At 44.0% G+C, this 57,671-nt stretch carries 50 protein-coding genes and 1 pseudogene (2 of these 51 only partly in view); 26 read left to right on the top strand and 25 right to left on the bottom strand.

What is annotated here, in order from left to right; all coding sequences use genetic code 11:
- The 5 genes from ACTJKG_RS26210 to ACTJKG_RS26230 form a co-directional block, all read left to right on the top strand.
- Positions 1–699, top strand: the 3' portion of a protein-coding gene (locus ACTJKG_RS26210) for a FecR domain-containing protein (RefSeq protein WP_440740844.1). It extends 462 nt beyond the left edge of the window; only the last 699 of its 1,161 coding nucleotides appear in the window; its start codon lies off the left edge, out of view; the stop codon is at positions 697–699.
- A gap of 204 nt (positions 700–903) precedes the next feature.
- Positions 904–4,239 carry a TonB-dependent receptor gene (locus ACTJKG_RS26215; protein WP_440740845.1) on the top strand — a complete coding sequence of 1,112 codons (3,336 nt, stop codon included), beginning with the start codon at positions 904–906 and terminating at the stop codon, positions 4,237–4,239.
- Between the two features lie 10 nt (positions 4,240–4,249).
- A complete protein-coding gene (locus ACTJKG_RS26220; RefSeq protein ID WP_172338280.1) occupies positions 4,250–5,770 on the top strand; it encodes a RagB/SusD family nutrient uptake outer membrane protein in 1,521 nt (506 codons plus the stop codon).
- 211 nt (positions 5,771–5,981) lie between these two features.
- Positions 5,982–8,012, top strand: coding sequence for a PAS domain S-box protein (locus ACTJKG_RS26225; protein WP_440740846.1), 2,031 nt, complete (start codon positions 5,982–5,984; stop codon positions 8,010–8,012).
- A gap of 544 nt (positions 8,013–8,556) precedes the next feature.
- A complete protein-coding gene (locus ACTJKG_RS26230) occupies positions 8,557–9,027 on the top strand; it encodes a carboxymuconolactone decarboxylase family protein (protein ID WP_172338278.1) in 471 nt (156 codons plus the stop codon).
- 490 nt (positions 9,028–9,517) lie between these two features.
- On the opposite strand, the gene ACTJKG_RS26235 is transcribed toward ACTJKG_RS26230, so the two are convergent.
- Together ACTJKG_RS26235 and ACTJKG_RS26240 are read right to left on the bottom strand one after the other, a co-directional pair.
- Entirely contained in the window at positions 9,518–10,903 is a 1,386-nt protein-coding gene (locus ACTJKG_RS26235; RefSeq protein WP_172338277.1) for a GDSL-type esterase/lipase family protein, read from the bottom strand.
- 7 nt (positions 10,904–10,910) lie between these two features.
- Complete coding sequence (locus ACTJKG_RS26240) at positions 10,911–13,070, bottom strand: DUF5703 domain-containing protein (protein ID WP_440740847.1); 2,160 nt, start codon at positions 13,068–13,070, stop codon at positions 10,911–10,913.
- Between the two features lie 301 nt (positions 13,071–13,371).
- Between ACTJKG_RS26240 and ACTJKG_RS26245 the strand changes: the two genes are divergently transcribed.
- The 3 genes from ACTJKG_RS26245 (at position 13,372) to ACTJKG_RS26255 (ending at position 15,816) form a co-directional block, all read left to right on the top strand.
- Complete coding sequence (locus tag ACTJKG_RS26245; RefSeq protein ID WP_172338275.1) at positions 13,372–14,259, top strand: oxidoreductase; 888 nt, start codon at positions 13,372–13,374, stop codon at positions 14,257–14,259.
- Between the two features lie 80 nt (positions 14,260–14,339).
- Entirely contained in the window at positions 14,340–15,146 is an 807-nt protein-coding gene (locus ACTJKG_RS26250; RefSeq protein WP_172338274.1) for a helix-turn-helix domain-containing protein, read from the top strand.
- A gap of 259 nt (positions 15,147–15,405) precedes the next feature.
- Positions 15,406–15,816: a nuclear transport factor 2 family protein gene (locus tag ACTJKG_RS26255; protein ID WP_172338348.1), complete on the top strand. Its 411-nt coding sequence runs from the start codon at positions 15,406–15,408 to the stop codon at positions 15,814–15,816.
- 11 nt (positions 15,817–15,827) lie between these two features.
- Here the strand turns inward: ACTJKG_RS26255 and ACTJKG_RS26260 are convergent, their stop codons facing one another.
- Positions 15,828–16,103, bottom strand: a complete 276-nt coding sequence (locus ACTJKG_RS26260) for a hypothetical protein (protein ID WP_440740848.1) — start codon at positions 16,101–16,103, stop codon at positions 15,828–15,830.
- A gap of 18 nt (positions 16,104–16,121) precedes the next feature.
- Positions 16,122–16,292 (bottom strand): hypothetical protein, encoded by a 171-nt coding sequence (locus tag ACTJKG_RS26265; protein ID WP_172338346.1) that lies wholly within the window; start codon positions 16,290–16,292, stop codon positions 16,122–16,124.
- A 149-nt stretch (positions 16,293–16,441) separates the two neighbouring features.
- Between ACTJKG_RS26265 and ACTJKG_RS26270 the strand changes: the two genes are divergently transcribed.
- On the top strand, positions 16,442–17,842 hold the full coding sequence (locus ACTJKG_RS26270) for a serine hydrolase (protein WP_440740849.1): 1,401 nt from the start codon (positions 16,442–16,444) through the stop codon (positions 17,840–17,842).
- Here the strand turns inward: ACTJKG_RS26270 and ACTJKG_RS26275 are convergent.
- Together ACTJKG_RS26275 and ACTJKG_RS26280 are read right to left on the bottom strand one after the other, a co-directional pair.
- The gene (locus ACTJKG_RS26275; protein ID WP_172338344.1) at positions 17,831–18,526 is read right to left on the bottom strand and encodes an ArsR/SmtB family transcription factor; all 696 of its coding nucleotides are present in this window, start codon (positions 18,524–18,526) and stop codon (positions 17,831–17,833) included. The two genes, ACTJKG_RS26270 and ACTJKG_RS26275, sit on opposite strands and share 12 nt — an antisense overlap.
- A gap of 10 nt (positions 18,527–18,536) precedes the next feature.
- Positions 18,537–19,007: a DinB family protein gene (locus ACTJKG_RS26280; protein WP_440740850.1), complete on the bottom strand. Its 471-nt coding sequence runs from the start codon at positions 19,005–19,007 to the stop codon at positions 18,537–18,539.
- Positions 19,008–19,341: 334 nt separating this feature from the next.
- Between ACTJKG_RS26280 and ACTJKG_RS26285 the strand changes: the two genes are divergently transcribed.
- Entirely contained in the window at positions 19,342–20,235 is an 894-nt protein-coding gene (locus ACTJKG_RS26285) for a helix-turn-helix domain-containing protein (RefSeq protein ID WP_440740851.1), read from the top strand.
- A 67-nt stretch (positions 20,236–20,302) separates the two neighbouring features.
- Positions 20,303–20,713 carry an ester cyclase gene (locus tag ACTJKG_RS26290; protein ID WP_172338341.1) on the top strand — a complete coding sequence of 137 codons (411 nt, stop codon included), beginning with the start codon at positions 20,303–20,305 and terminating at the stop codon, positions 20,711–20,713.
- A 197-nt stretch (positions 20,714–20,910) separates the two neighbouring features.
- Here the strand turns inward: ACTJKG_RS26290 and ACTJKG_RS26295 are convergent, their stop codons facing one another.
- From ACTJKG_RS26295 to ACTJKG_RS26325, 7 genes are all read right to left on the bottom strand, one after another.
- A complete protein-coding gene (locus ACTJKG_RS26295; RefSeq protein ID WP_440740852.1) occupies positions 20,911–21,396 on the bottom strand; it encodes a peptide deformylase in 486 nt (161 codons plus the stop codon).
- Between the two features lies 1 nt (position 21,397).
- Positions 21,398–22,570 carry a glycoside hydrolase family 130 protein gene (locus tag ACTJKG_RS26300; protein WP_440740853.1) on the bottom strand — a complete coding sequence of 391 codons (1,173 nt, stop codon included), beginning with the start codon at positions 22,568–22,570 and terminating at the stop codon, positions 21,398–21,400.
- 285 nt (positions 22,571–22,855) lie between these two features.
- The gene (locus ACTJKG_RS26305) at positions 22,856–24,886 is read right to left on the bottom strand and encodes a glycosyl hydrolase family 95 catalytic domain-containing protein (RefSeq protein WP_440740854.1); all 2,031 of its coding nucleotides are present in this window, start codon (positions 24,884–24,886) and stop codon (positions 22,856–22,858) included.
- A gap of 120 nt (positions 24,887–25,006) precedes the next feature.
- Positions 25,007–26,548 carry a RagB/SusD family nutrient uptake outer membrane protein gene (locus tag ACTJKG_RS26310; RefSeq protein WP_172338337.1) on the bottom strand — a complete coding sequence of 514 codons (1,542 nt, stop codon included), beginning with the start codon at positions 26,546–26,548 and terminating at the stop codon, positions 25,007–25,009.
- 32 nt (positions 26,549–26,580) lie between these two features.
- Positions 26,581–29,553, bottom strand: a complete 2,973-nt coding sequence (locus ACTJKG_RS26315; RefSeq protein ID WP_172338336.1) for a SusC/RagA family TonB-linked outer membrane protein — start codon at positions 29,551–29,553, stop codon at positions 26,581–26,583.
- A gap of 589 nt (positions 29,554–30,142) precedes the next feature.
- The gene (locus tag ACTJKG_RS26320) at positions 30,143–31,768 is read right to left on the bottom strand and encodes a DUF6377 domain-containing protein (RefSeq protein ID WP_172338335.1); all 1,626 of its coding nucleotides are present in this window, start codon (positions 31,766–31,768) and stop codon (positions 30,143–30,145) included.
- 120 nt (positions 31,769–31,888) lie between these two features.
- A complete protein-coding gene (locus ACTJKG_RS26325) occupies positions 31,889–32,218 on the bottom strand; it encodes a trehalase family glycosidase (RefSeq protein WP_440740855.1) in 330 nt (109 codons plus the stop codon).
- Positions 32,219–32,483: 265 nt separating this feature from the next.
- Between ACTJKG_RS26325 and ACTJKG_RS26330 the strand changes: the two genes are divergently transcribed.
- The 12 genes and pseudogenes from ACTJKG_RS26330 to ACTJKG_RS26385 all read left to right on the top strand — a co-directional run bounded on the left by ACTJKG_RS26330 (position 32,484) and on the right by ACTJKG_RS26385 (position 45,654).
- On the top strand, positions 32,484–32,960 hold the full coding sequence (locus ACTJKG_RS26330; RefSeq protein ID WP_216650711.1) for a YybH family protein: 477 nt from the start codon (positions 32,484–32,486) through the stop codon (positions 32,958–32,960).
- A 797-nt stretch (positions 32,961–33,757) separates the two neighbouring features.
- Positions 33,758–36,319 (top strand): galactose oxidase, encoded by a 2,562-nt coding sequence (locus ACTJKG_RS26335; protein WP_440740856.1) that lies wholly within the window; start codon positions 33,758–33,760, stop codon positions 36,317–36,319.
- Positions 36,320–37,043: 724 nt separating this feature from the next.
- A complete protein-coding gene (gene pheS, locus ACTJKG_RS26340; RefSeq protein ID WP_440740857.1) occupies positions 37,044–38,078 on the top strand; it encodes a phenylalanine--tRNA ligase subunit alpha in 1,035 nt (344 codons plus the stop codon).
- The gene (locus tag ACTJKG_RS26345) at positions 38,075–38,479 is read left to right on the top strand and encodes a hypothetical protein (protein ID WP_440740858.1); all 405 of its coding nucleotides are present in this window, start codon (positions 38,075–38,077) and stop codon (positions 38,477–38,479) included. Before pheS ends, ACTJKG_RS26345 begins: the two co-directional genes overlap by 4 nt.
- A gap of 3 nt (positions 38,480–38,482) precedes the next feature.
- On the top strand, positions 38,483–39,064 hold the full coding sequence (locus tag ACTJKG_RS26350; RefSeq protein ID WP_172338331.1) for a TetR/AcrR family transcriptional regulator: 582 nt from the start codon (positions 38,483–38,485) through the stop codon (positions 39,062–39,064).
- 92 nt (positions 39,065–39,156) lie between these two features.
- Positions 39,157–40,224, top strand: coding sequence for an AAA family ATPase (locus ACTJKG_RS26355; RefSeq protein WP_440740859.1), 1,068 nt, complete (start codon positions 39,157–39,159; stop codon positions 40,222–40,224).
- 8 nt (positions 40,225–40,232) lie between these two features.
- Positions 40,233–40,889: a DUF4276 family protein gene (locus ACTJKG_RS26360; RefSeq protein ID WP_440740860.1), complete on the top strand. Its 657-nt coding sequence runs from the start codon at positions 40,233–40,235 to the stop codon at positions 40,887–40,889.
- A 14-nt stretch (positions 40,890–40,903) separates the two neighbouring features.
- Positions 40,904–41,035, top strand: a pseudogene (locus ACTJKG_RS26365) (TetR/AcrR family transcriptional regulator); the annotation flags it as partial.
- A gap of 150 nt (positions 41,036–41,185) precedes the next feature.
- Complete coding sequence (gene creD / locus ACTJKG_RS26370; RefSeq protein ID WP_172338349.1) at positions 41,186–42,538, top strand: cell envelope integrity protein CreD; 1,353 nt, start codon at positions 41,186–41,188, stop codon at positions 42,536–42,538.
- Positions 42,539–43,094: 556 nt separating this feature from the next.
- Complete coding sequence (rlmD, locus tag ACTJKG_RS26375) at positions 43,095–44,504, top strand: 23S rRNA (uracil(1939)-C(5))-methyltransferase RlmD (protein WP_172338328.1); 1,410 nt, start codon at positions 43,095–43,097, stop codon at positions 44,502–44,504.
- Between the two features lie 129 nt (positions 44,505–44,633).
- The gene (locus tag ACTJKG_RS26380; protein WP_172338327.1) at positions 44,634–45,029 is read left to right on the top strand and encodes a hypothetical protein; all 396 of its coding nucleotides are present in this window, start codon (positions 44,634–44,636) and stop codon (positions 45,027–45,029) included.
- A gap of 115 nt (positions 45,030–45,144) precedes the next feature.
- Positions 45,145–45,654 (top strand): phosphoribosyltransferase family protein, encoded by a 510-nt coding sequence (locus ACTJKG_RS26385; RefSeq protein WP_172338326.1) that lies wholly within the window; start codon positions 45,145–45,147, stop codon positions 45,652–45,654.
- Position 45,655: 1 nt separating this feature from the next.
- On the opposite strand, the gene ACTJKG_RS26390 is transcribed toward ACTJKG_RS26385, so the two are convergent.
- From ACTJKG_RS26390 to ACTJKG_RS26410, 5 genes are all read right to left on the bottom strand, one after another.
- Positions 45,656–46,450 carry a PhzF family phenazine biosynthesis protein gene (locus ACTJKG_RS26390; protein ID WP_440740861.1) on the bottom strand — a complete coding sequence of 265 codons (795 nt, stop codon included), beginning with the start codon at positions 46,448–46,450 and terminating at the stop codon, positions 45,656–45,658.
- A 7-nt stretch (positions 46,451–46,457) separates the two neighbouring features.
- The gene (locus ACTJKG_RS26395; RefSeq protein ID WP_440740862.1) at positions 46,458–46,979 is read right to left on the bottom strand and encodes a shikimate kinase; all 522 of its coding nucleotides are present in this window, start codon (positions 46,977–46,979) and stop codon (positions 46,458–46,460) included.
- 109 nt (positions 46,980–47,088) lie between these two features.
- Entirely contained in the window at positions 47,089–48,147 is a 1,059-nt protein-coding gene (locus ACTJKG_RS26400; protein WP_440740863.1) for an ABC transporter permease, read from the bottom strand.
- 2 nt (positions 48,148–48,149) lie between these two features.
- Positions 48,150–49,301: a BT_3928 family protein gene (locus ACTJKG_RS26405; protein WP_440740864.1), complete on the bottom strand. Its 1,152-nt coding sequence runs from the start codon at positions 49,299–49,301 to the stop codon at positions 48,150–48,152.
- A gap of 114 nt (positions 49,302–49,415) precedes the next feature.
- Positions 49,416–49,895 (bottom strand): DUF1599 domain-containing protein, encoded by a 480-nt coding sequence (locus ACTJKG_RS26410; RefSeq protein WP_172338321.1) that lies wholly within the window; start codon positions 49,893–49,895, stop codon positions 49,416–49,418.
- 157 nt (positions 49,896–50,052) lie between these two features.
- On the opposite strand from ACTJKG_RS26410, the gene folP reads away from it, so the two are divergent.
- Entirely contained in the window at positions 50,053–50,907 is an 855-nt protein-coding gene (gene folP / locus ACTJKG_RS26415) for a dihydropteroate synthase (RefSeq protein ID WP_440740865.1), read from the top strand.
- A gap of 297 nt (positions 50,908–51,204) precedes the next feature.
- On the opposite strand, the gene ACTJKG_RS26420 is transcribed toward folP, so the two are convergent.
- Together ACTJKG_RS26420 and ACTJKG_RS26425 are read right to left on the bottom strand one after the other, a co-directional pair.
- Complete coding sequence (locus ACTJKG_RS26420; RefSeq protein ID WP_440740866.1) at positions 51,205–51,474, bottom strand: DUF5615 family PIN-like protein; 270 nt, start codon at positions 51,472–51,474, stop codon at positions 51,205–51,207.
- Between the two features lie 64 nt (positions 51,475–51,538).
- Positions 51,539–51,766, bottom strand: a complete 228-nt coding sequence (locus ACTJKG_RS26425) for a DUF433 domain-containing protein (RefSeq protein WP_440740867.1) — start codon at positions 51,764–51,766, stop codon at positions 51,539–51,541.
- Between the two features lie 34 nt (positions 51,767–51,800).
- On the opposite strand from ACTJKG_RS26425, the gene ACTJKG_RS26430 reads away from it, so the two are divergent.
- The gene (locus ACTJKG_RS26430; RefSeq protein ID WP_440740868.1) at positions 51,801–52,256 is read left to right on the top strand and encodes a nuclear transport factor 2 family protein; all 456 of its coding nucleotides are present in this window, start codon (positions 51,801–51,803) and stop codon (positions 52,254–52,256) included.
- Positions 52,257–52,382: 126 nt separating this feature from the next.
- Here the strand turns inward: ACTJKG_RS26430 and ACTJKG_RS26435 are convergent, their stop codons facing one another.
- The 5 genes from ACTJKG_RS26435 to ACTJKG_RS26455 all read right to left on the bottom strand — a co-directional run bounded on the left by ACTJKG_RS26435 (position 52,383) and on the right by ACTJKG_RS26455 (position 56,168).
- Positions 52,383–52,928 carry an NUDIX hydrolase gene (locus ACTJKG_RS26435; RefSeq protein ID WP_172338318.1) on the bottom strand — a complete coding sequence of 182 codons (546 nt, stop codon included), beginning with the start codon at positions 52,926–52,928 and terminating at the stop codon, positions 52,383–52,385.
- A gap of 184 nt (positions 52,929–53,112) precedes the next feature.
- Positions 53,113–53,919 carry a TPM domain-containing protein gene (locus ACTJKG_RS26440; protein ID WP_440740869.1) on the bottom strand — a complete coding sequence of 269 codons (807 nt, stop codon included), beginning with the start codon at positions 53,917–53,919 and terminating at the stop codon, positions 53,113–53,115.
- Positions 53,920–53,931: 12 nt separating this feature from the next.
- On the bottom strand, positions 53,932–54,366 hold the full coding sequence (locus ACTJKG_RS26445; protein WP_172338316.1) for a TPM domain-containing protein: 435 nt from the start codon (positions 54,364–54,366) through the stop codon (positions 53,932–53,934).
- A 127-nt stretch (positions 54,367–54,493) separates the two neighbouring features.
- On the bottom strand, positions 54,494–55,072 hold the full coding sequence (locus ACTJKG_RS26450) for a LemA family protein (protein WP_172338315.1): 579 nt from the start codon (positions 55,070–55,072) through the stop codon (positions 54,494–54,496).
- Between the two features lie 523 nt (positions 55,073–55,595).
- Entirely contained in the window at positions 55,596–56,168 is a 573-nt protein-coding gene (locus ACTJKG_RS26455) for an RNA polymerase sigma factor (protein ID WP_172338314.1), read from the bottom strand.
- Between the two features lie 335 nt (positions 56,169–56,503).
- Here ACTJKG_RS26455 and ACTJKG_RS26460 point away from each other — a divergent pair, with 335 nt between their 5' ends.
- Positions 56,504–57,671 carry the 5' portion of an NAD(P)/FAD-dependent oxidoreductase gene (locus tag ACTJKG_RS26460; protein ID WP_440740870.1) on the top strand. 383 nt of this gene lie beyond the right edge of the window, so the window shows 1,168 of its 1,551 coding nt (coding positions 1–1,168); it begins with the start codon at positions 56,504–56,506; the stop codon falls past the right edge of the window.

The following is a 57,671-nucleotide window of genomic DNA, read 5'->3' on the forward strand; positions in this document are numbered from 1 at the left end:
ACCGGGAATGGTATGCTGGTATATCATTTTACCAATACAAACAACAATACGGCTGCAACGCCCGAGTTTAATACCATCACCACACCAAGGGGCGGGCAGTACCAGGTAGTACTGGAAGATGGTACCCGGGTTTGGCTCAACGCGGCTTCGTCCATTAAGTTTCCGCAGGCCTTTACCGGTGCAACCCGCGAAGTTGAACTAAGCGGCGAGGCTTATTTTGAGGTAGCCAAAAATAAGGCTAAACCATTTATTGTACAGGCCAATGGCACAAAGGTGCAGGTGTTTGGTACCCATTTTAATATCAACGCTTACGGCGATAACAATAATGTAACTACTACACTGCTGGAGGGTTCGGTGCAGATGAGCAGCGGCGCTTCGGCGGTAATGCTGGCGCCCGGGCAACAGGGCAATGCGGTTAACGGAGCTGCCATCAAAGTGAGCCCTGCCGATATACAGCAAACTATGGCCTGGAAAAACGGACTGTTTATATTCCATGATCTGAATATCACCGAAGTGATGAAACAAGTAGGCCGCTGGTATGATGTTGATGTGGAATACCGCGATGAAGAGGTGAAAAAGAATGAATTTGGTGGTACTATATCCAAGTACAAAAGTATAAATGAGTTGCTGGATGTGATGGTACTTACCCGTTCCATTCACTATAAGATAGAAGGAAGGAGGGTAATCATTATGAAGTAACTTTCCTTACCTATAATGTTTACCTGTTTATAACCAGGAGCGTTCGCAGCGCCCCTGGTATAAAGCTTTGAATAGCTGTCAGGTAGCAATTAATGATCATATTTCTCATAACCAATTATTTAACCTAACATTCAAATGTATAAAAAATCTGCTGCAATAAGATGCAGGGAATGGCCCTGCCTTAGATCTAAATTATTTCTGATTATGAAATTGTCGTTTTTTTTGTGCCTGGTTACCATACTGCAAGTGAGCGCAGCCACATCATTTGCACAAAAGATCAGCCTTGATAAAAATAACGCCTCCCTGGCAGAAACTCTGCAGGAAATTCACCTGCAAAGCGGCTTCAGTGTGTTTTATAATGCCAAACTGCTTAAAAAGGCGGTGCCGGTAAATGTGCACCTGCAAAACGCCGACCTGAGCGACGTGTTAAAGCAATGCTTCCAGAACCAGCCATTTAGCTATGTGGTGAATAACAACACCATCGTAGTTACTCCCAAGCCAGCCGTGGCCAAACCGGTACAGGTTATTACGATAACCGGCCAGGTGAAGGACGAAAAAGGTGTTGGCCTACCCGGTGTTACCGTAAAAGTGAAGGGTACAAATACAGGCGCGCAAACCGATATGAGCGGTTTTTATAAGATAGAGGTGAACGATAATAATGCCGTTCTGGTGTTCAGTTTTATCGGCTTTGTTTCGCAGGAGATAGCGGTGGGCAACCAAACCCGTATTGATGTGGCTTTAAAAGAGCAAACATCAGCTCTGAGCGAAATTGTGGTGGTAGGTTACGGTACCCAAAAGAAGGTGAACCTTACCGGTGCCGTATCATCTGTTACGGGCGAGACGCTTAACAAGCGCCCGGTAGTGAATCCGGCCTCTATGCTTCAGGGCCTGGCTCCCGGTGTAGCGATCAATGTTGGCTCGGGCGAACCTGGTAACGAGAGCGTATCTATCCGTATCCGGGGTAACAGCACTTTTAGCGGCGCGGGTTCCGATCCGTTGATCCTGATTGATGGTGTTCCGGGCAATTTCAGCGACATTAACCCAACCGATATCGACAATGTATCCGTACTGAAAGATGCGGCCTCGGCCTCCATATATGGTTCAAGAGCTGCCAATGGTGTGGTATTGATCACTACCAAACAAGGTAAATCGGGCCAGATGGCGGTTACCTATGATGGTAACGTAGGTTTTTACAGCCCTACCAAAATGTTTAAGCTGGTAACCAATTCAGCCCAATACATGGAACTGTTTAACCAGGCCCGCATCAACAGTGGTACAACAGATCCGGGTTCGCTTTATCCGCAGGATCAGATCGACCTGTACCGTAACAGTACCGACAGGCTGCACTACCCGAATACCGACTGGTTGAGCCTGATATTCAGAACAGCACCAACACAAAATCATAACCTTACCTTTACCGGTGGTAACGAGAAAACTACCTATAACGTGTCATTGGGTTATGTAAACCAGCAAGGCATTGAACGAGGGTTTGATTATAAACGTTACAATGCCCGTATCAACTTAACTTCAAAAATTAACGACCATATCAAGTTTGGTACCAATGTGTTGTTAAAATCGGGTACAAGAGATGCAGTAGCCGGTAACCCTTCGTCGCCAAGCCAGTGGGATGGTTCATCTATGGACCTTTTCCTTTCGGCCATGTCACAGGCGCCTACATATGGTCCGTACCTGACTGATGGCAGCGGGCGTTATACTTACAAAGCCTATGATTTTGAGTATAACAATAAAAACCCGATAGCCGTACTTGATCAGAACTACAAAAGAGTAACCAATGATTATGCTGTAAATGCACAGGGTTGGTTTGAAGTACAGTTTAATAAGGATTTTTCATGGTACACCAAGGGTGCGGTGAACTTTAATATGGATAAATACAAGGATTTTAAAGCCACCCTTGATGAATACAATTTCAGGACCAACCAACTGCAAACATCGCTTGACCTGGGCAAAGGTTTAACTGACCAGGACGAACAAACCGTTTATACCAATTTGTACAGTTATTTAAACTATGCGCATAATTTTCACGGGCATAACGTTAAGGCACAATTTGGTTACAGCGTTGAGCAAAGTAAATACCAGTACCTGCAAGGCTACCGTAAAAACTTTGCCGACATTGACCTGCAGGAACTGAACGCCGGCGGCTCAGACATTCAAAACGCTTACGGTACATCAAACCAATGGGCTTTGATGTCGTACTTCGGTCGTGTTGATTATGATTTTAAAGGCCGGTACCTGCTGGAGGGCAACATCCGTTATGACGGAAGCTCCAGGTTCTATGGCGCCAATAAATGGGGGGTGTTCCCTTCGTTCTCGGCGGGCTGGCGCGCTACCGAAGAGCCGTTTGTAAAAGCGCTCAACCTTACCTGGCTTGATAATTTTAAGCTAAGGGGGTCATGGGGCCAATTGGGTAACCAAAACGTGGGTAATTACCCCTACCAGGCATTGCTGAATTTTACCGGTAACTACTCTTTTGATAACTCCACCTTTACAACAGGCGTTGCTCAGCAAAACCTGAACAATCCGACCATTAAATGGGAAACCACTACCATGACCGATATTGGTTTGGATATAACCATTTTCAAAAATTTAAGCTTAACAGCCGATTGGTATAATAAAACCACATCAGATATTTTAAGGCAGGCGCAGGTTACCGCAGCCGTTGGCCTGGGAGCCCCTACTATTAATAATGGGGTGGTAAATAACCGCGGTATTGAGGTTGGCCTTTCTTATAACAACGTGATCAGAGATGGCGGCCTGAAGGGTTTTGCTTATAATGTAGGTGTTAATGTTGACCATAACCGCAATAAACTGGTACAGTTTGGTCAAACAGAAATTGGCGATTATACTATCAACCAAAACGGGCAGCCATGGAATTCATTCTATATGCTGCAGGTGATCGGTATATTCCAGTCGGCAGCAGAGGTGGCTAACTCACCAAAGCAGTTTTCAGATTCAACCCTGCCAGGCGATCTGAAATATAAGGATGTGAACGGCGACGGTAAAATTGACCAGAATGACAAAACCATTATTGGTGGTGTTTATCCAAAACTGAATTACTCCTTTAATATTGGTGCCAGCTTTAAAGGGTTTGATCTGTCGGCTATGGCGCAAGGGGTTTATGGTGTTAAATCATACGTATCCGGCTGGGGAACCATTCCGTTTGTGCAGGGTGCTTCGCCAACCACCGACTGGTTAAATGCCTGGACGCCGGAACATCCGTCAACCACTATGCCGCGTATTTATTTTGGGCAGAGTGCACCGGATAAGATCGGCAGGCGGTCAAGTTACTTCCTGCAGGATGCCTCCTATTTACGACTTAAAAACCTGGTATTCGGGTATACGCTACCGGCTCAGATCACCAAAAAGATCGGGATCAACAGGCTGAGGGTTTATTTTGCCGGTGATAATTTAATAACCATAACCAAGTTTAAGGGGCTTGATCCTGAGCGTTATGGCAGCGGCGACCAGGTGCAGTATCCGCAAAATAAAATATACTCCTTTGGTTTAAATGTTACTTTATAATTAGCCCCACATGAAAAATCGAATTATCATAACCACTATATTCATTACATCGCTGTTTTTAGGCGCATGTAAAAAAACGCTTGATCTGAACCCCGCGGATCAGATAGCCACATCAACCTTCTACAAATCAAAAGCCGATTTTGATGAGGCCCTTGCCGCTGTTTACGCTTCTTTGCAGCCCGAAGAATTTGCCGTAGGCATGGGTTTCAGGGATTGTTTTACCGATAACGGGTACAACCAGTTTAACTCCGGCAGCTCCAAAGATTTTGTTCAGGGTAACTTTAACCCCACTACAGGTGGGTACGAAACCGGCATTTATAACGATAGCTATGTAGGTATTGCACGGGTAAACCTGTTTTTACAAAACCTGGGTAACTACAAAGGCTCAGACATCTCTGATGCGCAAAGAAAAGTGTACGAAGGCGAGGTACGGTTTATCAGGGCTTTCTTCTATTTTCAGCTGTACAGTATTTATGGCGATGTGCCTCTGGTACTGCAGCCGCTTGATCTGAGCAATCAGAAACAGCCGAAAGTGCCTGCGGCCCAGGTATTGACCCAAATTACCGCAGATCTGGACTATAGCATCGCTAATTTGAACACCGCTGCCTATTACGCCAATGGCGGGCATGCGGCTGCATCATCGGCAAAAGCTTTAAAGGCACGGGTATTGTTATTTGCCGGTTTTGGTAATAATGGCACCCCTGATCCGGCTATGCTTGCACAGGTTAGGGACTTGTGCCTCGACCTGATGGGGCAGTATAAGCTGAGCACAAATTTTGAAGACATCTTTCGCGATGCTACACAAAAGAATAATACCGAGATCATCTTCTCGATCAACTTCCTGGCGCCAAATAATACAACACCATGGGATCTGTACTACGGCGATTATGATGCCTGTGCGCCATTGCAAAACATGGTGGATGCTTTTGAATGTACCGATGGCCTGCCATATGGCACATCGCCGCTAACCGATACCAAGAACCAGTTCAAAAATCGCGATCCAAGGCTGGCAAAAACGGTATATGCCGATTCGGTTTATTTCGGTCCGGGTAAGGTATACCACCCGTCAAACCTGCGCCCTACGGGTTATGGTACCATCAAATTCCTTGAGCCTAATAATATGCCTTATGGCTTCTCGACCCTGAGCCAGCAAGACGCCGTAATATTACGTTTAGGTGAGGTGATGCTGATGTATGCCGAGGCCCAGAATGAAGTTGCCGGTCCGGATGCTACGGTTTACAAAGCCATGGCTGATCTGCGCGCACGTGTAGGTATGCCTGCATATCCGGCAGGTTACAACAAAGATCAGATGCGCGAGCGGATCAGGCATGAGCGCCGCATTGAGCTGGCTTTTGAAGGTCTGCGTCATTATGATCTGTTAAGATGGCATATTGCCGGGCCGGTACTTAACGCGGTAAAAACCAGTCTCATCAATTATCATTTTGAAGATAAGTTTTACCACTGGCCGCTGCCGCAAACAGAAATTGACAAGAGCGGCGGGGTATTGATCCAAAATCCGGATTATAAATAATAACTATTAGCGGATAACAACCCGGCGGTAAGAATTTTACCGCCGGGTTTTTTTATAAAAAGACATCAAGAATATTGCTCTTTAATTAAGTCGTTTGTCTTGTTGCTTTCATATTAAGCAAATAGTTTATTAAATAATGATAAAATAATCAATTTTTATGGTTTTTATTGGCATAAATCAAAATTCAATAACTTAGTTTTGTATCTATACCATGGAAAGCCTTACCGATTTACAGCAGCAGCTTGCACAGTATCAACAACGTGAAGCCGAACTCGAAAAAAGCGAGGCCAGGTTACGTATGGCCATTGCTTCTGCTAATTTAGGTACATGGGATTATAAGCCGCTAACCGGCGAACTTACCTGGTCTGATGAGTGTAAACACCTGTATGGCTTACCGCCCGAAGCCGAAATAAATTTTGAACTTTTTACGGAGCATATTTACCCTGCAGATAGGGATGCCCTGGAGCTGGCTATGAAAAAAGCCATGGATCCACTTGGCGATCATAGCTATGATATGACGTATCGTATCATCAGGTTTGATAAGCCCGAGATAAGGTGGCTAAGAGCACAAGGCAAAGTCTATTTTAATAAACAACAGGAGCCCGAGCGCTTTATAGGTACCATTGTTGACCAAACCGAGGCCAAACTGGCCGAAGAAAAAAGTGCCAAGCTGGCCGCCATTGTCGAATCATCGGATGATGCCATCATCGGTAAAAACCTGGATGGGGTTATTACCAGCTGGAACCCTGCGGCAGAAAAATTGCTGGGCTATACCGAAAAGGATGTTATCGGGAAGCATATTACCATGCTTATCCCCGAGGATCGTCTGGAGGAAGAAGATCTTATTCTGGAAAGGATCCGCAAGAATAAAAAGGTGGAGCATTATGTAACTTTCCGGGTTACCAAGGCTGGGTTGGAGATCCCGGTTTCTATATCTGTTTCGCCCATCCGGGATACTAACGGCCGGGTGATAGGGGCCGCCAAAGTGATCAGGAACAACGCCCATCAAAAGGAAACGGAAGCCAGGCTGTTACGTTACGCGGAAAACCTGGAAGTGCTCAACGCTTTGGGAAAAGTTATTTCGGAGCGGATGGATGTGAGTGATATCCTGCAAAAAGTAACCGATACTACTACCAGGTTAACCGGTGCGGCATTCGGCGCGTTTTTTTATAACAATATTGATGAGGATGGTGAATCCTATACGTTGTTTGCACTGTCAGGAGCGCCAAGGGAAGCTTTTGAACGTTTTGGGATACCCCGGAATACAGCCGTTTTTCATCCTACCTTTACAGGTGAAAGCATAGTACGTTCTGATGATATAACCCAGGATCCGCGATATGGCAAGAATAGTCCACATTTTGGTATGCCTCAAGGGCATTTACCTGTGGTGAGTTACCTGGCAGTGCCGGTAGTTTCTAAATCGGGTTCGGTGATAGGTGGCTTGTTTTATGGGCATCCGGAACCAGCCAAGTTTACCAGGGAACATGAACAACTGGTATCGGGTGTTGCAACCCAGGCAGCTATAGCGTTGGATAACACCAAACTGTACGAGGAAATAAGTAAGCTTAATGATAAAAAAGAAGAGTTTATAGGCCTGGCCAGCCACGAGCTAAAAACACCTGTAACCAGTTTAAGCGGTTACTTGCAGATATTGAACCGCACGCTTCCGGATACCGACCTTAATAAACCCTTTTTACAAAAGGCGCTGCTACAGGTTAAAAAACTATCCGAATTGATATCCGACCTGCTGGATGTTTCAAAAATAGAGACCGGCCAACTACCCCTTTCTTTTAGCAACTTTAACATTACGCAGGTTGTACAGGAAACTATCGAACTCATCCAGTATTCAACCAAAACGCACCAGATTGTATTACATCATCCCAAACAGGAGATCTTCATTTCGGCCGATAAGCAGCGGATAGAACAGGTTATCGTTAACCTGCTTTCCAATGCCATAAAATACTCGCCCAACGAAAAACTGGTTAATGTGACCATTTCCGTGGTGCATCATATAGTTAGGGTATCCGTACAGGATTATGGCATGGGAATTCTGAAAGAGCACCAGGAACGTATATTCTCCCGTTTTTACCGGGTTGAGGAACTGGCTTCCCACATATCGGGGCTCGGCATCGGTTTATATATCAGTAAAGAGATCATTACCCGCCATCATGGTAAGCTCTGGCTGGATAGCGAGCCGGAAAAAGGATCAACATTCTTCTTCGAGATACCACTCAACAGGTAATCGTATTTTAGCGGGAAAGCCCAAGGATAAAATGGGGTGTCATGGTGAGCTCCGTCGAACCATGGTGGACAGGCCTCTGCGCGCGAGTCTTCGACAAGCTCAGACTGACAGGCCCCTTCTTGGCGCACCTGTCTTTACCCCGCAGTCGCTCGGCTCCTGCCGAGTGACCACTATTACCCGGCCTCCGGCCGCTGTAAAAAACAAGAATGGTGATGTTTGAATTCGCAGGCCAGAGGCCTGCGGATAATCGTCACTCGGCAGGAGCCGAGCGACTGCGGGGGCGATTTAATGAAAAGGCCCAAGGATAAAATGGGGTGTCATGGTGAGCTCCGTCGAACCATGGTGGGCAGGCCTTTACGCGCGAGTCTTCGACAAGCTCAGACTGACAAACCTTTTGGTACGTCTGTCTTTTCATAAGTTATTATTCCATATACAACCCTAAAAAATAAAAGTGAAATTTTTTTATCAATCATGTCCAGTTTCTCTGATCTCATTCATCATTGGAGTATAAATTAATTATTCATACTCATTAAAGATCAAAAAAATGGAACAACGACTTAATGTACATCAAAAAGGCCCGGAAGCGATGAAAGCTATATATGGTTTGGCTATCTACCTGTCTAAATCGCCGGTTGAAGAATCACTTTTACATTTAATTGAATTCCGCGTATCACAAATCAACGGATGCGCCTTTTGTTTGGATATGCACTCCAAAGACTTGCGTGCCGAAGGCGAAACCGAACAACGCCTGTACCTGCTGAGCGCCTGGCGCGAGGCTCCTTTTTACACCGAACGCGAACGTGCTGCGCTGGCCTGGGCCGAAGCCTTGACCAAAGTTACCGATGGCCCAGTGTCCGACGAGATCTACCGTCATGCCAGCAGCCAATTTACCGAACAGGAACTCATCGACCTGACTATAGCCGTGATCACCATTAATAGCTATAACCGGCTGAACATCGCGTTCCCGGCACCGGTTGGCGCTTACCAACCCGGTCAGTATAAGGTAAGGGCGTAATAAAATAGGTATTTAATTTACCCTTGTGGTGCAGTCCCTAAAAAAAGGTGTCATTTCGATGAGCAGGGGTAGGAGCGTGTAGTAGAGCGAAGAGAAATCTTATAAGATTTGCCTATCTGATGTATAAGATTTTTCGCTGCGCTCAAGAGATAGTTTCTCCTCGTACCTCGTTCGAAATGACATCCTTCTAATACCGATCAAGTTTCCTTGAGAGGGGGGCGTAGGCTTGTGTGATGGAAGGGGTGTATTCATGAAGCAGAAGAACACACCCCTACACCCCTCTCAAAAGGGGAATCGCACTGCCCTCCGCTCTTTTTCCGTATTCCCAACACCTGTAGGCTCCGGCCGAGCGACTGTGGAAAGTGGGGTTTATTCATGATGAAGGCAGTGTAAATCCCTCCCTACTCTCCCGAGGGAGGGAATCGCGCTGTCTCCCGCTCCTTCTGATTTTCTCAATCCTTATTGCAGCAATGAGTTCAAACAGGAAAAATCAATAATTAGTATATCCCGTTGCCCTCAAAATAAAATCAACAATGGGCTGCGGATTGGGCAGGCTGTGCGGGTGGTGTTTAAAACCAGGTTTGTGGATCACGGTGATGGAGCCGCCCAAGGCTTTTACCTTTTGCTCAAACAGCAGCGTATTTTTTGAGGGATCAAGGGCCTCGTCTTCATCGGCCGAGAGATGCAGCATGGGGTATTTCCCGGCTACTATATGCGAAATTTTATCTATCGGGCTTGCCTTCAGCGCCGCCAGGTCCTTTACCTGTTTGAGGTTAAAATCTTTTTTAAGTAGAGTGGAGTCTGACCAAAACTGCAGATCGAGCAGGGCGTTATCGGCATATACCGCAGCTACCTTTGTTGGATTAACGGCTGCCCAGTTATAGATATAAATGCCTCCGCGGCTCATGCCTTCCAGTACCGCTTTCTGGCCCAGACCGCCATCGTGCAGGATCTTGTAAAAATTATTCCAGCGGGTAATGGCTTCGTCGTTGCCCAGCAGTTCGGCTACGTCGCTGTATACCACATGAAAACCATGTTCCAGCAGGGCGATATCTGTTTGCGGCTCGTGGCCCCAGAAGCGTGCCCGCCAGATCCAGGGATGGCCCTTGGCCGCCCGCTTGGGTTTTACCACTTTACATTCCCGACCATCAAGGGTAAATGTAGCGCAAGGATAGCCGTAAAACGAGTCGGTTTTATAGGGTTCTTTGATGGCTTTAAAAATATCAAACCCGTTATCTGGCTTCAGCAATACGGCGTCATACAGTTTTTGGGCAGCGATGGCCGAGCCCTGTATGTTGGGGTGAATCCCGTCGGGCATCAGCTCCGCATGGTTGATCAACGGCGAATGCATATCCAGTACTTCCAGTTTTTCGTCATACGCTACCTGCCTGATGTGCGGGTTTACCTGATTTACAATAACCGGATCATAAATGCCTGTGCTGTCCTTTTCAAAAGAAGGCATAGCCAACAGTAAAATGATGCGCGGGTGCGATGGCAGCTCCCGGAAAGATTTGATGAGCGTGTGGTAGTCGCCCTCAAATTCATTATAGCGCGGGCGATTGATAGCCTTCGCATCATTACCACCCAGATCTATAAATACAATATCCGGGTTGCTTTTCAATGCCTGCTGATAGGCCGGTGTGCTCACATAAGGGAAATTACCTTTGCTTAGTAATGTAGCGCCGCTCACACCAAAATTGCTCACCTGGTAATCCTTACCTAACAAAGCTCCCAGCTGTGCCGGGAACGCCTGTGTTGCCGGATTGGGCAGGGTTGCACCATGGGTAATGCTCGCGCCTATACAAGTAATTCGGGTGATAGCCCTTGCCGGTAATACCAGGCATAAGGCCATGCATACGATGAGAATGTTTTTCATAATGATCTTATTTCTTGCTCATATCTATCACATCGGCCATACGGCTGGCCGGGATAACTTTAAGGTTTTGTAATTTGCCATTCAGTACTTTGCCTTCAACGGTAGTATTGTAAGGGGCGTTCAGCTTAAAATCGGCATTCCACCCGGCGGGCCAGGCGGGTAGCAGGATAATTTTTTTGCCATCGGCTTGCAGCAGCATTTGTTGCAGACCGTTTTCGCCGTTGCCTCCGTTATCTTCGTCTGGATGATAATCATTGCCCGATGCCCAGAAAGCCGGGAATTTCAGATCGGGCGCTTTGCGGGTAAGCGCGGAGCTAACATAGTCTTTGGCCACATCGGCCTCACCCAGCATGGCGGCCTGTATAGGGTCCTGCACCCAGCAGCCTTTGGCGCGTTGTTTACGGGCATCAAAAGTATTACGTGCCAGTTCCAGGTCGGGCTTGCCGATGCCATACAGCCTGAACGGATAGATGGAGTACAGCTCCGGGTTTTCGCTGTTGAATGATTTGGCCGTTTGCGGACCGGTATAAGGCAGCAATAATTTTCTATCCTCGCTTACCGGCAGCGGCGGCAGTATACTGTATAACTTTTGCCATTGCGCCCGGGTTTTATCATCAACAAGCGCAGCAGGCAATTGCAGCATCCGGCTAATCACGGCATGCAGCGCCGCGATATCCGGTGCAGGGTTGTGCACCTTCCAGAACATCTCGATGGCATTGTCCGGATCAAGCAGGAGTTTACCTGTGCTGTCGCGACCAAAATGCTGATCAAAAAATTGCAGCCCCGCGGTGGCTATCGGCAGCAGGGTTTGTTTAGCAAATTTAGCGTCGCCTGTATATTCATAATAGTCGAGCATCATCATGCTCAACTCCAGTATCGGCGTAAAATAATGACCGGTATAATTGGCTTTTACATCCGGGCCCATATATTGCAAGCCACCCCAAAACGGCGAGGTTTCGGCAAAGTAGGCGCCGCCATGATTGTAAAACTGTTTTACCTGCGCCGTGTTAGCCGGTAATATTTTGGCGTACATATTAAACAGGGGCAGCATCATGTCAAAGTCGCCGGCCATGAGGCGAGGCCAGTACATGGCACGGGTATTCTGGAACCAGTATTGCCCTCCCCAGGCTCTGAAATCGGCATTTTGCACATCGGCCTTGCCATCGCGTTTCCAATTAGGATTATCCACCACAAATATCGACCCGTTGAACTTGATAGGTCCTGTACCACGACCCGCGCAGGCGGTAACAAAACGCTGCAATACATAACCCTGGGTAACCTGCCTGGCCTGCTCGTCGCCATTTAAAAATATATGGCTGCGATTCCAGAACTGCCGCCACCACTGCTGATGCGCAGCGCGGGTTTGTTCGAGCCCTAATTTTTCGATCCCGGCTACCTGTTGTTTTAATTTCGACAGCCATTGTTCGCCACTACCGGCAACAGCGGTTAAAGGATAAATAGAGATCAACTGCGAGGTCACTTTGCCGGATTGCAATGTTGATGCATCTTTGCTTACAAGTCCTTTACCTTTTACTATGGCACCAAAGGTCAGGTTAGCCAGGTGTGGATCAGTTGTTGCCGAATTATGATGATACCAGGCTATCTGGTTTTGCTGATTGTTTAGTATGGTATCGGTTTGGCCCGCCCGCCAGTTATCCAACTTTACGTTCACACTTACCAGGCTGCCGCTCTGCGCCTCCACCCTGATCACCGGGTGATTAGCATCCACCCAAACCCGCAGCTTCACTGCCGATCTGCCTTCCCCTTCCTGCACCAATATCTCGCTGTTTTTAAGCTTCAGTATCTGTTTAAAGGCAGTGCTTTTGGTCAATGGGTTGGGGCTCACGGACACATGGATAGCGCCCAGCTTCATGAGTACGCCGCCTTGCTGCATCCAGGGATCTTTTTGCTCCTTGAGTTCGCCACCCCAGGCATCCGTTTTGCTGATGTAGAATACCAGGTCGCCGTTCTTCTCTACCCACACATTAAGGCCGATATCGCCATTACCCAGGGGCATTGATTGTGCCGATGTTGGTCCGGGCGTATCCCAGGTTACGTTGTATTGGTTAAGCAGGGTATCCTGTTGAAGGGGTTTGGCAAACGCGGTTGAGGTCAACGCAATCGATGTCAGGCCAAGGCTTAATTGTCCGAAGTACTTTTTATACATATTGGTCTATTTGCGGAATGGTGTTAGTAATTGGTTTGGAATAACAATAATAGGTTAATTGGTGATACAAATAAACCAAGGGAACTTAATAAAATATTAAAAAAGGATTAACCCGGGGGAAGCCTCACCTAAATCCTCTCCAAAGGAGAGGACTTTCCAAATTTTCTTTTTTAGCCCCCTCTCCAAAGGAGAGGGTTGGGGTGAGGCTCTGAACGTTTCAACAAAGCAACTTGAGCGTTTCAACAAAGCGGCATCCTCAAATACTACCCACCTTTGTTATACAAACAAAATAAAAAATACAATGACAAAAATATGGTTTATAACAGGTAGCTCCCGCGGATTGGGACGCAGCCTAACAGAAGCAGTACTGGCCAAAGGCGATAAAGTTGCTGCTACGGCCCGCAAACCCGAACAATTAAAAGACCTGGCCGCTCAATATCCCGGTCAGTTATTTCCGGTGCAATTGGACGTAACCAACAAAGCACAGATCGTTAAGGCTGTTGAAAGCACCATCGCCCATTTTGGCCGTATCGACGTACTGGTGAACAATGCCGGTTTTGGCATCATTGGCGCTGCCGAAGCTTTTACGGATGAGCAGGTTCGCAGCCAGCTGGAAACCAACCTGTATGCTCCTATCGAAATCACCCGTGTGGTATTGCCTTATATGCGTAAGCAACGCTCGGGCCGTATTTTGCAGATCAGCTCGGTTGGCGGGCGCGTGGGTAATGCCGGACTAACCATGTACCAGGCAGCCAAGTTTGGTCTGGGTGGTTTCAGCGAAGCGCTGGCCAAAGAGGTAGCCGATCTGGGCATCCATGTAACCTGTGTGGAACCAGGTGGTTTCCGTACCGACTGGGCAGGCGATTCCATGACCTACGCCCCATTGGTTGAGGGTTATGAATCAACCGTAGAAGCCCGTACCAATTTTTTCAAAAGCGGTAAATTTGTACCCGTAGGCGATCCGGATAAAGCGGCCAAAGTAATGGTGGAACTCGTTGACAATCCAGAGCCACCAACACACCTGGTACTGGGCAGTGAAGCTATCGCTTTATTAAAAAATGCCGATAGCCAGCGTGCTGCCGAAATGGAAAAATGGCTACCGGTGAGCCTTTCTACAGACCACCATGAAGCCGAAGATTTCTTGGAAACAGAAATGGGTAAAAATCTCATCAACAAGAAGGGCAAATAATCATTTGATATAGGATATCCCCAACAGGGTCATCTGCAATTTGCGGGTGATCCTGTTTTAATTTTTTAAATTTGATTTATATGCTAAAAGAGAACGAACTAAGTCCGCAATCAGAGATCCATTACTCCTGTTATTATACCCGGAGCCGTGGCGGCGAACAGTTTATCCCGGAGCATGCTTTCAGCTTCCAGATCTCGGGCGACCTTACCCTTACCGACGCGAATAAAGTATATCACTCCGGTCCCGGCGATTTCAGGCTGAGTCGGCGCAACCAGCTGGTTAAATTCCTGAAACAGCCCCCTCCAGGCGGCGAGTTTAAATCGGTATCGGTGCTCCTGGACCAGCAAACGCTCCGCAATTTTAGTATGGAATATGGCTATACGGCGCAAAAGCAATATGAGGGCGATAGCATCGTCGTCCTAAAACCTAACGCGCTTTACAAAAGCTTTATGGATTCGTTGCAGCCTTATGAACATATTCAGCTACCCATGGATAAAAACCTGCTGGCTATCAAATTGCGTGAGGCCATCCTAATATTGCTACAGGGCAACCCCGAACTTAAAGATGTGCTGTTTGATTTTAGCGAGCCTGGTAAAATTGACCTGGAAGGCTTTATGAATAAAAATTTCCACTTTAACGTACAGCTCAAAAGGTTTGCGTATTTAACCGGCCGTAGCCTGGCCACTTTTAAGCGCGATTTTGAAAAGATCTTCCACATCACCCCAAGCCGCTGGTTACAGCAAAAAAGATTGCAGGAGGCACACTACCAGATCAAGGAACAAGGCAAGGCCCCATCTGATGTTTACCTGGAACTGGGCTTTGAGGATCTTTCACACTTCTCCTATGCTTTTAAAAAAACATTTGGTGTGGCGCCATCGAGGGTGTGATGTAGTGATATATCGATAGTATGACGCATAGCCGACTCTCCCGGTCTGCGCTTTGCTGGACCACCCTCTCTCCGGCTTCGCCGCAAAGAGGGTAAAGAAAAAAGAAAGCCCCTCTATGTGCGAAGCGGAGAGAGGGGTGACGAGCGAAGCGATGTCGGGGTGAGTCTACTCTCCCACAAGACTTTTCAACGATCCACACCATACAATCAGTAAATGATACCATTAGGATTGGTATTCGCCTGCTTATATTTGTTTCACCATGGAACAAAAACTACCATTACCACCGTTTACCTTCGAAACGGCAACCCAAAAAGTTCAGCTGGCCGAGGATGCCTGGAACAGTCAGGACCCTGAACGGGTATCTTTAGCTTACACCATTGACAGCGAATGGCGCAACCGCTCGCAGTTTATCAATGGCCGGGCCGAGATCGTAAAATTCCTGACTGCCAAGTGGCAAAAAGAACTTGACTATAAACTAAAAAAGGAACTTTGGGCTTTTACCGATAACCGGATAGCCGTACGCTTTGAGTATGAGTACCACGATGCCGCCGGGCAATGGTACCGCGCCTACGGTAACGAAAACTGGGAGTTTAACGAGCATGGCCTGATGCAAAAAAGATACGCCAGTATTAATGATGTGCTTATTAACCCCGAAGACCGCCGGTTATAAGCAACTATTGCTTAGTTAATTAACGCAGGGGCCTTTACAATCTGTAATATCATATTAATGATAGCGGCCGGGCCTTTGCCTCTTTTGGCCATCTTTTTAAACTTTTCCCAGGCTTCTTCTATATCGATTTGGCTTTCGGGTTTTACCAGCTCGCAGATCTCCCATACCAGTTTAAACTGTGTAAAATATTCTAAATTCTGCTTACTGGCGGCTATCCATTTGTCAATCGTTTCTATCTCGGTCAGCCTGGCTTCGCCCAGCATATATTTGGTTAATAGCCTGTCCATCGTGTTCATATCCATAAATTACAGACTGCTGGTTACATACCAGATGATCATGGGCAAATCATCAACCAGTTTAAAATGAAGCGCCTTTAAGGCCCTGTCTATATGATCTTCTATTATTTTCAAGGGGTTATTGCTTTCGTACTTTACCGCGCCAAAACTATCTGGCTGGCAATGGCTTATATCATTCATGGTTTTACTGATGTTTATTTTCACTAAAACACTCCCGGGTCAATTTACCCCTACCGGAATATAAAATTTATTTGATCTGCACCAGATCATCTGTAACGAATTGGAGATTACAGCGTCTTTTAATTAGTTCGCCTACTAATCCTCATTACATGAAAAAGATAAGCTGTGCTGTTATTTTACTCCTGGCTTTCACCCATGCATTTTCACAGGAGAAAAAGATAAGATCCTTTGCCGATGAGTATGGCATCCAGGGGCTGCAACTGGTTTATGTTAAGGGCAACCAAACCCAGGCGTACAACATCGGCACAGTAAATAAGGGATCGGATAAAAAAGTAAGCTCCAATACCATTTATGAGGCGGCTTCATTAAGTAAATGCATTTTCGCCTATACGGTAATGCGCCTGTATGACAGGGGCATCATTAGTCTGGACACGCCGTTATTACATTATACCGGCAGCTACGAACGGTTTGACCCCAAAGATGCCCGCTACGCCAAAATAACCGCGAGGATGGTATTAAGGCATACCACGGGCTTACCTAACTGGGGCGACGACAAAGGCGCCCGGTTATTATTTACGCCCGACAGCTGTTTCTCCTATTCTGGCGAAGGCTATGTGTTTTTACAAAAAGCAGTCGAAAAACTAACGCGTAAATCACTAAACACCCTGGTGCAGGAAGAGGTATTCATCCCTTTTAAAATGACCAACAGCAGTTACGTATGGGAAAGCAAATTTGATACTCTGTCGGCATTTGGCAATAGCCCCGAAGCTATCACCCGGCATAAAAATGCTAACGCGGCTTATAGCCTGCTCACCACCGCCCATGATTATGCACTTTTTTTACAGGCCTTACTGGCCGGGCAGGGCTTAAAACCGGCTACCCGCCAGCTAATGTTTGAAAAATCAAGCTCGGGAAACCGCTTTGACCATCCCATCATCGAAGCTAATCAACATATTGACTGGGGATTGGGCATAGGTTTACAGCAAAATGAACTGGGCAAATCCATCTGGCACTGGGGCGATAATGGCGACTTTAAAGGTTTCTTTATCGCTTTTCCAGATCGGCAGGAGATCCTGGTATATTTTACTCACAATCCTTACGGCTTAAATATTACCGCCGATATATTGAATACATTTTTTGGCAAGCAAACCTGGTGGCAGGCCCAATGGCTCGACTATGGATTTAAATCGCCCAAGGCCATTAAAGATTTACGCGCCAAACTGGCCAAACGGGGCTACAGTCACGCTATAGATATAGCAGCAAAAGAAAAGAAGAAAGATTCCGCCTATCAACTACCCGAAGATGATTTAAATAGCCTGGGATATATACTGATGTCTGAGAACAAAAAAAAGGAGGCGGCAGAAGTGTTTAAACTCAATGTAAGTTTATACCCCGGCAGCGCCAATACTTACGACAGCCTGGCCGAGGCATACGAGGCTTTGGACGAACGGGAGCTGGCCCTTAAAAATTACAAACATTCACTGGAGCTAAACCCGAAAAATAACAATGCCGCAGAGCATATTAAGAAACTGGAGCTGCTACCCCTTTAAATCGATATTCAATCGCTGCTTCAGTTCAAATTCGCCTTTGGAGGTGATGAGCAAGCTTCTTTTTTGATAAACTTTTCGGAACCAGCCCTCCTTCAGAAAATATTGCAGCATGGCCGCGCCGAGTCCGCCCGCCAGGTGCGGGGTTTTCTCGGTCCAGTCGATACATTTCAGGGCAAGCGGTCTTTTGGCAACCGCTAACTGTGGAATATCTATATCCAACTCTTTAAACCAGCTGATGCCCTGGAGCGTAACGCTGAACTCCTTGAGATGATCGGGGTGATCAGTTATCAATCCTTTTTTGAGCAGTGCTTCGGTTACCTGTACCCCGGCCAACCCCGCCAGGTGATCGTAACAGCTACGTGCCGCCCTTACCTCCCGCTGAGCATGGCTAAGATTGATCTCTTTTGGTTTTGAAAAAACATTACTCAGTGTTTCTACAGCCACCGCTATCTCGGGATTGGCATATACAAAATATTTGTGCTTACCCTGTTTCTGCACCTTGAGTATCCCTGCCTCTACCAGCTTTTTAAGATGACTACTGGCCGACTGCGGTGTAATATTAGCCGCGATGGCCAGGTCGCCGGCAGATACGGGCTTGCCGTCAAACAGTTCCCAGATCATGGCGGCACGGGCTGGTTCGCCAAACAGCGCCGCCGCTTGTTTAAAACTACTCAGGTTAGTCATACTTTTTTGGTTAGTCCCAAATTTGGGGACGGTCAACATTCATTGTTCTCAGGTAGGATAGCAACTGCCCGGTATGTATAGCCTCGTGATAGGCTATCCTTTGCAAATAATCGCCCAGTTTACGTCGTAGATTGGCCTTCGGCCTTACAATCTCTATTTCTTCCAATTCTCTTTCTGAAAATCCGCGTATCACTTCTAAAAAAGCAGCATGATGAGGTGCTGCAAATGCTATTTCCTCTGCAATGCTCGTATATGGCTTATCCTGCCATGGGGTGATCAACTCTCCCAGATCTCCCCGGTTAATCACAATCTGCTGATAAATATACTGGCTTTCGATAATATGACGGATAATTTCGATGCAGGTCATTGCCTCCGCATCGGGTTTCCAATCGTATTTATCTTCGGGTATGCCGAGCCATACTTTGATGCTGCGGCGCCTTATTTCTTTAAAATTTAAACAGATAACTTCCTGGCTATTCATATTGTATTATTATTTGATGTAAAAATACAACTGCTAAATAGATTACACTTCGGACTGGATTTAACTGTGCGCATAAAAAAGCAGGAGCCCGGCTTTTTAGGGTCGGGCATCCTGCAACACACAAATTAAAAATTAAACCTTATCATGTATACAACACGCGCAGAGGCTTTTACCCTTACCGTTATTTGAAAAAATAATTGGTGATACGAATAAGAGAAATGGGCGTCATGCTGAGCGCCGTTGAAGCAGGTGGGCAGGACTCTGCACACGCCCTTCGACGAGCTCAGGGTGACAGGCCTTTGGTGATAATGTTCGTTATTCTTTAATTTGCACTATGGCTCTATCTGCAAAAGATCATATCATACCGCAATACTCCTTCCAGGAAATGTTTCCGGCAGGTAACGGCATGTTTGAGCTGGTTGAAGCCAAGGGAGAGTTCAACAAACATAAGGCAATGTTCCTGGTACCACACCGGCGGGATTATTACCAGTTGGGACTGGTTGATGAAGGCGACGGGAAGCACTGGGTCGACTCTACCCTATACCAGCTTGATCCTAATTGTTTTTACTTTTCTACGCCGCAGCAGGTTCATATCAAAGAGCAGGCTAAACCCTTTATGGGCATAAATATTTGTTTTACCCGCGAATTTATCGAACTGGAAAGTAACCGGCTGTTCCGGGACCTTCCTATCATTACCAACCCGCAAAATGGGCATGAGCTGAAACTACAGGCTGCCGACCGTGATTTTATCCGCCACATCATTGCCCTGATGCTGGAGGAGCAGCATCAACACCAAAGCTGGAAAAACGCCGCCTTGCAGGCTTATCTGCATAATCTGCTCATTTATCTTAGCAGGCTTTATGAGCAGCAGTTTATGGCCACAGAACAAAATACCGACCGACAGTTACTCCGCCAGTTTACCGCCTTAATAGCAGAACATTACCTGCAATTGCACGAAGTAGCCACCTATGCTCAATTACTAAATATTTCGACAGGACATCTAACGGCCATTGTGAAAGCCCAAAGTGGTAAAACGCCCATTCGGCATATTCATGAACGATTGATGATTGAAGCCAAACGACTGCTTTTTCATACGGAGCACTCCGTTAAGGAAATTGCTTTTGAACTGGGCTTCGAGGACGATGCCTACTTTAATCGTTTTTTTAAACGCCTGGAAAATTTAACCCCGACAGAGTATCGCAGAGCCATCCTTGAAATTTACCGTTAATGCACTGTTTTGTACCATCGGCGTTAAGCCATACCCGGTAATTTTGCCCCTACGTAAAAGATAAAACATGACAGAACAGGAATTAAACAAAGCAGTAGTAACCCGTTTTAACCACGAGGTTTTAGAGCAAGGCAATTTTAACGTTTACCAGGAAATTGTAAGCCCCCATTTTATAAACCACACCGCCCCGGCAGGCGCCGACAATGGCTTCCAGGCCACTTTTGATTTTGTGGACCAGGTGGTTAAAAAAGCTTTCCCTGATCTTCGGATAGAGATCAAAAACATGGTAGCCGAGGGCAATAAAGTATTTACCCACAAAATACTACACGGCACCCATCTTGGTGAATTTATGGGGATAAAAGGCAGCGGCAAACAAGTGGTGATACCTACTATGGATATTATTTATTTAAAAGACGGTGTATACACCGATCACTGGGCCATCAGGGATATACAGGATGTGTTGAAGAAGGCGAATTAGGGTTTTATGTTGCCTCGCTGCAGTCGCTCGGCTCCAGCCGACTGACCATTATTACCCGGCCTCCGGCCGCTGTAAAAAAACAAGAGTGGTCATGTTTGAATCGCAGGCCAGAGGCCTGCGGATAGTCGTCACTCGGCAGGAGCCGAGCGACTGCGAAAGGGCCTTTTAGGACTTCGACAAGCGCATTAATCCCATCCTCAGAGCCGCCATTTGAATGCCTGGGGATCAACGGCACGGCTGATACAAAGGATACCTTCCAGGTGATCATACTCGTGCTGCAGCAGCTCGGCCAGGGCATCTTCCATGTGCCATTCCTGCGGTAGCCAGTTTTCGTCGAGATAGTTGATGGTGAGTTTTTTGTGGCGCGACACTTTTACCAGCAGATTAGGAAAGCTCATGCAATCATCCCAGAGCTCAAACTTTTCGTCGCTTAGCCAGGTAAATTCAGGATTGATGAAAACGGTAGGCTGGTCGATATTCATATAGATCAGCCTTTTCATGATGCCCAGCTGCGGGGCGGCTATCGCCCGGCCAAAATTGTATTTAGTACGGATCTCCCGCATCACATTATCCATATCGACTACCCAGCCGGGTACTAAAGGAAGTTCGGTTTGCAAAACGGGTTCGCATTTTTCATATAACCTGGGATCGCCCAGGAGTAACAGATCGGCTAATGTTTTCATATTATTTTACAGGGCTCGTGGCCACTGCTATTTTTGAATCGGCGGTACCATAGTACAGGTACCAATGATTGTCAAATATAGCCAAACCCTCTACAAAGCAAACCTGGTTCACCTGTCCCGAACGCTCGTAGGATTTTTCGGGTTTCATAAAATAATGATCCAGGCGTTTGAGCAGTTTGGTAGGATCATTCTTATCAAACAAAGCCTGCGAGGCGGTATAGGTACCCTCGGCCAGTAATAAGTCGCCGAAGGATGGCACATTACGGCTGTTATAGATGAGCACAATACCTCTATCCGTCAGTATAGCCGGCGGACCAGGTTCCACCAAATCACTGTCGAATTTACCTTCGCGGGTGGGCAGGGCTATTTTGAGTTCGGGCATGTTAAGTGCCTGCGACCGTAATTTTACCGGAGGCTTTTCGCCGGCTTGCATTTTTACAGGCGTCCAGTTGATCAGATCTGTTGAAGTAGCCGTCCAGATCTGGGTATCACCCCAATACATCCAATACTTGCCATTAATTTTGGTGGCTATTACCTTACCGTTTTTCTTATAGGTAGATACGATAGAACCTGACTTGCTCCATTTAACGGCATATTTACCTGTATCGGCTTTGGCAAACACGCTGCCATGCTTTTTCCAGTGAATGAGATCGGTGGAGGTAGCTATCAGTAGCCGCGCGGTAGTACCATCGAAGGCGGTATAGGTCATGTAATAAGTACCGCGGCCGTCTTCCACCACACGGGGATCTTCGCAGCCGCCCTGCCATTCCAGTTTTTGGTAGTCGTCCTTATCGGGATATAATACAGGCGTTGGCTTGCGCACAAAATGTGTGGCGTCGGTACTCACGGCTAAACCAATGCGCGATGTACCCGCTGGTTTGCCTGTACTGTCCTGCGCCCGGTAAAGCATCCAGATCTTGCCGCCACGGTTCACGATAGCCGGGTTAAACACATCTTTTGATTCCCATAAAACCTTGGTTTTTAGTATCGGATCGATAAAATTGCCCCGGCCGGGGCCCAAAACAGGGTTAACACTATCCAGTTTGGTAAAAGGTAAAATGGCCCAGTTATTAGTAGTATCAACCGTAACTGCGACTTTTTTCTGATTGCTTTGACAGCTACTCAGAGTAAGGGTGGCGGCGAGACATGAAATGACAATAAAATTCAGTTTCATAGATGGTAAGAGTCAAGATATTAGAATCAAGGTTCAAGATAGCAAACAAAAAGATTGATCATAAAGTTCTTCGCTTTTAATAATCTCTTATGCGGCAAATAGACCTGACCAAGCAAGCGTTCGCAAGAGCGTAATACTATAAAATTTGTCATTTCGATAGAGCATGGATGGGGATGAGCGTTGTGCGAAAGAGAAATCTTCTGCATAATGCAAAGTTTCTACTTCCAATCGCAGAAGATTTCTCCTCGTGCCTCGTTCGAAATGACAAATTTTATTTCTTCCGAATCACTTTACTACATATGTTTTTTTATCCATACCCACCCCGGTAATGGTTAACGATTTCCAGTTTTTGGGCAGTTTGCTTTTGAGCTGCACAATACCATCGGGCGTAATATCCAGGCCGCCAAAACCCATCAGTAAACTCTGGATAATGCCACCCGCTCCCGTTGCGAAATAAGGATTGGTGCCACCCTTGGTTTCGGCAATCACCCTGAATGGTGGTAGCAGATTGGGCTCATAAGCATCCTTGAAAAAATGATAGGCCTTATCGCCATTGCCTAAGCGGGCGTACAGTAAGGTAAATATACCTTGCGTCATGGCGGGTGTGCCTTCGTTAGGTACGCGGGTTTCGTAATATTCCAGATCTTTTTTAATCTGCGCCGGATCGGTTATGGTTTTCAGTGGATAGGCCAGCAGGTTTACATCGGCCTGTTTAATGCCTTCGCCTTTGTAGCTGGCAAACTCTTTGGTAACCCCATCAGCAAATTGCAGCACCGGGATATTCCTTTCTACTTGCTGCCAATCCTGATCGGCGGTGATGCCCAATATTTTTGCAGCTGCCGTGGCGGCCTGCAGGTTGGCTTTGGCAGCGGCATTGGTATAGGCGTTGTTATCTACGTTTTCGGCCCATTCATCAGCGGCCACCACATCTTTAATATCATAGTGACCTTCGCCATTACGCTCTACACGGCTCGCCCAGAAATCGGCCGTAGCCGAGAGGATCGGCCACCCTTTTTCCTGCAGCCATTGCTTGTCCTGTGTAACACAATAGTAATTCCAGGCGGCCAGTGCTACATCGGCAGTAATATGGTGTTCAAAGGGGCCGCTCAGGGCCCAAACCGGGGTTTCTTCTACGCCGCTATCGGCGCTTTCCCAGGGGAACATAGCTCCCTTGTAACCGTGCGAAAAGGCATTCTGTTTGGCGGCAGCCAATCGCTGAAAACGGTACTCCACCAGCGACTTTGCGATATCAGGATGCATTACCAGCAGCGCCGGATACATCCACAGGTCGGCATCCCAAAAAACGTGACCATTATAGCCTAAGCCAGATAAGCCCATGGGCGATGGCGAATAGGCCGTACCCGCACGCGAGAATGAGTACAGATGGTACAACATACTGTGCACATCCTGCTGAGCCTGCAAGTCACCTTCAATTTTAATGTCGCTTTTCCAGAGCTCTTCCCAGGCTTGTTCATGATATTTTACTAATCGCTCCCGGCCTTCCAGTTTGGCAAACATGGTGAGGCGCTCGGCCTGGTTCAATGGGTCGGCATCGTGCGCTGAGGTAATGGACGAGCCCGCCAAAGCATACTGATATGTTTGCCCCCCAGCAATGCTTTTGCTAAACTTCATCAGGTGCATGTTATTATCCCACATCTCGTGGATCACCCTTGGTTCCTGGCCATGCTGTTCGTTAAATAAAAAGGTATTAGAAGCGCAAAGTTGCAACTTTCCTGTGGGGCTTTTAGCCGTTGATGTGAGCAGGCTGATGGTTACATGCGGCCTGTCTATCTCGTTATAATAATTCTGAACATCTTTCAAAGCATCCGGTGCTTCCATCACGCTGGCAGCGGTGATATTGATAGCTTTTTTAGCGGTGATACTGATATCCATCAACACAGTAAAAGGCAGCTGCCTTAAGGAATAGTAAGTGTATTTAACCGATGCGGCATCGCCATAATCAAATGTGGTGGTAAAGGCAGCATGCTGCATATCCAACTCCTGCTTAAAGTTGTTGATGTTTTTAGCCTCCACCCGTTTGCCGTTTATTTCCAGGTAGCTGTTCAACAGGTTAAAACTGTTCAGAAAATTACTTACCCGGCCGCGACCATACAGATCATACGCACCAGCAAGCACCACATTTTTTACCTGAAACGGCTCCGGCGACGATACAATACCAATCATGCCATTAGCTACCGTAATGCCATAGTAATTGGCTGGGTCTATCTTATCGGCTTTTATTTTCCAGGAGTCCTGGGCCTTTGATATCACGCTCAAACAACAGAAACCGGTTAGTAATAGGTATATTTTATTCATATCAATTATTCTACAATACGATCTGAGCTTCTATGCAATTCTGTCCGGAATCTTTTATAAAAACAATGGAACAGTTTTTAGCTGTTCCATTGTCCAATTAGTATAAATCAAATGAATTTATTAATAACCCGGATTTTGGTTCAGGTTCGGGTTAGAAATTTTTTGTTGTGACGGAATCGGCAAAATCAGGGTATGATTATCTGCCGCGTCCTGTACTTTTTCGGGCACCCTCGGACCAGTATAATATTTAACACCGTCCGCTACTTCAAAACGGATCAGGTCATTCCTGCGCCATCCTTCCCAGGCAAATTCACGGCCACGTTCGGCCAGTAAATTTGGTAATGTTAAGTCGCTCGCGCTCCAAACAGGCACACCCGATCTTGTTCTGATAGCATTAACCAAAGTAAGCGCATCGCCAGGTGCCCCCGCTCTTATTTCAGCTTCGGCCTTCATCAGGTAAGCATCAGATAAACGGAAAATAACACCGTCGTTACTCATATCACCAGCAGTTCCGGCCTGTGGATAATATTTAATACTCCGGGCTCCCGCATACCTGAAAGTATCTGCAGGGTTGCTTAATTGTAATACGTATGGGCTCAGCACTACCGAAAGGTTAGTTTTAACATCTACTAACGGTTGGCCGGTTGAGCTATATTGCTGACCGATAAGCCACATTTTTTTACGGGCATCCTGGTCAGTAAATGATCTGAAGAATGCCGTTGGCGTACACCAGCCATTATAAGGCTGTCCCGTTAACCCAAAGGTTAAATTATTAACATAATTCAGCGTATTCATTTCGATGCTAAAACCTTTAATATAGGTATTGTCAAAAGGCACCACAAATATATTTTCGACAGAACCATCATTAACTACGGCAAAATTATCCAGCATAATAGGCTGTAAGCTATATTGGCCCGATTGTATAACCTTATCGGCAGCGGCAGCGGCCTTAGCCCATTGCGGGGTACCGGTATATACCTGCGCGTTCATATATAATTTAGCTAATATCATATAGGCACCCCACTGATTCAAATGACCATAAGTACTGGCATCTTTTGATTGACCTTTGGTTGATAACAATGGAGCATTGGTTGTTAATTCGCTTTCAATAAACGCGTAAACGTCGGCGCGTGTAGCCTGCTTAACTTTTGAAGGGTCGGTATTATAATCTGTTACCAATGGTACACTACCAAACATATCTATAAACTTCAAAAAGTAATAAGCTCTCAAAACTTTCACTTCGGCTATGGTTGCTGGTGAAACACCAGATTGGCTGGCCAGCAGGTTGAGTACAAAATTACATTTGGTAATACCACTGCTAATATCTCCCCATGCGCCATTAACAGTATTGTCGTCTACCTTAATGTTATGTGTCCAGTATGATTGCCATTTACCACCATCATACCAGTCGTTACCTCTTGTCGGAACAACCATTTCATCGGTGGTAACCTCATTGAGTACAAAAGTATTTCCATCGTTACCTATCGAGGTCATGGCGTTGTAAGCACTGGCCACAACTGCGGTAACCTGGGCCGGAGTTTTTGGAAAATTGTTTTCTGTAGCATTGCTGTAAACATTTTTATCCAACTTGGTGCAAGCCTGGGTAAGCATAGCCAAACATAGCATCGCGCCTATATGCTTTATATTTATTCCTTTTTTCATGTCTTTAATAATTTATCAGTTATAAATATTGACTACTTTAATGAAAAATTAGCGCCAATTACAAATGATCTTGTTTTTGGATATGGATTATTGTCAATATACGATTGATTCTGAGGCGTAACATTGCTTGGATCAGGGGTATATGAAATCGCGTTAGCAATCTCAGGATCGATACCCTTGTATTTTGTAATAACAAACAAGTTGTTTGTAGCCAGGTAAACCCGTAATGAACTGATTCCCTTAATTTTATTAAATGTATAGCCCAATGCAGCGTTGTCCAGTCGTAAATATGATGCACCCTGAAGCCATCTGTCTGATGCTGTAGGCGCGCTTTTTACGCCATTGGTGAGTGCATCTCGGGTAGTGTTATTGCCAGGTAAGCGGGTAACGGTTTCAAATTGCAATAAGGTATTGTTAAATGCTTTTTGTCCGTAAACACCTCTCAGGAAAAAGTTAAAGCTCCAGTTACCATAATTAAAGGTATTTGTTATCCCATAATTAAATTTAGGAGAGGGATCGATATAATGGCTTGGGGGAATGCCACCAGGATATTTATCAACAGTTTGGCCGTCAAATAATTCATTGCCGTTTGCATCAACACCTGTGTAATGAGGCAAATAAAATACAAATGGAGCATAGCCCGGTTTCAGATAAGTAATAGGTGTAGATGATAAACCACGGCCCAGCGCGTTACCCAATGGTATCTGATCTACCGCCAGATTAAACCCATTATATGTTCCGGATAATTTGGTGATCCTGGTTTTCACAAAAGTGATATTTCCCCCTATGGTCCAGTTGAAGTCTTTTCCTACTATGGGTTGTCCGGTTAAACCAATATCTACCCCCTTGTTGCTTAGGTTACCCACGTTTGCCAGAATGGTGCTGTACAGGAACGGAGGTGTTGGCACGTGATAAAGATAAAGCAGGTCCTTAGTTTTATCGTTATAGTAGTCAATATCACCAGAAAGCCTGTTGTTGAACAAGGAGAAATTAATACCAACGTTTGTACCCTGGCGTTTTTCCCATTTCAAATCGGGGTTAGGGTTTTGTGAAGGCTGATAGGATGGCTTATATGGGAAAGTTTTATCGGATGGATCATAATAAGTGTTTCCTGTACCATACAAACCTATGGCGCTATACGGCCCAATAGCATCTGAGTTACCGGTAACACCATAACCGGCCCTTATTTTCAAATCGTCTATCCATTCCACATCCTTTAACAGATCTCTTTTTAAACGGTAAGCCACATCCATAGCCGGGAAATAACCCCATTCATGGTTTGCCCCGAATTTGTTCGACCCGTCTCGACGGATAGAGGCTGTCGCGTAAAAACGTGAATCGTAATTATACTGTACCCTCGCCAGAAACGAAATTAATTTATACTCCGTTTTGTTTGATGTTATCGCCGATTTTTGAGGGTTGCCACCTTGCAGGTTATTATTCAGGTTTTCCGGCACAAGGTAGTTCTCGCCATAAGCGGTAAAATTATTGGTAAAATAATCATTATACTCATAAACACCAGTTGCTGATACGGAGTGCTTTCCGAAAGTTTTATCATAATTGATGTGAATGTTGGTTTTATAAGAATTGGCATCATAACTCTCGGCTTTAGCGTTGTTGATATTCCCCTCTGTAGGGAAAGCCGGGTTAAATTTGTTATTCTGCGTATGATCCGGGTTGGTAGCACCCATTACCCCTATCTTCAAGCTGGGGATGATGTTATAATCGGCCGTGGCATAAAGTATGGCCAGGTTTTCATAAGAGTTATTTAAGGTTAACGCCGCATGCTGAACCGGATTGTGCCCGTTATAATCTAAAGAGTAAGCATAATAGGATCCATCAGCATTATACACAGGATAAGTTGGCGGGGTATTAAACACGTAATCATAATTTATATTATTATAATTCTGCTTTATCCTCGAATAAGTAATACCCATATTAATCTCCAGCTTATTATCCAGCGCTTTTTGCTGAGCGCTAAAGCGCAGGCCCAGCATATTCTTATCGTTATTGATCGCAACACCCTGCTGGTTCAGGTACGATACCGACCCCCTGTAGTTAAAGTTCTTTGATCCGCCCGAAATGGCTACAGCATGGCTATTGGTATAGGCAGTGCGTGTTACAGCTTTTTGCCAGTCGGTATTGCCGCCTTTATCATAAGTGCTTACAGTAACGTTTGGCAGTTTTGATATGGCATCTAAAAATTGGCCTCTGTTTAACAAATCATAATATTTGCTTTGTTTATCAACACCGGCATAGCCATCATAGCTAATGGAGGTGCCGCCTTCACGGCCTTTTTTTGTAGTTACCAATAAAACCCCATTTGCACCACGGGCACCATATATAGATGCTGCCGAGGCGTCTTTCAGAACATCCACAGATGCGATATCGCCGGGAGGGATGTTTCTGAGCTGGTTAGGATCATCAAGCAAAACACCATCCAGAACAACCAGTGGGTTCTGGTTCCCGGTGATAGAAGTTTGCCCGCGTAAACGCACGGTAGGTGTTCCTGTCGGATCGCTGCCAGCATTGGTAATTACCAATCCCGGTACTTTGCCTTGCAATTGTAATAGCGGGTTGGTGGCTTCGCCCTGGTTAAAATCCTTGGCACTGATGCTCGAAATAGCTCCGGTAACGTCTTTCCGGCGTTGCGATCCGTAACCCACGCTCACTATCTGTACCTCGCTTAATGCGGTGGCGGTACCCACAAGCGCAATGTGCACGTTTGTTTTACCGGTAATATCAACTTCCTGCTTGGCATAGCCAATAAATGATACCTCAAGGGTATTATTGCCGGCTGGCATAGAAAGTTTAAAACTACCATCTGGCCCAGTATTGGTACCAATGGTTGAGCCTTTGGCTACAACGGATACACCTGGCATAGATGTACCATCATGAGAGTCTGTAACCTTGCCGGTTATTACTTTGTTTTGTGCCATTACCGACACAGCAAAGAAGCAAAAAATGGCAAGACAGCTTACTTTAAGTAAATTTTTTAGCTGCATAAATTTAGATTTAGTGTTTAATTGGTTTGTTATAAATGTAAACTATTAATTTATCATACAAAATAACTATAAATGTTATTTTGTACTAATAAATATTAAGTAACTGGCAATTAATTTATTATAATTAATCATTACGGAGGGCTACAGGCGTTGGTAAGTTTTCTATTCATATTCAGGTTATTTTAAAATCAAAAAATTACATATATGCCTAATGCCAACAACCGGCAAAAGCAGTTAATCTGTTTATGACAAAAGATTATTATCCTTTGCTACACCGGTGGTTTAAAAACCACGCACATGAAAATTTAATTTATTATGGGTTTATATTTATTCGCTGGACAGGATCATTTATCATGAAAATATTTAAACTATTTTACAGGATATAAAATCACCTCATACAAAGTAATATGCGACTGCGGGGATTACCTATTTTTTTTGGTAAAATATAAAAATATATGGCTTTTTTTAAACATAATCAATTGATAATAAGTAGATTAAAAAAGAAAGCACTTCAAAAAGTATAAATAAAATTTAAGTGCTTTTAAGCCTGTTTTACACTTATTTTATACTTAAGCAGGCCATTTACACCCTATGCTTTGTTTAATACATCTACCGCTTTAATAGCCATTATTTTTTGATCGAACTGATCGCCGGGAAGTATGGATTTTGCTTTTATGCGCATTTTATATACGTAAATGGTGTTTACAGAATATTCCAAAATAGTGGCAATAGTTTCATTATCGGTAATTCCCATGCGTATCAGCGCGAATATCCGGAGGTCGGTATTCAGCACCTCATGGTCGCGGGGCCATATCTGGTCTTCCTGTTTAAAAAGGGAGTTAAAAACAGTAATAAAATTGGGGAATATTTTTAAAAAAATATGATCGAAAGTATAAAATAATAATTCGCGTTCTTTTTTAATATTTATTTCATTAACAGCCAGTTGTATATCGTCATATTTTCTGGCCAGCAACTTTCTGTCAATATTTCTTTTCAATTTTTCGAGCTTTAAGATGTAGCCCGATATTACATTAAAAAAGTAGCCGATATACTCCTCCTTAATGTGCGTATCCTCAACCAGCTTGTCGTTAATACTTTCCAGCTGCTGATTTTTTTCTTCGATGATCTTTTCTTTTGCTTTTAAGCGCTTGAGCTGGTTAAATATGATAAACGCCACCATCAGCACTAAAAGCGAAACCGCGGTAATAGATAAGAGGTATACCAGGAATTTATTTTTCTCCTTCTCCATTAAAACCAGTTTTTGAGCGGCTACTACGGGTAATACGGCCCCTATCTTTATTTTACGGAGCCGGGCGCCATAATACTCCGCATCGTTCATGGCCTGATCAACAAAGGTGTAGCCATCGATGATGTTACCGGTACGGTACAGTAAACTACCCAATTCAAAGCTGGCAACGGTTTCTTTGGTTGATGAGCGGATATCATTGATAACACCAATGATGAGCAAATTGGTACGCTCTTCTATTTGCGAAGGGTCGCGGTAAAAATTGCTCAAAGCAGTAGCTATCATAGCCTTCTGATGCGTGGTTAATGGCATATGGTAAAACAACCGGCTATAATATACCGATGGCTTTTTTGTGTCGCCAAGCCTCACCTGTTTATCACCATGGTGCCTTAACCACTCGTATGAATTCGGTGTACAAGCCGCAATGGTTGAATCGAGGTATTTGAGTGACAGCGAGTTATTATACTGGCTGTAAAACGCGTTATCGTCATAATCGGCCAGGTCTGAGTGTGCCCTGGCTTTGAGCGAGTAATATTCAATTTTGCCATCATTATTTAATAATTTAACATTGATACCATTAAAACAATCAAAAGCCTCTTTAAACATCCCCGCCGAAAGCAAGATGAAACCCAGCTTCATTTTGCAATCATTTTGTTTGGGCGCATCCTTCAGCACATCGCTTATATCCTGCATTTTATGAATATAGACAAAAGCCGAATCGAACTGGTAAACCTTAAATTCTTCGTATATTTTGTTGCACAGCCTGTACCTGGTGTTTGGATCAGTTAAAGGGGTGGCGGCTAATGCTGTTCTGAGATTTTGTATGTCAGCCTCTTTTTTATCGTCGTAATTTTTTTTTCTTGTAAGCTCCATCTTGAGCACAGCCAGCAGACTATCTGTTTTTGCCGATGCGAACGTGGCGGCAGGTGCAAAAAGAACAAGAAATAAAATAAGTAAATAAACTCTCATAGTAAATCGATTAACTGATATGGTGTACTGCAATAGCTTAAATTTGTTTTGAAAACTGGCATTGTAATTTACTTACAACAGCATAAAAAAGGATAATTGTTTAAAAACTGTTACAACTGATTAACCTGGTAATGATTTAGCAAATTGAGCAGCAGGCTGATGGTCCACCCCAAAACCGTCCTGCAGCGGATATTCGTCCCCTCCGGCCTTTGATCCGGTATCCAGCACATTATACTTCTCCATTAGCTTCCCGCTGTCATCAAAAACACGAATACTGGTACTGATCCGGGCTTCGGCCATGGGGCTGTCCAATATCTTATTGTCAGGAAATATATCGGCAAGCTGTACCGCCTCAAACAAACCCGGGTATAATTGCCGGGGAGTAAGGCTTTGGGAATATGTTATTAAAAAAACAAATAACAGTACTAATGTTAAAAGCGCCTTTCTCATGCTTCAGTTAATATAAATGGAAATATGAAGGTAAATAAAAAGCTCAAAATATGTTAAGAGGCATCAAGAATTAACATTTTGGCATTTGATAGCTTGCTTTACAACCTGCTTGTTTAAAAAGCAGAGCTAATTGCTGCAATTACGCTAAGGATTAAAAATTCCACCTCTGCCGGGGCCCTTCCGTTTTGTACAATTTATCTGATTCGGGGCTCCCTATTTTTGAATTAGATTATTTAACAGAACAATAAATTAATTCAAAACAGAAATGAAACAGCATTTAAGCGCCATGCCCATATGGGCCATATTCATGATGTGTTTTCACATTCAGAGCCCGAAATTCGAAACATCATCAAGCTTAATTGAAGCTAAAAAGGCTATAGCAGCAAGCAACCGGGTATATTTTCAGGCGTTTGTAAAAAACGCCCCGGCTATTTTTATTAACCGGTATGCAGACGACTGCCTGATCATGCCGCCCAACATGGAACCACTACAAGGCACAGCAGGAGCACGCCGTTTTTTCAAAATGGCCTATGAGCAGTTTGGCCTGCGCGATGGCCAGTTTATAACCACCGCCGTTTATGGCGATGGAGGGATATTTGTTACCGAAGAAGGATTGTGGCGATCATTTGATGCCAAACACCGGCTCTTTGATAATGGAAAATTCCTGGTGCTGTGGAAAAAAACGATGAAAGGTTGGAAAATGTTTAGGGACTCATTCAGCAGCAACCGCCCCAGGAAATAGACGAGACCGATATAATTGCTAATCCATATTTAAGGACTCGTTACAGACGAGCGTAAGGTGGAAAGAGAAAAAGTGGAGGGCCGTGCGATTCCCATCATATGACAGAAAAGATGAAAATATTCAAAAAAGGGGCTGTCACCCTGAGCTCCGTCGAAGGGTAGAACGCAGAGGCCTGCCCACCATGCTTCGACGGAGCTCAGCATGACACCCTTTTCTTAGCAAATGTCTAATGATGGGCTATTACCCTCAAGAGGGGGAGCTTAAAAAGCTGATCTATACAAACGGGTTCAAAGTCGGAAAAGGTCGGTTAACATAATTTCATCTAATTTTTACACAATTAACTGATTGTTAAATAATGGAGATGTTGTTAACCAAAAAAAATGTAAACCATGTAAACCCACTTTCCGCCGCGCTCGGCTCCTGCCGAGTGACCATTATTACCCCGCCTACGGCCGCGGTAAAGCAATACGTGTTTTATTCATGGGCCAGAGGCCTGCAAATAGTCGTCACTCGGCTGGAGCCGAGCGACTGCCGGAGATTTTTAAAGCCCTCTCTCCCGATAGCTGTCGGGATGGAGAAGGTTTGGTGAAGCTCTTGAAATGACGCGCGGAGGGACGCATCAACCACCCGCATCAGCCCACGCCCGTATCAATCCCGATATAATCACTTTACCTTTGAATGTAAACTGTTTTTATTGTAATTTAGCCATTGCCGCCAGCTAAATAGCGTAATATTTTTTTGGCCAGATTATAAATACAATACGGGTACTTAAGTCCTAATAGTAAGTACTGATCAACATGAGATTTTTTGTTTCGGGAATAATTTCGGTTATTTTTTTAAATATACTATTGATACAGCCTGTCCATGCGCAATCATACGGGCTTGGTTTTTATAGCCATGATGTAGTACAGGATAAACGTACCACTTTAGACCTGGGCATCAGCAACGTAGCGGCCAAAGACAATCTCGAAGTATCTTTTGATCTGTCGTTCATTCCCAACCAGCAGATCTATTTTGGTTATATGCTTCGCCTGGTGGGCGACGATAAGCAAAACATCGACCTGGTGTATGACAACCAGTACAATACCAAACATTTCAAGATCATCATTGGCGAAAAGCTTTCCAAAATATCTTTCAATATTGATGATAAAGAACTGTTTAATAACTGGAGCAAGCTCCGGATCTTTATCGATTTTAAGAACGATAAGCTCACCGTATCTGCCGGTAAAGCCTCTTACAGCGAAGCGGGTGTACACTTAAAGCCAAGTACAAACTATAAATTACTGTTTGGGGCCAATGCCTACCGGCAATATCAAACTACCGATCTGCCGCCATTTAAGCTGCGCGATGTAAAAATAACGCAGCAAGATAAGTTATTATCGTGGTGGCCGCTGAACGAGTGGCAGGGCGATGTAGTTCACGAAACAGTGAACCAGAACAGTGGCAGGGTTAGTAATCCGTTGTGGATCAAAGCGCGGCACCGCAACTGGCAGATGGAAAAAGAGTTTAGCGTTGTTGGCGATGCCAGCCTGGCTTTTGACCCGGCTACAGAAACAGTTTACGTAATCACGACGGATTCATTGCTTTCGTATTCCGTTAACAGAATAACGCCATTGAAAAGCGAGGCATACAAGATAGGCAGACAACAACTGATCCCGGGAGATCAGACCGTGTTTAGCAACGGTAAGCTGTATTATCTTTTTATTGATCAAAAGGTGGTAGCAACGTATAACATCCAAAGCGGGCAATGGGATAAAAGTTTTAAAAACATGCCGCAGGAAACCAATACCGGGCACCTGAACAAGTTTTTCTGCAAAACCGACTCTTCTATATACACCATTGGCGGTTACGGGCAACTGGTTTATAAGGATAGTGTGAAGCGTTATAACGTAAACACCAACACCTGGCAGGAAATTAAGGCCAGCGGAGATGTATTTACACCCCGTTATATGGCAGGTCTGGGTACCAGCGCCTCGGGCGATACGGCTTATGTGATAGGCGGTTATGGCAGCGCATCGGGCCAGCAGATCGTGAACCCGCGAAATCTATATGACATGATGCAGTTTACGGTTAAGACTAAAACGTTTAAGAAATTATTCAACATCAATGTTAAAAGCGAGGATTTTGCATTTGCCAATTCGCTCATCATCAACAGTAAAACCAAAACGTATTACGGGCTCATATTTCCGCAGCATAAATTTAACTCCAACCTGCAGTTGATCAAGGGCTCGCTGGATAAACCTTCCTACCAATTTGTGGGAGATACCATCCCTTATTTATTTCACGATGCCCGTGCCTATGCCGATATTTACTATTGCCCGCACAGTAATAAATTTTTAACGGTAACGCTTTTTAAGGATAAGGAGCAAACCCGAGTTAAGGTGTACTCGCTGTTGAGTCCGCCGGAGCCATTGGATAACCCGATACTGAGTGAAGCCGGTATCAACTATATTTTGTGGATCAGCGGTCTGTTTGTAATTGGCATCGGTGCGGCAACGGTAATAATTATCCGTCGTAAAAAGAAGACCCGGCAACAACCGTCATTACCACAGCCTGCGGCAGAAGTTCCTGTTCAGCATCATACCGAAAAAACGGAGCCGCCAATTGAACCTGATCATGACAACAAGCTAAACAGTAACAAGAACGCGATATTTTTATTTGGCGATCTGCAGCTGTTTACACCCGAGGGCCACGAGATCACTAAGTATTTTACGCCGCTGCTTAAAGAGCTGTTTTTGGTTATCTTGTTGTATTCGGTAAAACTGGGCAGGGGAGTAAGTTCCGAAAAGCTGAACGAGATATTGTGGTTTGATAAATCGGAAAAAAGCGCCCGCAACAATCGCTCGGTAAATATTGCCAAGCTTAAATCCCTGCTGGATAAAATGGGGGAGTGCCACCTGTCAAAAGATACAGGCTACTGGAAAATTGAGATCGACTACAACCAGATCATGGTTGATTATCATAATTACCTCAATATTGTATCCAACAAAAGCAAGCTCAACAAGCAAAAGATCATCCAGCTTACACATATTACGCAACGGGGCAATTTTTTATCAAATATCGAGTACGAGTGGCTGGATACATTTAAGTCAGAAGTATCCAACGAGATCATCGACTCCTACATCCAGTTTGCAAACTCGGTTCAGATTGCCGACGATGCCGAGTTCCTGATCAAACTGGCCAACGATATTTTTTACTTCGACCCGGTAAATGAGGATGCCATGATCCTGAAATGCAAGGCCCTATCCTTCCTGGGCAAACACTCGCTGGCCAAAAATACATTCGAGAATTTCAGCAAGGAGTATAAAGTGATCTACGGCGAAAATTTTGAACGGGATTTCCATTCGATACTGGAATAGGGAGTTCTGCATGACACGATATTTAAAAGATACTTGTCATCCTGAGCGGAGCGAAGGATCTATTCATCAACAAGTATGGCGCAGACCCGCTCTTGGCCGCGGGAGGGCCTTTACTTTGTAGCCACAAAGTAACCAAAAGGCTTTCAGCAGAAATGCTTCTTTGCGCTCCTGGCCTTTACCCTGCAAAGCGGTCAGAACCAGGGCTGCAATTATTTTGCCCTACTTCGTTCGCACGGTCTTATGCTTCAGCAAAAACTTGCTATGCCCCGCATCCACACCAGGCCACCATCGTTCTACCCGCTTTCGCCCGAAGCTTATCTGCTGACGGGGAAAGAAAATCAATAATTCACTAATTCAATAACTTGATAATTCAATAATTAACATAGACCTATCTGCTGACGGGGAAAGAAAATAAAAGAAATCATGGTAATCCTTTAATCCTAAAAATCATGGTTCAGACAAAAGCATCTGCTGGCGGGAAGAAGAAATCACTAATTCACTAACTCAATAATTCGATAATTGCCCCCACCTTATGTTAAAGTTGGGTAATAATAGCGTTACTCGTCAGCATCTGATACTATATATTCCTGTAATCGCTAAACACATTCGAGGCGTTTTTTTTATATTTGCGCACTTGCTGCTATCAAACGTATAGTCAGTTTGCACCGCATACGATATCAGCAGGCAGGCTTTACGGCCATAAATTTTTAATAACACCAAAACAATGCAAGCTCAAATTGACCAGTATACCGCCGAAATCAATGCTTTTTCGCCAGCTAATGCCGATGAACTGGAAACATTCCGCATCAAATTTTTAGGTACCAAGGGAATTATAAAAGACCTTTTTGAGCAGTTTAAAACCGTTGGCCCCGAAGAAAAACGTGTTTTTGGTAAAGTACTCAACCAGTTTAAACAATTGGCCGAGACCAAATATAATGAGCTGAAAGAAACGCTTGACTCCGGACCGAAGGCTAAAGACTTAGCGCTTGACCTTACCTTGCCCGGCGAAGATTTTGCTGTTGGCTCACGCCATCCGCTGTCATTGGTGCGCAACGAGATCATTGATATATTTAAACGCCTGGGTTTTGTGGTTGCCGAAGGACCGGAGATTGAGGACGACTGGCATAACTTTTCGGCCCTGAACTTCCCGGAAGAGCATCCTGCGCGTGATATGCAGGATACCTTTTTTATTAAAAAGAACCACGGTAAGGATGATATCGCTTTGCGTACCCACACCTCATCGGTTCAGGTGCGGATGATGGAGCATGGCAAACCGCCGTTCCGGGCCATTATGCCAGGGCGGGTTTACCGTAACGAGGCTATATCGGCCCGTGCGCATTGCTTTTTTCACCAGGTTGAAGGTTTGTATGTGGATGAAAATGTATCCTTTGCCGATCTGAAACAAACGCTATATCACTTTGTGCAGGAATTATACGGCGAAGGTACCAAAGTACGTTTCCGCCCATCGTACTTCCCATTCACCGAGCCATCGGCCGAGATGGATGTATCCTGTACCATTTGCGGCGGATCGGGCTGTAATATGTGTAAATACAGTGGCTGGGTTGAGATATTGGGCTGTGGTATGGTTGATCCTAATGTACTGGAGAATTGCGGTATCGACAGTAAAAAATACACCGGCTTTGCCTTTGGTATGGGTATGGAAAGGATAGCCAACCTGAAATATGTTATCCGCGACCTGCGTTTATTTTCTGAAAACGATGTACGCTTTTTAAAACAGTTTCAAACAGAAATACTATGAGAAAGTTCATACTGATCATATTAACAGGTGCTTGTTTAATTTCATGCGGTAAGGGAAACCCGGTTCCGAGTGTGCTGGTAAACTTCCAATCGCCAATAGATCCTAATTATAGCGCACTTCACGTAGTTGGTGGCCATGCTTATGCCCCGGGTGGTGTGGCCGGCTTAATTCTATATTATTCGCAAACCCGCGGCATTGTTGCTTTTGACCGGTGCAGCAGTTATCAGCCCGAAAAAAAATGCGCTGTTACCGTTGATGCAAGCGGTCTCACAGCTACCGATCCATGCAGTGGATCGAAGTTTTCGCTGGAGGATGGTTCACCGGTAAAAGCCCCTGCCACAAAATCGCTGCGGTCATACCAGGTGATCACAACACCTTTCACTATTCAAGTTGTTAATTAGTAAATGGAAGCCGATAAAATAAAAGATAGTATAAAAAGGGCGGCACAGGAGTTGTTCCGCAAGTTCGGTTACCATAAAACCAGTGTTAATGAGATAGCCAAAAAGGCCAAAATTGCCAAGGCTACTATTTATAAGTATTTTGATAGTAAAGAAGCGGTTTTACATGTGCTGCTGATGGATTACATCAAGGCCAGCGTTGACGATCTGGTACAACACAATGCCCCGGAGATAGACGAGGAGGAGTATCTGAATAACCTGATCATGAAAACCTGTCGCCTGTCATACACCATATGCAATGAATTTATAGGCTGGGATTTTATCAGGGAATCAACCAATTCACAGGATTTTTTGAAGAATCTTTCCAACGAACTGGAAGAACTACTAATGGCATCATTTATACAACTGCCCGGTATCCGTAAGCATGAAACTTACCAGCAAAGGCTAAGGTTTTTGATCAAATGCAGTAAAAGCATTGTGTTTAGCTTTGCTTTCACCTCGGTGAGCGACTCAGATGTGCGTAAGAATTTTGTTTCTTTTCAGAAGGAGATCCTGCCTTACCTGGTAAAGGCTGCTATTTCGGTATAAATATCTGTAAAAACTTTCTTCATCATAAATCATTATTGCATAGTATTTGGTAATATTGATTATCCTTATAAAAAGGATATTCTTCCCTTAATATGGATTATATAGAAATAAAAGGATATAAGTCAATTAATTCTACCAAAGTAGAGTTTGCCCCTATAAATATACTCATAGGAGCAAATGGTGCCGGTAAAAGTAATTTTCTTTCTTTTTTTGAATTTTTAAACCGCTTATATAATCAGAATCTTACTGAGTATGTTGCTTTAGCTGGCGGCGAGGAAAGAATGCTGCATAAAGGGAGTAAAAACACAAATCGTATTTATTCGAAAATAAAGTTCGGACTAAATGCTTATTCGTTTGAAATCGAAAAAGGCGAAAGCTCATTTATTTTTGTTTCTGAGGGCTTATGGTATGACCATAACCCAGTATTAAGAAATCCTATTGATATTGCAAGTTATTCTGCTGAAGCAAGAATAAAAAGCTATTCAATGACAAGAGCCGACTATATAAGAACATACCTAAAATCATTTCAGAAATACCATTTTCATGATACCGGCAGAAATTCGCCCTTTAATAAATTAAGCCAGATCAATAATGATATATACTTTTTATACGAAAAAGGAGATAATCTTGCCGCCTTTCTGTTTAATATCCAACAAAACGATAGGCTTGTTTACAATAGGATAGTAAATACCGTGCAGAGTATAGCGCCGTACTTTTCAGATTTTTATCTTCAGCCAAATAATGAAGGCTTTATACGACTGCAATGGCAGGATAAGTTTACCTCAAGTGTTTACGGGGTTACCGATCTATCCGACGGTACTATAAGGTTTATTGCTTTGTCAACTCTTTTTCTTCAACCAAATTTACCCAAGACCATAATTATTGACGAGCCAGAGTTAGGCCTGCACCCGTTTGCCATATCAAAGCTCGCGGGTATGATACAGAGCGCCGCATCAAGGGATACACAAGTAATCGCTGCGACACAATCTGCAGATCTGGTAAATCATTTTGAAGCCAAGGATATCATAACTGTAGATCAACGCAATGGAGAAAGTGTTTTTAACAGGCTTGATGATGATGCTTTATCACACTGGTTAGATGATTACAGCATCGGAGACCTTTGGCAGAAAAATATAATACAAGGGGGCCAACCAAGCTAACTGAATTAATGAAAAGGATTATTATCATTTGCGAAGGCCCGACGGAAACAGAATTTTGTAAGGATGTGTTGTACGCTCATTTTTTTGCAAAAAAAATCATAATACTAACGCCTTTAATCAAAAAATCAGGTGGAGGAATTGTTCCCTGGGATAATTTAAAAAAGCAGATTGAGAGTCATTTATTGCAGGAAAAGGATAGTATTGTATCTACTCTAATAGATTATTACGGGATAAAGAAAAAATTTGAATTTCCTTGTTGGGAAAATGCTCATAAGGAGATCGATAAAAACCTTCGGATGTCTATTCTTGAAAGCGGAATGAAGGAGGCAGTGAATAAATCCATTGCACATAGATTTTTGCCATATATTCAATTACATGAGTTTGAAGGGTTATTATTCAATAATATTGAGGCATTTGCAAACCATATTCCTTCAGGAGATTTTGTAAATAAATCAGAGTTAGAACAGATACTCGTTAGTAACCCCAATCCCGAGCTTATAAATGATACCCCAGATAATGCACCTTCACATAGATTAAAGAGATTAATTAAGGGGTATAATAAGATCGTTTATGGAAGTATTTTAGCTCAGGAAATCGGATTGCAAAAGATAAGGGCTAAAAGTCCGCGATTTAGCGAATGGATAAATAAGTTAGAAAATAGTTAGATTCGATCTTGGGTTTAAAAAGCAGTAAAAACATTGTGTTTAGCTTTGCTTTCACCTCGGTGAGCGACTCAGATGTGCGTAAGAATTTTGTTTCTTTTCGGAAGGAGATACTACCGTATTTGGTAAAAGCTGCTATTTCGGTATAAATTTTTTAGCAAAAATTATTTGGATTGTTTAATTCTTCTTTGTTACTTTGAATTGCAAAGTACTTTATATTGAAATATAGAATCGGGCCTTCGGGTCTTATTTTTGATATTGATACTTTGAATTACAAAGTACTTTATATTAAAAAATATATGATCCAGGACGAACCACACAAACACGGAATAATGGACGGGCTCAAGGAGTCGGTTACCGTTAAATTGCTCTTTATTGCTACATTGATCTTGGTGTTGCTTATACCATCATCATTGGTCAACAACCTTATAGATGAGCGGGCCAGCCGCCAGGATGAGATGATGCGCGATGTATCCGATAAATGGTCGGGCAGCCAGGTAATCAAGGGGCCCGTGCTGATCATTCCTTATAAGCAACAGATTAAGGAAACCGATGCGACAAACAAAGAAATTATGAGGGAGCATACCGGAAATCTGTACCTATTGCCTGATAACCTGCATATTAAAGCCGGGCTTACCACCCAGATCCTGCACCGGGGAATATTTGATGTGGCCGTGTATAACTCCCTGGTAAAAGTATCGGGCAATTTCTCCAAAGCCGACCTGAGTAGCCTATCCCTTACCTCTGACCAACTTTTACTGAACAAGGCCCGGATAGTATTTAGTATAACTGATTTGAAAGGGTTAAAAAACAACCCGGTTATCAAAGCCAATGAGCAGTCACTTACAGCCGAACCGGTATTTGATAATGCATCGATATTTGGCGGTGGCCTGCAGGTAGCCGTAGATATTTCAAACGCCAAAGACGGAAATGTACCTTTTGAATATGCCCTGGATCTGAAAGGGAGTCAGGGGCTAAGCTTTCTGCATTTAGGCAAAACAACGGATGTGGAAGCCGACGGTAGCTGGAGCAGCCCAAGCTTTGACGGCCGCTACCTTCCCGATGAGCGAACTGTAAGTAAGGATGGTTTTAAAGCGCGCTGGCGCATGTTGTACTACAATCGCCCATTTCCGCAGCAATGGGTGGATAATGACAGACTGCTCAGTAACGATAAAAAGCTTGCCGATGCCATATTCGGTGTAAAATTACGCCTGCCCGTTGATCAGTATCAAAAAACAATGCGTACCAGTAAGTATGCCCTGCTCATCATCGCTTTAACGTTTATCTCGTTGTTTTTAACCGAGGTGATCCGTAAACAAAGGATACATATATTTAATTACATACTCATTGGTATAGCCATGATTATTTATTACTCTTTGTTGCTTTCTTTCTCCGAGCAGGTGGGGTATAATTATGCTTATCTCATCGCTTCGGTATCAACCATCGTGTTGGTGTCGGTGTTCATCGCATCCTTGTTAAAAAGGAAAATGGCCGCCTGGTTGTTTGCCTTTATCCTATCTGTTTTTTATGCGTTCATCTTTGTAATTATCCAGCTGGAAGATTTTGCCCTCATCATCGGCAGTATCGCTTTATTTATAGTGGTAGCCATATTGATGTACTTTTCGCGAAAAATAAATTGGGAGAAACATTAAATAAAAAAGGGATGGTGAAAAATCTGTCCCTTTTTTATAAAATACCATATACCGATTTGGTTTTTAGTATAATATTTACTATGTTAGCATAATAAATTTTTTATCATGAGTCCCGAACTGACAGAATTTTCAGACCTGATTGATGAGCAATTTGACATAGCCGATATGGATACCGACGATTTTGTATCCTACATATTGAGCCTGTTTGCCTGATTGCAGATCACATTGCTGGTAGTTCGCTTTTAAGCGGAAAGGATATTCTTTTGTCCGGCAATTCATGAAACCGAGCTTTTAAAACCTAAACCTTATTAACCCAAAACGAGCCGTGAAGCAGCCAATTTGTTGTTTCACGGCTCTTAAACCTTTAACCAGGTGCGTTTACCCTGGGTTTACATGTAAACCCACTTTTTGAAGCGGAAATTAATTTAATATATTGATTGTCAATTAAATATATCGATGTTAGCCATAAAAAGTGTAAACCCATGTAAACCCACTTTTTACTTATCTCTAACCTCCTGTTTTTATCCTAAATAAATACGGTTAACTTTGCACCCTGATGAATAAAGTTGCCAAACAGAAGTTTTTTGAGGATGTCCGGATCATTGATATTGCCGAAGAAGGCAAAGGTGTAGGTAAAACCGACGATTTTGTGCTTTTTGTAGATAAAGCCATTCCCGGCGATGTAGCCGACGTACAGGTTTACAAAAGCAAAAAGAATTTTGGCGAGGGCCGGATAATCGCGCTCAAACAGCCATCCGAATACCGGGTTGAACCCTTTTGTGAACACTTTGGCACCTGTGGGGGCTGCAAATGGCAGCATATGACTTATGAAGGTCAGCTCAAATTCAAACAAAAATCTGTGGCCGATGCCCTTGGCCGCATAGCCAAAATTGACGTACAGGGCATCATAGACATAGTACCGTCGCCCGAAGATCGTTATTATCGGAATAAACTGGAATATACATTTTCTGATAAACGCTGGCTTTACGACGGCGAAAACAAGGAAGATGAAACCCTGAATATGAACGCCCTGGGTTTCCACATTCCCGGCCGTTTTGATAAAATATTGGATGTAAAGCATTGCTATCTGCAGGCCGAACCATCCAATACCCTGCGCAACAGCATCCGCGATTTTGTAATTGCACAGGGCTACACTTTTTATAACCTGCGCAATCATGAAGGTGCTTTGCGCAACCTCATTGTACGTACCTCATCAACCGGCGAAGTAATGGTTATTGTGGTATTTGCCTATGTAAGCGAAGAGGAAGTAAACAAACTGATGAGTTTTATTGATGCCGGTTTCCCGGAAATCACTTCGCTGCTGTACATCATCAACCAGAAAAAAAACGATACCATTTTTGATCAGGATGTGATAGCCTTTAAAGGGCCCGAATACATCCATGAAGAAATGAATGGCATCAAATTCCGTATCGGGCCGAAATCATTTTACCAAACCAACAGCATCCAGGCACTGCGCCTGTATGAAATAACCCGCGATTTTGCCGGTTTTAAAGGCGATGAACTGGTATATGACTTGTACACCGGCGCCGGTACCATTGCTAACTTTATTGCCGGGCATGTAAAAGAGGTAGTGGGAGTAGAGTATGTTCCTACCGCTATTGAAGATGCTAAAGTGAATTCGGCCATCAACAATATCACCAATACCAAGTTTTACGCCGGTGACATGAAAGATGTGCTGGTTGCTGATTTCGTAGCAGAGCATGGTAAACCTGATGTGATCATCACCGATCCGCCCCGCGCGGGCATGCACCCAGATGTGGTGAACCGCCTGATGGAAATTGAAGCTCCAAAAATTGTTTATGTAAGCTGCAATGCCGCTACCCAGGCCCGCGACCTGCTGGTACTCAAGGAAAAATACGATACTGTAAAAATACAACCCGTTGATATGTTCCCACACACACAGCATGTGGAAAATGTGGTGCTGTTGGTGTTAAGGAGTAATTAGTTCGTAGATCATGGTTCATAGTAAAAAGAGGAAAAATCGAAAGAGAAAAATTGAGGCAATCCTTTAATTCAACGAATCAGGATTCAGACAAAAGAAGTATCAACGTAATCAAAAAAATCAACGGTCAATATGCAACCCGAAGATCTGTTAAACGAAGGAAATGAAAGCCAGCAACCGGCAAAGGACAGTCCGCTGTTGAGTTTGGAGCGTGAGCTTAAAATTTTTAAAGAATCTATCCATGAAGTGGCCGTCGAAATTATGATGGAGGGGCTATCTTCTTACCCTATTTTTATAGCGCATCAGCATGAACTAAGTCTTGGAGAAGTGATCCTGGATCGTAACGAGCTGAACACCGATTGGAGTATCCATGCCTCAACCCTCGAAGAGTTTGAGGAGCGCGGTGTGATCAAGCCCGAACTAAAAGACCGTTTTATCAACAGCTATAAAAACCCCAACGATTTTATGTGCATTTTTGTGGTGGTACCCGAGGGCGCGAATTTTGTTTATTTCCCGTATGGGAAATGATTGTTGCAAGGTTTCAATGTTGTAAAGTTGAAAGGTTAAGGCGTATATTTACAAGGTTGATACTTAAAAACATTACAACGTTCAAACATTAGAACATTTCAACAAAGAAGCGCACATGTCTGAAAAGAAACTCCTCATATTAAATCAGCACCAGATAGAGCAAAAGCTCGACCGTATAGCTTACCAGATCCTGGAAGATAATTTTGACGAACAGGAGATCATTATAGCAGGTATATTACCTCGTGGCAATCATATTGCGCAACGGATCAAAACTATCCTGGATGGTATAGCCCCATTTACCAGCAAATTGCTCACCATTGAGCTCGAAAAACAAAGCAGCACCCTGCAGGCTAAAGTTGATTTTGATGTTCAGGAATGCAGCAATAAGGTGGTGATTCTGGTTGATGATGTACTGAATAGTGGCAAAACGCTGGCCTACGGTTTTGCGGTGTTTTTAGATGTACCCCTCAAAAAACTGCGTACAGCCGTATTGATAGATCGCAACCATAAAAGCTTCCCTGTAACTACCGATTTTGCCGGTGTTGCTCTTTCTACTGTGATCAAAGAACATGTGGATGTGGTGCTGGATGAAGATGGTGAAGAGGACGCGGTTTATTTGAGGTAATTTATTCGGTGCAAAAAGTACCTTTTGAGTATGTTTTAGCTTTACCACCGATTAAAACCCGATCATCAATATCTATACAAACTAATTCACCCATTCTGTCAGATAATTGGAGTGCTCTCATTTGTTTTTTATGGAGTTTATTGCTCCAGTAGGGTATCAACGAGCAATGGGCCGAGCCTGTTACCGGATCTTCTAATATGGATGCCTGCGGTGTAAAATAACGGGATACAAAATCGCAATTATCGCCTTTCGCGGTAACTATAACGCCACCCGGATCAAGGTTAATCTGATCAAGGAGTTGTTTATCAACTTTAATATCCCTTATTTCCTGTTCACTGTCATAAACCAAAACCAAATCTCTTGATTGTAGCGTTGTTTTTGGTTGTATATTGAGCGCGCTTTTGATTACTTCTGGTAAAGAAGCGGGTACAGGATTTCTCGAGGGGAAATTTAGCCAATAAAGGCCATCCTTGTCATTAAAAGTTACAATAAGCTCACCGCTGATAGTATTGAAAATTATTTTCTCTTCGGGGTAGTTAAGAATGGTTTTAAGTACATGGGCTGCTGCTAATGTTGCATGACCACATAGATCCATTTCAATTTCCGGAGTGAACCATCGTAAATGGATCTTATGATCATTAATTACAAAAAATGCGGTTTCGGCCACGGCATTTTCTTTAGTGATATTTAAAAGCACATCATCAGGAAGCCAGCTTTTGAGTGGGACTACGCAGGCTGGGTTTCCTCCAAATATTCTATCAGTAAAACTGTCGATCTGAAAAAAATCTAATTCCATTCCGGTTTTATTGTTGATTGAAGCTGGGATTTAATCCCAGTGCTTCTTCCAGTTTTTCTACAGACATGTCAATGCCTTCTACAATGTAAGCGGCCTGTAAATAAAAACTTTCCCGCTCGGCCAGTTTGCCGGTTATAAATTCAACCAGTTCATCACCTTGTTTGCCTTGTAGCACCGGGCGCACGGTTTTGCTGTTGGTGAGCCTGTCGGCCAGGGTTTTAGGCGATAGTTTGATATACAGGGTTTGGCCATGCGTATTCATCCATTGCATATGGTCAAAAAAGCAAGGTAGGCCACCACCTGTTGATACCACTACATTCTCTGGGTATTCGGTTTGTTTCAGCACTTCCGATTCCAGTTTACGAAAAGAATCTTCGCCAAAGCTCGAAAAATATTCGGCTATGCTCATGCCTGCTTTTGCTTCGAGCACATGGTCCAGATCAATAAATTCATAGCCTAATTTGGCTGCCAGTTTACGGCTCCAGGTGGTTTTTCCACAGCCCATAAAACCAACTAAAAAGTACTTCATCCAGCAGTAATTATTGAATTAGTGAGTTATTGAATTAGTGAATTTTTCCATCTCCTTGGGCTGCCTCATCTGCATATTTGCACATATAGAATCTGCACATTTTACTGTATCAGCTTAATTTAACCCGCGGATCGATCCAAACATAAATAATATCGATCAGAATACTGATCACCACAAAAATAAAGGCGATAAAAAGGATAGATCCCATCACCACCGGAAAGTCCGACATCTCCAGGGCATCAACAGTGGCCTTGCCCAAGCCATTGTATCCAAAAATATATTCTACAAAAAACGAACCCGCCAGTAACGATGCAAACCAATTGGCTATAGCCGTGATTACCGGGTTCAATGCGTTTTTTAAAGCATGGCGATAGATGATAGCCCGGTTGCCAAGTCCTTTTGCTTTCGCGGTGCGGATATAATCTTGTCCCAGTACATCCAGCATGGCATTGCGGGTAAGCTGCACAATAATAGCCAACGGGCGCAAACCCAGCGTGATCATCGGTAATATTAAATTCCGGATGCTGATCACCTCGCCCCGGAAAGGATCATAACTATACAAACTGCCCGACATATTGAGGCCGGTATATTTACTCAGCTCAAAACCAAATATCCAGGCAATAATAATCCCGGCGAAAAACGATGGCGCCGATATACCTAGCGTCGAGAAACTGATGGCCAGCTTATCTATCCAGGTATCTTTATTTACCGCGCTTAAAATGCCCAAAAACACACCAATAATAATGGCGAATATCATCGCCGTGGTAGCCAGTACTAAGGTGTTCGGTATAACATCCATGAGCAAACTGGCCACATCCTTACGCGTTTGGTATGACCGGCGAAGGTAAGGCCATTTCAATGCCAGTACTTTGCTATCACTCACCGCAAACAGTTTGGCATAATGGTAACGTTGCTGCTCCTCCGGATTATTTAAATGGATACCTACCGGCGAAAGATCATTCAGATAATAGGCAAACTGCACAGGTATGGGTTTATCCAAACCAAACTCTTTGCGTACGGCCTGTAACGATTGTACATCGGCGCGCTGACCCTGTGTCATCCGGGCCGGGTCGACAGGTAAAATATTGAACAGAAAGAAAACCACCAGCACAACGCCCAGCATTACCGCCAGTCCGTAAAATAATTTGCGGATGAGGTAACGGATCATAACTACTGTTTCTGGAAGTATTTTTTTACTAAACCATCATAAGTAGGTACCGTGTGGTAATGCCATTTGTTAATGATAGTACCGTTTTTAAGCAGCAGCACACCCGGATTGGCCCTCACCATTTCTTTCAGCGGAACGCCATCGGCGTAAAAAATTTCGGTAACCAGTTTATGTGCTTTGGCAAATGCTTCGGCGCTTTGTGCCGAATTGGACGTAAGTAATACCGTGCGGATATTATAATTTTCGGTAGCGTTTATAGCCAGCGCGTTTAAGCGGTTGATAGCTTCGGCATTGGTTTTATCCAGATCATGAGCTACGATAACCAGGCTATAAAATGGATTGGATAATAACTCTTTGGTATAATCATTACCCTGGCCATCCTGTATAGATAAATCGCGGATCTTGGGTTCGAAGCCTTTTTTAACCAGGCGGCTTTCCGGGTTTCCTACAACTTCCCAATTAGCGTCCTTCCAGATATTGGTTTTCAGGTACTCTTTATCGCTCATGGTTTTGGTTTCGCCGGTCTTTTTGTTTTTAAGATTGTAGGTTACCTCAAATTCATCCAGCTGTACTCCCGGCGGAATTTTCATCTCGTCGGGAATATTAGCGCCTATTTTATAAGGTAAAAAATCGATGATAGGCATAAAGTTATAGGTATATATGCCAAAACCCAATGCAACAACGGCTGCGCCGATAAGCCATTTATCGGCCGTTTTAGGTTTAAATATGGGCTGTATTTTTTTGCGATTGATAAATGGCACCAGCACCAGCAAAAGCAGTATCATGTCCTTGCTGAAGGATTGCCAAGGTGTTAACGGGATAGCATCACCAAAACAGCCGCAGGTTTGTACCACTTTAAAAAAGGCCGAATAAAAAGTTAAAAAGCCAAAAAATATAATGAGCAGCAATAATCCCCAAGCAACTTTTACAGCACGAACACCGATAAGCAGGGCAAAGCCCAGAACCATTTCCAATGTGCACAGCAATACAGCTATAGTAAGCGCAAAGCCGTTAAGGAACATGATATGGAAAACCTCAAAATACTCCTCCAGCTTGTACGAAAAACCCAGCGGATCATTAGCTTTAATCAGTCCCGAAAAAATAAATAATAAACCAACCGCTATCCTGCAAAACCAAATAAAGCTGTTTTTCATAGTTATCATTATAGGAGTAAAGATTTTTGGAACAAGGAGCAAGGATTTTTTCTTTGCTCTTTTTCCCAATGATCTCTGCTCTTTATTTTTTAAATCCTTATTCCAAAAGTCCTATTATACCCCTAATTTTATTAAAGCGAATACCGAATAATTGAGCATGTCCTGGTAATTGGCTTTCACGCCCTCAGATACTTCGGTAAGGCCCTGGTTATCCTCAATTTGTTTAACACGCAGTAGCTTCATCAATATCAGATCGGTTAATGAACTGATGCGCATATCGCGCCAGGCCTCGCCATAGTCGTGGTTTTTGGCAAACATGAGTTCCTTGGTTTCCTTTACGCGCTCGTCAAACAGGCGCTCTACATGATCGGGGGCAAGCTCCATGGCGGTTTCGGCACTGCATTCCAACTGCATCATGGCAATAACGCAGTAATTTACTATGCCAATATATTCGCCGGTAATATCCTCACCCACCTTAGATACTTTTTTTTCTTCCAGGGTACGTATACGCTGGGCTTTGATAAATATCTGATCCGTGATGGATTGCGGGCGCAGTATGCGCCATGCGGTTCCGTAGTCGCGGGTCTTTTTCATGAAAAGGCCCTTACATGTGTTAATTACTGCGTCGTACTCTGCTGATGTATTAGCCAAAAGTTGAAATATTTGAATGTTGAAACGTTTTGAATAAAGCGTGCTTGCGCCAATGCTGCAAAGTTAAACTAAATTACAATATTTAAACTTTGTAAAACACATGGTTCAAGATACATTTTTTCATAAAAAAACTACCCTGAACGCGAGGGGAAAACTCATCGACCTATCCAGCCCAAAGGTTATGGGGATCATCAATATTACGCCTGATTCATTTTATGCCGGCAGTCGCAAGCCCGGTATTGACGAGGCCCTGCAGCAAGCTGAAAAGATGCTGGCCGACGGTGCCACTTTTTTAGATATCGGGGCATATTCTTCGCGGCCCAATGCCGAAGATATTGCCATTGCCGAAGAAACCGACCGCCTGTTGCCTGCTGTTGAGGCTATTGCAGCAGCTTTTCCTGACGCGGTGATGTCTATCGATACCTTCCGGGCACAGGTTGCCGAGGCTGCTATTAATGCTGGCGCGCATATCATCAATGATATATCGGGTGGAACCCTGGATGAAGCTATGTTTACCACCGTTGCCAGTTTGCAGGTTCCCTACATTTTGATGCACATGAAAGGCACGCCGCAAACGATGAACCAACTGGCACAATACGACGATGTTTTTACCGAAGTGCTCGACTATTTTGTAACCCGGTACCAGCAGCTAAAGCAATTGGGTGTACACGATGTGATCATCGACCCGGGTTTTGGTTTTGCCAAAAAGAACGAACATAATTATAACCTGATGAACCGCCTGCAGGATTTTGATATATTAGGCTTACCAACCTTAGTAGGTATCTCCCGCAAACGGATGATCTACGGACTACTCGAAACTACTGCCGCCGAAGCCCTGAATGGTACCACCGTTTTGAACACCATAGGCCTGATGAAAGGCGCCAATATCCTGAGAGTTCATGATGTTAAAGAAGCGGTAGAAGCCGTAAAGATCTGGGAGGCGGTTAACAGCTGAAAAACTTTTTAAACCTCAAATTTTAACAAATTTTTGCTCAAAAAGGCCCTTTTTTTCATCAAAAGTGTTCGGAAAACATCAGTTTTAACACTTTTTAACAAATTTTAACCGTGTTTTTAATGTGCTTTTTTAGGTTTAAAAAGTATTAAATATTTGATTTTCAAATAACTAATAAAAAAATGGATGCTTTCTGGCTTGCTTTTTCCTTAACCAAACAGCCCGGTTCTCCTTTTTGATGAGGAACCGGGCTGCTGTCTATACAAAGATACGCAATTTAGAGATGCCATTGGGTGACAACTATGAAAGATATAGTTCGAGTACACCTAAAGTTTCATCAGATAAAAAAGCTGAAATAGCATCTCCCATAAAAAGTAATAGATCAGCTATTTCTTTAGTGCTTACATTCCCTGTACGAAGCCAGATAATTTTAGGGGGGAATGAATAAAGATTTTGTAACTCACAAAAATCTTCGTCAAAAGTAAGTATGGTATAATTATTTGTTTTTGCGAATTGCCATATGTTAAGATCAGTCAAACGTGTATGTAGTTTAATTTCATTAGAGGGCAATACTTCCCATTCTGGTAATAACTTTTTAGGCGCCAGGAAATATTTTCATCAGAGATTAAGCGTATCATGCCACTTTTATGGTTCTTTCTTTATTAGCGGCATAAGAAAGACAGGCCAATATATGATCTTCGGTAAGTTGAGGAAAATCATTTAATATGTCCTGATGGCTTAAACCGGAGGCCAGCCACTGCAAAACATCATATACTGTAATGCGGGTACCTTTAATTACCGGTTTCCCGAATCTAATTTCAGCGTTAACTTCAATATATTGTTTGAAATCAATTTGTGACATATTCAAATTTACTTAAATTGTATCAAATTTATTTATGAAAAATTTACTGCTCCTGCTATTTGTCTTACTCCTGTCATCCAAAACATTTGCCCAGCAAACAGATCAGGAGGGTATTAAACAAACCATCAATACCCTGTTTGACGCCATGCGCAAAGGGGATAGCACCCTGTTGCGATCGACTTTTGATCAACATATCGTTTTCCAGAGCGTCGCTAATAAAAAGGATGGCTCGGTGGCTTTGGTGACCGAAAACGCGAATGATTTTATCAGACAGATAGGTACGCCGCATAAGGAAATATACGACGAGCAGGTTACCTACAAGGATATTAAAATTGATGGCGACCTGGCCAGTGTTTGGGCGCCTTACAAGTTCTATGTCGGCAAAACTTTCAGTCACTGCGGTGTAGATGTTTTCCAGCTGATGAAAACCAAGGATGGCTGGAAAATCATTTATATTGTGGATACGCGGAGGAAAGATAATTGCATTTAGTGGTGAGTGGTGAGTTGAGGGTGGTGAGTTATAAAAGAAAGTTCTGGGCCTTGAATTTTGAATATCAGGGTTAAAATGTTGCAACCTGATATTCTCTACTCCAGTCTTCCTACTCACTACTCCCAATTACAACGCCCCCAGTTTCACCATGCCATAAAACAAACCCGTGCAGTGCATGGCCTGGGCTATTTTATTTTCGAGCAGCAGTTGTTTTACTTCGGCGATGGTGTATTCTTCTACGATTAACTCTTCATGAGCATCCAATGACTGATCTTTTACTTTTTTGCCGCCTTTGGCCAGGTAAGTAAAAGTTTGATTGTTGGCGGTTGCCGGGTTGCCGTACACGGTACACAGATGTTCAAAATTATCAAACTGGTAGCCCGTTTCTTCCAGCAGTTCGCGGCGCAGGGCTTCCTCTGGTTTTTCGTCACCGTCGATAACACCACCCGGAGGTTCGAGCGAAATAATTCCGGCAGCATGGCGGTATTGTTTTACCATCAATACTTTATTGTCTTCGGTTATAGCTACGCCGTTAACCCAGTTGCTGTATTCCAATACGTAGTAATCATCAACTATTCGACCATCGGGCATTTCGCATTTGTCAATCCGCAAGGTAGCCCAGGGGCCTTTATGTATGTAATGTGATGAAAGTAGTTTCCAGGTGAGATCCATTATTTAATTAGTGAATTATTGAGTTAGTGAATTAGTGATGGGGGGAATGTTTAATTAGTGAATTAGCGATTTAGTGAAGTTGGTAGTTAAATTCTGAAAATTAGTTAATTCTGAAAATTCTGATTCAGACAAAAAATCACTAATTCACTAACTCAATAATTCAATAATTCAATAATTCAAAAAATCACCAGCTGCCACTGGAGCCGCCGCCGCCGAAATCGCCGCCTCCAAAACCACCGAAGCCCCCACTGTCGCCGCCACCACTATCATTACCTCCACCGCTGAAGCCTCCCCAGCCACCACCACCGCTGCCACGACCTAGCAGATTGCCGGCTAAGAACCACCAGAAAGGACTGGCTCCGCCACGGCTACCAATGATCTGGCGACCGCCACCACCGCCACCGCGGTTGCGGAAAATGAGTACGATGATCACAATTACGATGATAATGACAATGAGCACACTGCCGCCACCGCCGCCATTTTGTTTAGCCTGTGGTTTTTTATCGGCCTTGTACTCGCCTTTGGTATATTTAATGATCTGATCTACGCCTGCATTTAACCCGCCGTAGTAGTCGCCCGCTTTAAAGCGTGGATTAATATCATTCACCCTGATCTCCTGGGTTACAATATCAGGCAATGCACCTTCGGCGCCGTAGCCGGTTTGAATAGTAAGTTTCCTGTCGGCAAGGGCCACCAGAATAAGTATGCCGTTGTTTTTTCCTTTTTGCCCGATACCCCATTTACGACCCAGCGCGGCACCATATTCGGCGATGTCATATTTCCCTACCGATTTGATCATTACAATAGCGATCTGGGTGGAGGAGGAATCGTTAAAAGCTACCAGTTTACTCTCCAGCCGTTGTTTATCATCGGCAGACAGGGTGTTGGTATAATCGGTAACCAGCGTGTTTGATCGTTCCGGAAAATCCTGAGCAAACACGGCAAAGGCGCACAACACCAGGGTAAAGAACAATATGATTTTTTTGAACATGAGTTTTAAAGGTTAATCGCCATCCATAAAGGCAACGTCATCAGGCAATTCATTGTTATTATCCCCGGTATGCGGAAAATACTTCTGCAACTGTTCGCCGGCAATTTTTAAGCCGGTAACTATGCCCTCTATAATATCGCCATACTTAAAATGCTGCAGCATATCTTCCTTGGTAGCGTCCCAAAAATTGGCCGGTACCACCGAATTGATGCCCGCATCGCCAATAATGGCAAATTTCCGATCTACAGTGGCTACATAAATCAATATGCCATGGCGCAGTTTGGTTTTGTGCATATTAAGCTGGTAAAAATATTTAGCGGCACGATCAAGCACATCTTCGCTGCATTTTTTTTCGATGCATACCCTGATCTCGCCCGAACTGCGGTTCTCGGCTTCCTGTATAGCTTTGCGTATCCGCAGCTGCTCTTCTTCGGTAAATACGGGCATCTTTTTAATTATTGAATTATTGAATTAGTGAATTACTGAGTAATTGAATTAACGATTAGTGAATTGGTGATCTGGAATGCTTTCCTGAAGCTCAAATCACTAATTCACTAAATCAATAATTCACTAATCAGAATTGAACCTTAGGGGCTTTATCAGCTCCGGGTTCGGCGGTGAAATAGCCTTTTTCGCTAAAGCCAAACATTTTGGCTGTTATATTGGCCGGGAACGAGCGGATCTTGGTGTTAAATTCCTGTACGGAAGCGTTAAAATCCTGGCGGGCTACCTGTATACGGTTTTCGGTACCTTCAATCTGCGCCTGTAAACCCAGGAAGTTTTCGTTGGTTTTTAAGTTAGGATAATTTTCTGTTACCGATAATAAACGACCCAACGCGGTGCTTAATTCACCCTGCGCTGCCTGGAAAGCTTTGATGGATTCCGGGGTAAGCTTGGTAGGGTCAACCTGTACAGATGTTGCTTTGGCGCGTGCTTCAACAACGGCGGTTAAGGTACCTTTTTCAAAATTGGCAGCTCCTTTAACGGTGTTCACCAGGTTAGGGATCAAATCGCTGCGGCGCTGATACTGACTTTGAACGGCCGCCCATTTGGTTTTTACGTTTTCATCCATTTTAACCATGCTGTTATAACTGCATGAGCTTAATGACATTGCCGCCGTTATAATTAATATTACCGAGAATAACTTTTTCATTTTAATTATGCTTTTTAGTGATGTGTTTCAAATTAGATTACAAAAGGCGTACCGTTGTTACAACAGTTAATGGTTATGACAACATGGCAAGATACACATCGCTAAAGATAATCAAAACATTTGTGGTACGCGATTAAAGCATGGAGATGATTTTTTAGGATAGGAAGGACTTTGGGGACGCTAAGAAATAGATTTGTCATACTGAACGCAGTGAAGCATCGGTTATTGAACTTTTCAATTGTAAAACAGATCCTTCGTCCCTCAGGATGACATGTTTTAGGGGGGCTTATAAAAAGGGCTGTGTGTCTGAGCCTGTCGAAGACTCGCGCGTAGAGGCCTGCCCACCATGGTTCGACGGAGCTCACCGTGACATCCTTGTTTTATTATTAAATATGCATTTGATTATGGAATAAGCTTTTATGGCTTACTGGTATAAGTTCAGGCGGGTTGCCTGAACTGCGGCGGTGATAAGTGTACGGGTTATGGGATAACCGGGCGGAAAAGGGGGCAGGGTAAGGGCTGATTACCCTGCCAGGCAATGCTGCTCACGCATGGTAAGCTGGCCAATCATGTCTTTTAAAATATTGCGTGCACGGTATAAGGTAGTGCGTGATAACAATTCTGTCATACCCAATGAGCTGCCAATTTCCTGATGGGAGTAGCCCTCAATAGCATACATGCTAAATACAGAACGGTAAGTTTTGGGTAGTTTCTGGATCAGTTTCATCAAATCTTTTGCTTCCAGTCCGTTATCATTGTATGATCTGCTGCCCATAGCCACGCTGTTTTCGGCGGCAAAATCTTCCACCAAAACCATGGGTTTTAATTTGCGGTAGCGTGATATGGCGCAATGTACCATAATACGGCGGATCCATCCTTCCAGGCTGCCCTCGCCACGGTAATTGTTCATGTTTTTGAACATTTTTATAAAGCCTTCCTGTAATATATCCTGTGCTTCGTCTTTATCAGTTGCATAGCGCATGCAAACTGCCAGCATTCTTGGGGCCAATGCCCTGTATAATTGTTCCTGTTGCTTGCGGTCGTTTTTCAAACATCCTTCCCATAGGGTCATCAAGCGGTCTTCGGCGATATTCATTTTGTGTGTTATTTTTATAACGAGCCTATGCCAATACCAATGCCATTTTATAAGTTATTGATTTTCAATTAAATAAATTTTAATGGTCATTTCAAACTGTTCGATAGCGGACGGTTAATGTGCACGGGCGAACAGTTTGGTTTTACATGTTTTAACGGATATCACCCTTTTAGGGGGAGGAGAAAGGGGCCACACCCAACCCTCTCCATCCCGATAGCTATCGGGAGAGAGGGCTTTACTTAACATATTTGACTCCCTCTCCAAAGGAGAGGGCTGGGGTGAGGCCTTTTTTCCTTACCTTTGCACAGCTCCGGGATAAAAACCTGGCAATTATCATGATCAAAGAAGTAGAAATAGTATGCCCGCCCGGGCAGCAAGAAGATGAAGCCGTAATAACCCGTTTGGCGGCGGCTTCTCTGAATATTCAACCCCAAAAAGTTTCGGCAGTAAAAGTTTTAAAACGATCCATAGATGCGCGTGGTCGCAAGGTGGTTTACCGCATGCAGTTGCGGGTGTTTTTGGATCAGCCTTATCAGCCCGAAATATTTACCGTTAATTATCCTGATGTGCAGTTTGGCAGGCCCGTTATTATTGTAGGCGCCGGTCCCGCAGGGATATTCGCGGCGCTGCAATGTATCCAGTCGGGATTAAAGCCCATTATTGTAGAACGTGGTAAGGACGTAAAACAGCGCCGGCGGGATTTGGCCAATATTAACAAGCAAGGCCTGGTAAATCCCGAATCAAATTATTGCTTTGGCGAAGGGGGAGCCGGTACTTATTCTGACGGTAAACTATATACCCGGTCTACCAAACGTGGCGATGTAAACCAGGTGCTGAAAATGTTTGTAGCGCATGGTGCCGAGGAGAATATATTGATAGATGCCCGGCCGCACATCGGCACCAATAAACTACCGCAGATCATCACCGCCATGCGCGAAACCATACTGAATGCCGGCGGCGAGATATTGTTTGATACCAAAGTGACCAGCTTACTGGTAGAATTTGGCAAAATAAAAGGCGTAAAACTGGCCAATGGCGAAAAACTGACGGCCGATGCGGTAATACTGGCTACGGGCCACTCTGCACGCGATGTTTTTGAAATGCTGCATCATCAACATATATTGATTGAGGCTAAGCCTTTTGCATTGGGGGTGCGGATAGAACATCCCCAGGAAATTATCGACCGGGCCCAATACCATTGTGAATATCGCGGCCCTGATCTGCCGCCATCCTACTACAACCTGGTGGAGCAGGTGGACGATAGGGGCGTATTTTCCTTTTGTATGTGTCCCGGCGGTATCATTGCCCCCTGCGCAACGGAACCGAATGAAATTGTGGTGAACGGCTGGAGCCCATCTAAACGGAACAACCCTTTTGCCAACTCGGGAACTGTAGTGCAGATCAATATGGAAGATGTGGCCGGTGATGACAACGATCCTTTTAAAATGCTGCGCTTTCAGCAGGAGATTGAGAAAGCAGCTTTTGTGGCAGGAGGTGGTAACC

It is taken from the genome of Mucilaginibacter sp. 22184 (assembly GCF_052045695.1).
Lineage (GTDB): Bacteria > Bacteroidota > Bacteroidia > Sphingobacteriales > Sphingobacteriaceae > Mucilaginibacter.

What these genes read in the sequence shown, in the direction of transcription:
- ACTJKG_RS26215 (WP_440740845.1), top strand. Translation starts at nt 904, where the DNA reads ATGAAATTGTCGTTTTTTTTGTGCCTGGTTACCATACTGCAAGTGAGC.
- ACTJKG_RS26220 (WP_172338280.1), top strand. Translation starts at nt 4,250, where the DNA reads ATGAAAAATCGAATTATCATAACCACTATATTCATTACATCGCTGTTT.
- ACTJKG_RS26225 (WP_440740846.1), top strand. Translation starts at nt 5,982, where the DNA reads ATGGAAAGCCTTACCGATTTACAGCAGCAGCTTGCACAGTATCAACAA.
- ACTJKG_RS26230 (WP_172338278.1), top strand. Translation starts at nt 8,557, where the DNA reads ATGGAACAACGACTTAATGTACATCAAAAAGGCCCGGAAGCGATGAAA.
- ACTJKG_RS26235 (WP_172338277.1), bottom strand. Translation starts at nt 10,903, where the DNA reads ATGAAAAACATTCTCATCGTATGCATGGCCTTATGCCTGGTATTACCG.
- ACTJKG_RS26240 (WP_440740847.1), bottom strand. Translation starts at nt 13,070, where the DNA reads ATGTATAAAAAGTACTTCGGACAATTAAGCCTTGGCCTGACATCGATT.
- ACTJKG_RS26245 (WP_172338275.1), top strand. Translation starts at nt 13,372, where the DNA reads ATGACAAAAATATGGTTTATAACAGGTAGCTCCCGCGGATTGGGACGC.
- ACTJKG_RS26250 (WP_172338274.1), top strand. Translation starts at nt 14,340, where the DNA reads ATGCTAAAAGAGAACGAACTAAGTCCGCAATCAGAGATCCATTACTCC.
- ACTJKG_RS26255 (WP_172338348.1), top strand. Translation starts at nt 15,406, where the DNA reads ATGGAACAAAAACTACCATTACCACCGTTTACCTTCGAAACGGCAACC.
- ACTJKG_RS26260 (WP_440740848.1), bottom strand. Translation starts at nt 16,103, where the DNA reads ATGGACAGGCTATTAACCAAATATATGCTGGGCGAAGCCAGGCTGACC.
- ACTJKG_RS26265 (WP_172338346.1), bottom strand. Translation starts at nt 16,292, where the DNA reads ATGAATGATATAAGCCATTGCCAGCCAGATAGTTTTGGCGCGGTAAAG.
- ACTJKG_RS26270 (WP_440740849.1), top strand. Translation starts at nt 16,442, where the DNA reads ATGAAAAAGATAAGCTGTGCTGTTATTTTACTCCTGGCTTTCACCCAT.
- ACTJKG_RS26275 (WP_172338344.1), bottom strand. Translation starts at nt 18,526, where the DNA reads ATGACTAACCTGAGTAGTTTTAAACAAGCGGCGGCGCTGTTTGGCGAA.
- ACTJKG_RS26280 (WP_440740850.1), bottom strand. Translation starts at nt 19,007, where the DNA reads ATGAATAGCCAGGAAGTTATCTGTTTAAATTTTAAAGAAATAAGGCGC.
- ACTJKG_RS26285 (WP_440740851.1), top strand. Translation starts at nt 19,342, where the DNA reads ATGGCTCTATCTGCAAAAGATCATATCATACCGCAATACTCCTTCCAG.
- ACTJKG_RS26290 (WP_172338341.1), top strand. Translation starts at nt 20,303, where the DNA reads ATGACAGAACAGGAATTAAACAAAGCAGTAGTAACCCGTTTTAACCAC.
- ACTJKG_RS26295 (WP_440740852.1), bottom strand. Translation starts at nt 21,396, where the DNA reads ATGAAAACATTAGCCGATCTGTTACTCCTGGGCGATCCCAGGTTATAT.
- ACTJKG_RS26300 (WP_440740853.1), bottom strand. Translation starts at nt 22,570, where the DNA reads ATGAAACTGAATTTTATTGTCATTTCATGTCTCGCCGCCACCCTTACT.
- ACTJKG_RS26305 (WP_440740854.1), bottom strand. Translation starts at nt 24,886, where the DNA reads ATGAATAAAATATACCTATTACTAACCGGTTTCTGTTGTTTGAGCGTG.
- ACTJKG_RS26310 (WP_172338337.1), bottom strand. Translation starts at nt 26,548, where the DNA reads ATGAAAAAAGGAATAAATATAAAGCATATAGGCGCGATGCTATGTTTG.
- ACTJKG_RS26315 (WP_172338336.1), bottom strand. Translation starts at nt 29,553, where the DNA reads ATGCAGCTAAAAAATTTACTTAAAGTAAGCTGTCTTGCCATTTTTTGC.
- ACTJKG_RS26320 (WP_172338335.1), bottom strand. Translation starts at nt 31,768, where the DNA reads ATGAGAGTTTATTTACTTATTTTATTTCTTGTTCTTTTTGCACCTGCC.
- ACTJKG_RS26325 (WP_440740855.1), bottom strand. Translation starts at nt 32,218, where the DNA reads ATGAGAAAGGCGCTTTTAACATTAGTACTGTTATTTGTTTTTTTAATA.
- ACTJKG_RS26330 (WP_216650711.1), top strand. Translation starts at nt 32,484, where the DNA reads ATGAAACAGCATTTAAGCGCCATGCCCATATGGGCCATATTCATGATG.
- ACTJKG_RS26335 (WP_440740856.1), top strand. Translation starts at nt 33,758, where the DNA reads ATGAGATTTTTTGTTTCGGGAATAATTTCGGTTATTTTTTTAAATATA.
- pheS (WP_440740857.1), top strand. Translation starts at nt 37,044, where the DNA reads ATGCAAGCTCAAATTGACCAGTATACCGCCGAAATCAATGCTTTTTCG.
- ACTJKG_RS26345 (WP_440740858.1), top strand. Translation starts at nt 38,075, where the DNA reads ATGAGAAAGTTCATACTGATCATATTAACAGGTGCTTGTTTAATTTCA.
- ACTJKG_RS26350 (WP_172338331.1), top strand. Translation starts at nt 38,483, where the DNA reads ATGGAAGCCGATAAAATAAAAGATAGTATAAAAAGGGCGGCACAGGAG.
- ACTJKG_RS26355 (WP_440740859.1), top strand. Translation starts at nt 39,157, where the DNA reads ATGGATTATATAGAAATAAAAGGATATAAGTCAATTAATTCTACCAAA.
- ACTJKG_RS26360 (WP_440740860.1), top strand. Translation starts at nt 40,233, where the DNA reads ATGAAAAGGATTATTATCATTTGCGAAGGCCCGACGGAAACAGAATTT.
- creD (WP_172338349.1), top strand. Translation starts at nt 41,186, where the DNA reads ATGATCCAGGACGAACCACACAAACACGGAATAATGGACGGGCTCAAG.
- rlmD (WP_172338328.1), top strand. Translation starts at nt 43,095, where the DNA reads ATGAATAAAGTTGCCAAACAGAAGTTTTTTGAGGATGTCCGGATCATT.
- ACTJKG_RS26380 (WP_172338327.1), top strand. Translation starts at nt 44,634, where the DNA reads ATGCAACCCGAAGATCTGTTAAACGAAGGAAATGAAAGCCAGCAACCG.
- ACTJKG_RS26385 (WP_172338326.1), top strand. Translation starts at nt 45,145, where the DNA reads ATGTCTGAAAAGAAACTCCTCATATTAAATCAGCACCAGATAGAGCAA.
- ACTJKG_RS26390 (WP_440740861.1), bottom strand. Translation starts at nt 46,450, where the DNA reads ATGGAATTAGATTTTTTTCAGATCGACAGTTTTACTGATAGAATATTT.
- ACTJKG_RS26395 (WP_440740862.1), bottom strand. Translation starts at nt 46,979, where the DNA reads ATGAAGTACTTTTTAGTTGGTTTTATGGGCTGTGGAAAAACCACCTGG.
- ACTJKG_RS26400 (WP_440740863.1), bottom strand. Translation starts at nt 48,147, where the DNA reads ATGATCCGTTACCTCATCCGCAAATTATTTTACGGACTGGCGGTAATG.
- ACTJKG_RS26405 (WP_440740864.1), bottom strand. Translation starts at nt 49,301, where the DNA reads ATGAAAAACAGCTTTATTTGGTTTTGCAGGATAGCGGTTGGTTTATTA.
- ACTJKG_RS26410 (WP_172338321.1), bottom strand. Translation starts at nt 49,895, where the DNA reads ATGAAAAAGACCCGCGACTACGGAACCGCATGGCGCATACTGCGCCCG.
- folP (WP_440740865.1), top strand. Translation starts at nt 50,053, where the DNA reads ATGGTTCAAGATACATTTTTTCATAAAAAAACTACCCTGAACGCGAGG.
- ACTJKG_RS26425 (WP_440740867.1), bottom strand. Translation starts at nt 51,766, where the DNA reads ATGTCACAAATTGATTTCAAACAATATATTGAAGTTAACGCTGAAATT.
- ACTJKG_RS26430 (WP_440740868.1), top strand. Translation starts at nt 51,801, where the DNA reads ATGAAAAATTTACTGCTCCTGCTATTTGTCTTACTCCTGTCATCCAAA.
- ACTJKG_RS26435 (WP_172338318.1), bottom strand. Translation starts at nt 52,928, where the DNA reads ATGGATCTCACCTGGAAACTACTTTCATCACATTACATACATAAAGGC.
- ACTJKG_RS26440 (WP_440740869.1), bottom strand. Translation starts at nt 53,919, where the DNA reads ATGTTCAAAAAAATCATATTGTTCTTTACCCTGGTGTTGTGCGCCTTT.
- ACTJKG_RS26445 (WP_172338316.1), bottom strand. Translation starts at nt 54,366, where the DNA reads ATGCCCGTATTTACCGAAGAAGAGCAGCTGCGGATACGCAAAGCTATA.
- ACTJKG_RS26450 (WP_172338315.1), bottom strand. Translation starts at nt 55,072, where the DNA reads ATGAAAAAGTTATTCTCGGTAATATTAATTATAACGGCGGCAATGTCA.
- ACTJKG_RS26455 (WP_172338314.1), bottom strand. Translation starts at nt 56,168, where the DNA reads ATGAATATCGCCGAAGACCGCTTGATGACCCTATGGGAAGGATGTTTG.